The organism is Marinifilum sp., assembly GCF_965230805.1.
In the GTDB taxonomy this organism is placed as follows: Bacteria; Bacteroidota; Bacteroidia; order Bacteroidales; family Marinifilaceae; genus Marinifilum.
Map to the genome: position 1 here is coordinate 865,073 of NZ_OZ246019.1, position 57,671 is coordinate 922,743.

At 35.9% G+C, this 57,671-nt stretch carries 44 protein-coding genes (2 of these 44 running past the window's edge); 23 read left to right on the forward strand and 21 right to left on the reverse strand.

Annotation, left to right across the window (positions count from 1 at the left end; genetic code table 11):
- Positions 1–2,660: the 3' portion of an alpha-amylase family glycosyl hydrolase gene (locus ACO05S_RS03280; protein ID WP_421920120.1), read on the forward strand. Its footprint begins 394 nt before the window's first position; the window shows 2,660 of its 3,054 coding nt (coding positions 395–3,054); the start codon falls outside the window, past its left edge; it ends in the stop codon at positions 2,658–2,660.
- Positions 2,661–2,733: 73 nt separating this feature from the next.
- On the opposite strand, the gene ACO05S_RS03285 is transcribed toward ACO05S_RS03280, so the two are convergent.
- From ACO05S_RS03285 to ACO05S_RS03295, 3 genes are all read right to left on the reverse strand, one after another.
- Positions 2,734–4,212 carry a hypothetical protein gene (locus tag ACO05S_RS03285; protein WP_421920121.1) on the reverse strand — a complete coding sequence of 493 codons (1,479 nt, stop codon included), beginning with the start codon at positions 4,210–4,212 and terminating at the stop codon, positions 2,734–2,736.
- A gap of 167 nt (positions 4,213–4,379) precedes the next feature.
- Positions 4,380–4,619, reverse strand: a complete 240-nt coding sequence (locus tag ACO05S_RS03290) for an ATP-binding protein (RefSeq protein ID WP_421920122.1) — start codon at positions 4,617–4,619, stop codon at positions 4,380–4,382.
- A gap of 468 nt (positions 4,620–5,087) precedes the next feature.
- On the reverse strand, positions 5,088–8,525 hold the full coding sequence (locus ACO05S_RS03295) for a hypothetical protein (RefSeq protein WP_421920123.1): 3,438 nt from the start codon (positions 8,523–8,525) through the stop codon (positions 5,088–5,090).
- Positions 8,526–9,127: 602 nt separating this feature from the next.
- On the opposite strand from ACO05S_RS03295, the gene ACO05S_RS03300 reads away from it, so the two are divergent.
- The 3 genes from ACO05S_RS03300 (at position 9,128) to ACO05S_RS03310 (ending at position 13,743) form a co-directional block, all read left to right on the forward strand.
- Positions 9,128–9,964: a S1 RNA-binding domain-containing protein gene (locus tag ACO05S_RS03300; RefSeq protein WP_421920124.1), complete on the forward strand. Its 837-nt coding sequence runs from the start codon at positions 9,128–9,130 to the stop codon at positions 9,962–9,964.
- Positions 9,965–10,020: 56 nt separating this feature from the next.
- Positions 10,021–11,607: a dipeptidase gene (locus tag ACO05S_RS03305; RefSeq protein WP_421920125.1), complete on the forward strand. Its 1,587-nt coding sequence runs from the start codon at positions 10,021–10,023 to the stop codon at positions 11,605–11,607.
- A gap of 153 nt (positions 11,608–11,760) precedes the next feature.
- Positions 11,761–13,743: an ATP-binding protein gene (locus ACO05S_RS03310; RefSeq protein WP_421920126.1), complete on the forward strand. Its 1,983-nt coding sequence runs from the start codon at positions 11,761–11,763 to the stop codon at positions 13,741–13,743.
- A 16-nt stretch (positions 13,744–13,759) separates the two neighbouring features.
- Here the strand turns inward: ACO05S_RS03310 and ACO05S_RS03315 are convergent, their stop codons facing one another.
- Positions 13,760–15,397, reverse strand: a complete 1,638-nt coding sequence (locus tag ACO05S_RS03315; RefSeq protein ID WP_421920127.1) for an ABC-F family ATP-binding cassette domain-containing protein — start codon at positions 15,395–15,397, stop codon at positions 13,760–13,762.
- A gap of 325 nt (positions 15,398–15,722) precedes the next feature.
- Positions 15,723–15,923: a citrate/2-methylcitrate synthase gene (locus tag ACO05S_RS03320; RefSeq protein ID WP_421920128.1), complete on the reverse strand. Its 201-nt coding sequence runs from the start codon at positions 15,921–15,923 to the stop codon at positions 15,723–15,725.
- A gap of 267 nt (positions 15,924–16,190) precedes the next feature.
- Between ACO05S_RS03320 and ACO05S_RS03325 the strand changes: the two genes are divergently transcribed.
- Positions 16,191–16,550 (forward strand): DoxX family protein, encoded by a 360-nt coding sequence (locus tag ACO05S_RS03325; RefSeq protein ID WP_421920129.1) that lies wholly within the window; start codon positions 16,191–16,193, stop codon positions 16,548–16,550.
- Between the two features lie 174 nt (positions 16,551–16,724).
- On the opposite strand, the gene ACO05S_RS03330 is transcribed toward ACO05S_RS03325, so the two are convergent.
- A complete protein-coding gene (locus tag ACO05S_RS03330) occupies positions 16,725–17,594 on the reverse strand; it encodes a hypothetical protein (protein WP_421920130.1) in 870 nt (289 codons plus the stop codon).
- A 449-nt stretch (positions 17,595–18,043) separates the two neighbouring features.
- Complete coding sequence (locus ACO05S_RS03335) at positions 18,044–18,916, reverse strand: metallophosphoesterase (protein ID WP_421920131.1); 873 nt, start codon at positions 18,914–18,916, stop codon at positions 18,044–18,046.
- Positions 18,917–19,019: 103 nt separating this feature from the next.
- On the opposite strand from ACO05S_RS03335, the gene ACO05S_RS03340 reads away from it, so the two are divergent.
- The 4 genes from ACO05S_RS03340 (at position 19,020) to murB (ending at position 22,389) form a co-directional block, all read left to right on the forward strand.
- Complete coding sequence (locus ACO05S_RS03340; protein ID WP_421920132.1) at positions 19,020–19,361, forward strand: hypothetical protein; 342 nt, start codon at positions 19,020–19,022, stop codon at positions 19,359–19,361.
- A 269-nt stretch (positions 19,362–19,630) separates the two neighbouring features.
- A complete protein-coding gene (locus ACO05S_RS03345; RefSeq protein WP_421920133.1) occupies positions 19,631–20,179 on the forward strand; it encodes a hypothetical protein in 549 nt (182 codons plus the stop codon).
- 76 nt (positions 20,180–20,255) lie between these two features.
- Entirely contained in the window at positions 20,256–21,284 is a 1,029-nt protein-coding gene (locus ACO05S_RS03350; RefSeq protein WP_421920134.1) for a threonine aldolase family protein, read from the forward strand.
- 91 nt (positions 21,285–21,375) lie between these two features.
- Entirely contained in the window at positions 21,376–22,389 is a 1,014-nt protein-coding gene (gene murB, locus ACO05S_RS03355) for a UDP-N-acetylmuramate dehydrogenase (protein WP_421920135.1), read from the forward strand.
- Positions 22,390–22,502: 113 nt separating this feature from the next.
- On the opposite strand, the gene mltG is transcribed toward murB, so the two are convergent.
- Positions 22,503–23,576 carry an endolytic transglycosylase MltG gene (mltG, locus tag ACO05S_RS03360; protein WP_421920136.1) on the reverse strand — a complete coding sequence of 358 codons (1,074 nt, stop codon included), beginning with the start codon at positions 23,574–23,576 and terminating at the stop codon, positions 22,503–22,505.
- Positions 23,577–23,768: 192 nt separating this feature from the next.
- Between mltG and ACO05S_RS03365 the strand changes: the two genes are divergently transcribed.
- The 6 genes from ACO05S_RS03365 (at position 23,769) to ACO05S_RS03390 (ending at position 28,558) form a co-directional block, all read left to right on the forward strand.
- Positions 23,769–24,896 (forward strand): M14 family metallopeptidase, encoded by a 1,128-nt coding sequence (locus ACO05S_RS03365; protein ID WP_421920137.1) that lies wholly within the window; start codon positions 23,769–23,771, stop codon positions 24,894–24,896.
- A gap of 353 nt (positions 24,897–25,249) precedes the next feature.
- On the forward strand, positions 25,250–25,708 hold the full coding sequence (locus tag ACO05S_RS03370) for a hypothetical protein (RefSeq protein ID WP_421920138.1): 459 nt from the start codon (positions 25,250–25,252) through the stop codon (positions 25,706–25,708).
- Positions 25,709–25,734: 26 nt separating this feature from the next.
- Positions 25,735–26,145, forward strand: coding sequence for a hypothetical protein (locus tag ACO05S_RS03375; RefSeq protein ID WP_421920139.1), 411 nt, complete (start codon positions 25,735–25,737; stop codon positions 26,143–26,145).
- A 496-nt stretch (positions 26,146–26,641) separates the two neighbouring features.
- On the forward strand, positions 26,642–27,043 hold the full coding sequence (tnpA, locus tag ACO05S_RS03380; protein WP_421921272.1) for an IS200/IS605 family transposase: 402 nt from the start codon (positions 26,642–26,644) through the stop codon (positions 27,041–27,043).
- Between the two features lie 151 nt (positions 27,044–27,194).
- Positions 27,195–28,175 (forward strand): transglutaminase domain-containing protein, encoded by a 981-nt coding sequence (locus tag ACO05S_RS03385; RefSeq protein ID WP_421920140.1) that lies wholly within the window; start codon positions 27,195–27,197, stop codon positions 28,173–28,175.
- Positions 28,176–28,339: 164 nt separating this feature from the next.
- Entirely contained in the window at positions 28,340–28,558 is a 219-nt protein-coding gene (locus ACO05S_RS03390) for a hypothetical protein (RefSeq protein ID WP_421920141.1), read from the forward strand.
- A 510-nt stretch (positions 28,559–29,068) separates the two neighbouring features.
- Here ACO05S_RS03390 and ACO05S_RS03395 read toward each other — a convergent pair.
- Complete coding sequence (locus ACO05S_RS03395; RefSeq protein ID WP_421920142.1) at positions 29,069–30,115, reverse strand: nucleoid-associated protein; 1,047 nt, start codon at positions 30,113–30,115, stop codon at positions 29,069–29,071.
- Between the two features lie 110 nt (positions 30,116–30,225).
- Between ACO05S_RS03395 and ACO05S_RS03400 the strand changes: the two genes are divergently transcribed.
- Positions 30,226–30,912 (forward strand): prolyl oligopeptidase family serine peptidase, encoded by a 687-nt coding sequence (locus ACO05S_RS03400; RefSeq protein ID WP_421920143.1) that lies wholly within the window; start codon positions 30,226–30,228, stop codon positions 30,910–30,912.
- 226 nt (positions 30,913–31,138) lie between these two features.
- Here the strand turns inward: ACO05S_RS03400 and ACO05S_RS03405 are convergent, their stop codons facing one another.
- The 3 genes from ACO05S_RS03405 to ACO05S_RS03415 all read right to left on the reverse strand — a co-directional run bounded on the left by ACO05S_RS03405 (position 31,139) and on the right by ACO05S_RS03415 (position 35,096).
- Positions 31,139–32,668: a PepSY domain-containing protein gene (locus ACO05S_RS03405; RefSeq protein ID WP_421920144.1), complete on the reverse strand. Its 1,530-nt coding sequence runs from the start codon at positions 32,666–32,668 to the stop codon at positions 31,139–31,141.
- A gap of 181 nt (positions 32,669–32,849) precedes the next feature.
- Complete coding sequence (gene hcp / locus ACO05S_RS03410) at positions 32,850–34,496, reverse strand: hydroxylamine reductase (RefSeq protein WP_421920145.1); 1,647 nt, start codon at positions 34,494–34,496, stop codon at positions 32,850–32,852.
- Between the two features lie 237 nt (positions 34,497–34,733).
- Positions 34,734–35,096: a hypothetical protein gene (locus tag ACO05S_RS03415; protein WP_421920146.1), complete on the reverse strand. Its 363-nt coding sequence runs from the start codon at positions 35,094–35,096 to the stop codon at positions 34,734–34,736.
- A gap of 320 nt (positions 35,097–35,416) precedes the next feature.
- Here ACO05S_RS03415 and ACO05S_RS03420 point away from each other — a divergent pair, with 320 nt between their 5' ends.
- From ACO05S_RS03420 to uvrB, 3 genes are all read left to right on the forward strand, one after another.
- Positions 35,417–36,001 carry an HAD family hydrolase gene (locus tag ACO05S_RS03420; protein ID WP_421920147.1) on the forward strand — a complete coding sequence of 195 codons (585 nt, stop codon included), beginning with the start codon at positions 35,417–35,419 and terminating at the stop codon, positions 35,999–36,001.
- A gap of 16 nt (positions 36,002–36,017) precedes the next feature.
- Positions 36,018–37,028, forward strand: coding sequence for an endonuclease/exonuclease/phosphatase family protein (locus tag ACO05S_RS03425; RefSeq protein ID WP_421920148.1), 1,011 nt, complete (start codon positions 36,018–36,020; stop codon positions 37,026–37,028).
- A gap of 122 nt (positions 37,029–37,150) precedes the next feature.
- Positions 37,151–39,166, forward strand: a complete 2,016-nt coding sequence (uvrB, locus tag ACO05S_RS03430) for an excinuclease ABC subunit UvrB (protein WP_421920149.1) — start codon at positions 37,151–37,153, stop codon at positions 39,164–39,166.
- Between the two features lie 56 nt (positions 39,167–39,222).
- Here uvrB and ACO05S_RS03435 read toward each other — a convergent pair whose 3' ends face one another.
- Positions 39,223–40,083: a sigma-70 family RNA polymerase sigma factor gene (locus ACO05S_RS03435; RefSeq protein ID WP_054719691.1), complete on the reverse strand. Its 861-nt coding sequence runs from the start codon at positions 40,081–40,083 to the stop codon at positions 39,223–39,225.
- A 104-nt stretch (positions 40,084–40,187) separates the two neighbouring features.
- Positions 40,188–41,639, reverse strand: a complete 1,452-nt coding sequence (locus ACO05S_RS03440; protein WP_421920150.1) for a Do family serine endopeptidase — start codon at positions 41,637–41,639, stop codon at positions 40,188–40,190.
- Positions 41,640–41,910: 271 nt separating this feature from the next.
- Here ACO05S_RS03440 and dapF point away from each other — a divergent pair, with 271 nt between their 5' ends.
- Both dapF and ACO05S_RS03450 read left to right on the forward strand, forming a co-directional pair.
- A complete protein-coding gene (gene dapF / locus ACO05S_RS03445; protein WP_421920151.1) occupies positions 41,911–42,696 on the forward strand; it encodes a diaminopimelate epimerase in 786 nt (261 codons plus the stop codon).
- Between the two features lie 108 nt (positions 42,697–42,804).
- Positions 42,805–45,615 (forward strand): cache domain-containing protein, encoded by a 2,811-nt coding sequence (locus ACO05S_RS03450; RefSeq protein ID WP_421920152.1) that lies wholly within the window; start codon positions 42,805–42,807, stop codon positions 45,613–45,615.
- On the opposite strand, the gene ACO05S_RS03455 is transcribed toward ACO05S_RS03450, so the two are convergent.
- The 5 genes from ACO05S_RS03455 to ACO05S_RS03475 form a co-directional block, all read right to left on the reverse strand.
- Entirely contained in the window at positions 45,612–46,178 is a 567-nt protein-coding gene (locus tag ACO05S_RS03455; RefSeq protein WP_421920153.1) for a TIGR00730 family Rossman fold protein, read from the reverse strand. The genes ACO05S_RS03450 and ACO05S_RS03455 overlap by 4 nt on opposite strands.
- A gap of 448 nt (positions 46,179–46,626) precedes the next feature.
- The gene (gene gyrB, locus ACO05S_RS03460) at positions 46,627–48,588 is read right to left on the reverse strand and encodes a DNA topoisomerase (ATP-hydrolyzing) subunit B (protein WP_421920154.1); all 1,962 of its coding nucleotides are present in this window, start codon (positions 48,586–48,588) and stop codon (positions 46,627–46,629) included.
- Positions 48,589–48,947: 359 nt separating this feature from the next.
- Positions 48,948–49,448, reverse strand: a complete 501-nt coding sequence (locus tag ACO05S_RS03465; protein WP_421920155.1) for a hypothetical protein — start codon at positions 49,446–49,448, stop codon at positions 48,948–48,950.
- Positions 49,449–49,580: 132 nt separating this feature from the next.
- Positions 49,581–51,332, reverse strand: a complete 1,752-nt coding sequence (locus ACO05S_RS03470) for a hypothetical protein (protein WP_421920156.1) — start codon at positions 51,330–51,332, stop codon at positions 49,581–49,583.
- 19 nt (positions 51,333–51,351) lie between these two features.
- The gene (locus tag ACO05S_RS03475; RefSeq protein WP_421920157.1) at positions 51,352–54,537 is read right to left on the reverse strand and encodes a tetratricopeptide repeat protein; all 3,186 of its coding nucleotides are present in this window, start codon (positions 54,535–54,537) and stop codon (positions 51,352–51,354) included.
- Between the two features lie 419 nt (positions 54,538–54,956).
- On the opposite strand from ACO05S_RS03475, the gene ACO05S_RS03480 reads away from it, so the two are divergent.
- Together ACO05S_RS03480 and ACO05S_RS03485 are read left to right on the forward strand one after the other, a co-directional pair.
- Positions 54,957–55,682: a cell division ATP-binding protein FtsE gene (locus ACO05S_RS03480; RefSeq protein ID WP_421920158.1), complete on the forward strand. Its 726-nt coding sequence runs from the start codon at positions 54,957–54,959 to the stop codon at positions 55,680–55,682.
- Positions 55,683–55,687: 5 nt separating this feature from the next.
- Complete coding sequence (locus ACO05S_RS03485) at positions 55,688–56,368, forward strand: rhomboid family intramembrane serine protease (protein ID WP_421920159.1); 681 nt, start codon at positions 55,688–55,690, stop codon at positions 56,366–56,368.
- 393 nt (positions 56,369–56,761) lie between these two features.
- On the opposite strand, the gene ACO05S_RS03490 is transcribed toward ACO05S_RS03485, so the two are convergent.
- Both ACO05S_RS03490 and ACO05S_RS03495 read right to left on the reverse strand, forming a co-directional pair.
- Positions 56,762–57,568 (reverse strand): M48 family metallopeptidase, encoded by an 807-nt coding sequence (locus ACO05S_RS03490; protein ID WP_421920160.1) that lies wholly within the window; start codon positions 57,566–57,568, stop codon positions 56,762–56,764.
- A protein-coding gene (locus ACO05S_RS03495; protein WP_421920161.1) for a thioredoxin domain-containing protein crosses the window boundary here: on the reverse strand, positions 57,568–57,671 show its end. The gene runs 1,945 nt beyond the window's last position; 104 of the gene's 2,049 nt are visible here — the last part of the coding sequence; the start codon falls outside the window, past its right edge — the gene reads right to left on this strand; its stop codon occupies positions 57,568–57,570. Before ACO05S_RS03495 ends, ACO05S_RS03490 begins: the two co-directional genes overlap by 1 nt.

Below are 57,671 nucleotides of genomic sequence, written 5' to 3' on the forward strand. Positions count from 1 at the left end.
TTCTTGTAGATGTATACGAAGAAGGCTTAAATGTTACATTTTCGGCTCCTTCACACAATGCAATGATTGCAAAAGATGAGGCTCTTCAAGTTGAGATCAAATCCAATATCAGCGAAAGCCTAAGTTTATATCTTGATGATGTATTGGTTGAAGAAACAACAACAGAACAAGAAATTAATACTACCGTTGCAACTGATATTGCAGGAAATCATGAACTAATTGCAGTAGCAACAGCTGGTAGCGAAGAAGTTCGTGATACCATCCATTTTTACGTTCGCGAAGATGTTGTTTCTGAATCAATGCCTGCTGGAGTGATAGAGGGTATTAATTATATCGATGACAATACAGTAACACTGGTAATGTATGCTCCAGAAAAGGATTTTGCATATGTAATTGGTGATTTTACCAATTGGGAAATTACTAACGATTATCAGCTTAAAAAGGATGAGGATTATTATTGGATTACCATCGACAATCTTACTGCAGGACAAGAGTATGTTTTCCAGTATATTATCGACGGTGATGTAAGAGTAGCAGATCCTTACGCTGATAAAGTATTAGACCCTTGGAATGATCAATACATTTCGGATTCCACATATCCAAACTTAATCCCTTATCCAACAAATAAAACAACAGAAATTGCAAGTGTACTTCAGACCGGACAAACTGCCTTTAACTGGACCGATTCACAATTTACCATGCCTGCCAAAGAAGACCTAGTTATTTATGAATTGCACGTAAGAGATTTTGTTGCAACTGGCGAGATTAAAACTGTTACCGATACACTAGATTATTTGCAAAGTCTTGGAGTTAACGCAATAGAGCTAATGCCGTTTAACGAATTTGAAGGAAACGATTCGTGGGGTTACAATCCATCCTTCTATTTTGCACCTGATAAAGCATATGGTACAAAGGATGATTACAAAGCCTTTATTAACGAATGTCATAAAAGAGGAATTGCTGTATTTATGGATATGGTGTTAAACCATACCTACGGACAATCACCTTTTCTGCGTATGTATTTCGATAATAATCTTAATCAACCAAGCTCTGATAATCCTTGGTACAATCAGAAACACAATTTTGAAAACACTGATGCACATTGGGGCTACGATATAAATCACGAAAGTGAAACTACCCAAAAACTAGTAGACAGAATCAACACTTATTGGATGGAAGAATACCACATTGATGGTTTTCGTTTTGACTTTACAAAAGGGTTTTCAAATAAAACACATCCTAACAGTGGATCGGATGTTTGGGGAAACGATTACGATGCAGACCGTATCAGGCTACTGAAAAGAATGGCTGATGAAATATGGACTGTAAATGCCGAGGCTGTAGTAATATTTGAGCACTTATCAGACAATAAGGAAGAAACAGAACTTGCTAATTATGGTGTTCTGTTATGGGGTAATGCCAATCATGATTACAATGAAGCCACTATGGGATACGATTCTGATTTTAAATGGACGTCGTGGAAAGAAAGAGCTTGGAACGATCCTAATATTGTGAGTTATATGGAAAGTCACGACGAAGAACGACTAATGTATAAAAATCTCACTTATGGAAATTCTGCCGATAATTATGACCTTACAGAATTAAACACTGCATTGGCAAGAGTGGAAGCTGCTGCAGCCTTCTTCTTTACCATTCCCGGGCCTAAAATGATATGGCAATTTGGAGAATTGGGTTACGATGTTTCAATTGATGAGAATGGTAGAGTTGGTCGCAAACCAATTCGTTGGGAGTATTACGACAATACAAATAGAAAAAGATTATATGATGTATTCTCATCGCTTATCGATATCAAAAAAAACGAAGAAGCTTTTGAATCAACTGATTTTACACTAAATACCAACAGTGCTTTAAAGAGAATCGAAATTAACCATGAGGATATGGATGTTCGAGTAATTGGTAATTTTGATGTAATCAAAGGCGAAATCGATCCTAATTTTAGCCAGACTGGAAACTGGTACGATTTTTTTAGTGGACAGGAAATCAGCGTAAGCGATGTAAATGCAAAGATTGTATTAGAACCAGGTGAATACCATATTTACACTACAAAACAACTAACAACACCTGATATTGTCTCGGCTCCTTTCGCTTCTAATGTTGCGATTAGTGGAACATATAGAGAAGATGAAGTAGTAACAGCAAGTTACACTTATTCAGATGTCAACGATGATTTGGAAGGAACATCTGTTTATCAATGGTATAGAGCAGAAGATGCAAATGGCACAAACGAAGAAGCTATAGCTGGAGCTACTGACTTAACTTACACTTTGGCTAGAGCTGATAGAGCAAACTTTGTTCGCTTTTCGGTGACTCCAGTGGCACAAACTGGCGAACTGTTAACCGGCAATATCGTTTATAGCGCTTATAGTGATGAAATTGCCTACTCAACAGGAATAGATGATATATTGGCAAAAGAACTAAAACTGTATCCTAATCCGGTACGAGATATTCTTTACTTATCTAATATGAATAATGTGAGTAATATTCATATTTATACGATTCAAGGTAAGATTGTAAGAATCATAGCTACACCAGATTCATCGGAAGAAATCAACTTGAGTAATTTAGCAAGTGGTACTTATTTGATGGTATTTGAGATGACTGACAAATCGAAATTGACCAAAAAAATAATAAAGCAATAATTAAGTTTTCTTTATAGTTTATAGATCAGTAAAACTCCCGTAAACATTTCTCTATGCAAACGGGAGTTTTTTATTATTTAATTGTAAGCTCTAATCGATACCTTATTTCAGACTCATTAGGTTGCATGATTAGCTTATATTCTCCCGGAGTTAAGGGGTCATCAGGCATAGATACCTTAAATACAAAAGGAGATTCGGCATAGTTACCGATTTGTTCTCGAACCAATTGGTCTTCTGCATTTAATATTTTCAAGCTCAATTTGGTATTCACAAACTGTTTGAGATGGAATTGAACAAATACATTTTCAGATTCTGAATAGTAATATTCCTGATCGGCTCCCATGAATTCTTCTCTTTCCTGTTTATTATTTTCGTTTAAATCGATAAAGCCAGTGAAGAAGAAAAATCCTTCCTGCCCTTTTGTAAACTCAGGAGCCAAATTTTCTACATTCTCTGTTACATTCATTGGCATTTGTGGAACATCCAGACTTGTTTCGGCCACCTCTTCAGGTACAGGAATCTCTTCTTCCGCTTCCTCTGCCTCCGGTTTAATTGTTTCCTCTGCCTGTTCACTGGCAACCACATCATCCGTTTCCATAAGATTCGAAGTGGTATCTCCGATTTGTACCAACAAACGATATTGTTTTGGTGCTTTTACACCAAAAGAGGCGGTTATCATATATTCTCCTTCAGGAACGGTTTTAAGAACCCTTAAGAATTGATTTCCTATATTAATGGTATCTTCTTTCATGGTATAATGCTGCAAACTATCCATTGTAGCAATATTCATTGCCAGCATATCATAGGTAGAGTTCCATATCTGGTAAACAACCTGGTTGTCATTCATTGGAAGATTTAATCCCACCTCAAAATCCACTTTGCCAAGTTCAAACTGCCGCTCATCCAGACCAATTACCTCTGCACTATCCAACCTCATATCGCCATCCTCATCAATCCATTCTTTAAAAAGATGAAAACTTTCGGGCAGTAGTTTCTTCCTAATTTTAGCAAATGCATTTCCATTGGGTTCCTTAATCATGAAATTGATTTGATATGTTTTACCCGATTCGGCCGGATTAACAGTCATGATATATTCTCCAACCGGCAGAAAAGCATCAAAATTTGAATAAGTAAACAGAGGTTTTGTGGTATAATTTCTACGAACCGTTCGAATTAAGTTCCCACTGGTGTCCCAAATTCTAAGTTTTAGATTTGTACCTTCTTTTATAGAAGGATCATTTAAGGAGGCACTAATGGATTCTCCTTTGGCAAATGATTTTTTCCCAAGACCAAAAAACTCATTCTTTTCAACGATCTCATTTTCGTTTAAATCTACCCATTTGTTGTAGGCAAATAAACCAATGGGAATTCCATTTTTGTAAGTTTTTTCTTGTTCCTGTACCTCTACCTGATTGGCAGAATCAATTTTGTCGATTGCCAAAGAGTCTTTTATAATTTGTTCTTGTGCACTTGTAATTCCGGTTGTGCCAACCAATATGGCAAGTATCAAATAACACCTACCAATAATACTTTTTTTCGTCTTGTATATCATGGCATTTGGTTTAAAGCTGAAAAATATAAGAATTGCTGTCTATTTAAATACGTTTTAAATAGTGTAGATGTTTTATCCTTAAGCCCGTACTTTGACGAAAGAAGGCATAAAAATGGTTAAAAAAACTTAAAGAGTATTAAACGACCTTCGTTCTACCTAAACACCTCTTATACAAGATTTAGTAATTGGATGGTAACGGTAGTCCCCTTTCCTTCTTCCGATTCCAGTTTGATGTTTCCATTGTGCAAACGCATGATTTGACGAGCAATACTTAGTCCAATTCCTGAACCCTCCTCTTTTGTAGTAAAGAATGGCACAAAAACATTCTTCATATGCATGGCAGAGCTTCCACAACCATTATCTCTAATGCTTATTTCAAAACATCCTTCTTGATTTTTCTTACTCAAAGCTTTCTGCTTACAAGCAGCCGGTTCTGCCAAAGCCCGCAGAGTCACACCAATATAACGTGAGTTCGACGTAAAATTCTATCCCAAATATAACTTTCTGTGGATAGAATTTTAAGTCGAACTGACGTTATAATAAAGCACAAATAGATACTTTTGATTTAAAAATAGTATTACTCAAACTCAGTTTGTTACTACCACTTATTAAAGCTCTTACTGCAATAATTGAAAGTTCTTACTAGTACTTTTAAAAGTGGTTACCAGAACTTTATTAAGTTGTTACTAGAACTTTGCAAAGTGGTAGGTACTACTTTTAAATATTCCAGGTACTACTTTTAATTGTTGTAGTAAGAACTTGTTTAAATTGATACTACCAGTAATCCAAAACAGAATTTAAAGACAAATAAAAAGTGCCATTCCACAGGGAATAGCACTTTTAGCTTGCGTGTTAAAAATATAATAGAGAAAACTTTATACTAATTTTTTCTTTGGCTTTTGTGTTCTTAACATCTCTATGGTTTTCTTGTCAAGTTTAGATTCTTTCTCTCTGGGCTGAGTGATATCAGCTGTAGATTGAGAAGAATCGCCACCCATACTATACAAACCTTTTAATAACATTTCTTTTTTCTCCTCTTCAGGAATCGCATCGTAAGCTGCTTTTTTCTCATCGATGATACGTTGTTTTTCTGCTTCTTCTGCCTCTAGCTTGGCATTGTAAGCATCAGCCTTTCTGTTTTTTAAGAATGGACCTGCTACAGTTGGGAATAGTTCCAACAACAACATTTCTTTCTCGTTTTCGGCAAGCTTAACTCCTCCCAACTCGTGTAAAACCGGGTTATCGGGCGATTGATATTTGCTCACATCAAAATCGGTAGCTTCACGTTGTCCACAAATCTTCTGACGATACTCAGGATCTATTTCAATTGGCGTTTCACCATATTCCCCTTTTACAAGGTTAAAGAATTGATTGTTTACGTTTGTATATGGAGCTTTACCGCTATTTACATCCAGAACGTAGTTAACCGCCTGTACACCTACAATTTGCGACGATGGTGTTACCAATGGAGGACATCCGGCAGCTACACGAACCTCAGGTACTTTTTCCAATACCCTTGGCAGAAGATCTTCAAGCCCCAGGGCTTTTAGCTGTGCCAACATATTGGTATACATACCACCTGGTATCTCAGCTGCTTTTACCTCTTCATTGGGTGCAGGGAAATTAAAGAATTTCTCGATTGCATGACAAGTTGCCAACAATTCTTCTTCTTTATCGGCTTTAGCCAATTCTATTGCTTTATCGAATAGTGCATCAATCTCTTTTGGAAGATAATCAGCAGTGATATCAAACTCAATTGGGAACATTTTGTAGGAGTCGAACTCAGCAATACGCTCACGAATGCCTTTTAATTCTTTGTTGATGGCAACTACAGAATCAAGATTTACTCCTGTATCCAATCCTAATTTATCAGCAAAAATCTGAATAATTTCGAATGACGGAGCAGCAGGGCCTCCTGCAAAATTGAGCATACAAGTATCAACCACATCAACCCCATTCACAATAGCCATTACAACAGCACCTAAACCATAACCCGGAGTACAGTGGGTATGAAAATCAACCGGAAGGTTTATTTCTTCTTTCAAACGCTTCACGATTTTACCTGACAATGATGGCGGAATCAATCCTGCCATATCTTTAACGGTAATCATATCCGCTCCAAGCGATTCCATTTGTTTGGCCTTGTTTACAAAATAGTCAACATCAAATATCTTTTTAGGCAATTTCTTACCTGATAACAGTGCTTTCCATCTTTGCTTTTGGGTGAATTTAGGATCTACCGTATAACACACGGCACAGTCGGCAATACCGCCAGCCTCTTTCATATACTTAATGGTAGTTTCCATGTTCTTCACATCGTTTAAACAATCGAATATTCGCATGATTCCCAATCCTGATTTCACAGCATTTTTGTTAAAGCCTTCGATCACAGCTTCAGGATATGGTGAGTAACCAAACAGGTTTCTGCCACGCGATAATGCAGTAAGGTGCGAAACATCACCAATCACCTCTTTAATCGATTCCAAGCGATGCCAAGGATCCTCGTTCAAGTAGCGCATTACTGAATCAGGAATTGCACCACCCCAAACCTCAAGAGCATAGAAATTAGCATCTTTATATAATGGAAGTACTTTTTCGATTTCGTGCTGAGGCACACGAGTTGCAAACAGCGATTGCTGACCATCGCGCAAAGTTAAGTCGCGAATCTTAAGTTTGCCTGTCCTTTTAATTGCTGCTCTTTCTGCTGCTATTTTCTTACGATTTTCTTCTCTTTTAGCCTCAAACTCAGCCTTGCGTTTCCCTTCGAGATATCCTTTTGCCACCAATGGGAACAGTTCAAGTAACATGTACTCCTTATCGTTAACTGCCAATTTTACATTAGCGTATTGTGGTAAATTAGGATTTTCAGGTGCCTGATATTTACTTACATCGTAATCTTCTCTCTCGGCCTTGCCTGTAATTTTCTCACGAAATTCAGGAGCAATATCAATAGGAGTTGTTCCGTATTCGCCTTTTACCAAGCTAAAGAATTGGTTCGAAACATTTGTATAGAACGGACGACCCGAGTTTTCGTCGATAACACAGTTTACCGCCTGTACACCTACAATTTGAGAAGAAGGGGTTACCAATGGCGGACAACCAGCGTCCAAACGTACCACTGGTACTACTTCTAACACTCTCTCAAGCAGGGTTTCCAAACCTAAAGCTTTCAACTGGTTTAGCATGTTTGTGTACATACCACCGGGAATTTCGGCTTTCTTAACCATTTCGTTAGGAGCCGGGAAATTAAAATATTTTTCAATTGCATGACAAGCATCCAATAGCTCAGCCTCTTTATCAGCTTTAGCATATTCCAGAGCCTCATCAAATAATTTATCGATATCGGCAGGAAGCTTATCTTTTGTAATATCAAATTCTATTGGGAATTGCTTGTAGCTATCAACCTCGGCCAATGCATTTTTACGAATCTCTTTCAAGATTTTGTTGATTTCAACCACACTTTTCGCATCACCATCCAATTCAATGTCCATTTTCTGACAGAACAAATAGATCAATTCGTAAGCAGGAGCAGCCGAACCACCTGCAAAGTTCATGATATTTGTATCGATGATATCAACACCATTTACAATTGCAGCTAAAGCTGATGCCAATCCGTAACCTGGAGTAGAGTGCGAATGGAAATCAACAGGAATACTCAATTCTTCTTTAAAGCGACGAATAATCTCACCTGCACGAGAAGGTGAAGCCAAGCCGGCCATATCTTTCAAAGAAATCATATCTGCTCCAAGAGCTTCTAAGTTCTTTGCCATGTCAACAAAGTAATCGATATCAAAAATTTGATCCGGAAGGTTTTTAAGGGTTAACCTTTCCAAGTCTTCTTTTTTCTCAGGAAACTTTGAATCTACCGTATAACAAACAGCACAATCGGCCATACCACCAGCTTCTTTCACATACTTAATGGTAGACTTCATATTTTCGATATCATTTAAACAATCGAAAATACGCATAATGCCTAAACCCGACTTTACGGCTTGTGTATTAAAGTTTTTGATTACGGATTCCGGATAAGGACTGTATCCAAAAAGGTTACGTCCTCGAGATAAGGCAGTAAGTTTGGAAACATCACCAATTACCTCCTTAATAGACTCCAATCGGTACCATGGATCTTCATTTAAATAACGCATAACAGAATCTGGTACAGCACCACCCCAAACTTCCATTGCATAAAAGTTTGCTTTTTTATATAGGTGCAAAACTTTTTCTATCTCTGCCTGTGGCATTCTGGTAGCAAAAAGAGATTGCTGACCATCCCTCAACGTTAGATCTCTAACTAATAATTTCCTTTTTTTCATCCCTGACTTCTTAAATCTTTATAACAAATTTACTCGAGAGAGTTCCTTTTTATTTAATCCTCAAATCTAAGATTTGTTAATTGATGCATCAAAAATAAAAACAAATATTTAATGGAGAGATTTTTCGGTATTCCCTGCAATATGTTGTACAATATCATCTGTTTGGGATTGAATCACTCAATCTATTTATTGATTTTTTTCTTTAATAATATCGTCTAAAACTCGCAATCGATAACAAAAAGTACAATCTACTTATGTCATTTATAAAAAAGTGTAGCAAAAATGTACAACTTAACAAGTTCTGCAACACACCTCCATCAACTTAACCGACTACAACTACTGTTAATATAAATCCCAAGCAAATCAGCCATCAACCCAATGCAAATGCAAACAAAAACTGCTCTAAAACATAAATCAATTGGGTTTCTTGATACAAATCAGAAGTACATCCCATACCGGTAAATGATAACTTGTAACAATTCATTGGGTAGTTTCTCGTCACATTTTATCAGAAAAATTCGCAAAAGTTGCTTACTTTGGGCTGTTAATTTTATAAACTTTCGATTCTAAATATAGCTTAGAATCAATTAAAAATATGCCTTGTGAGTATTATTGGACAGTATGCCGAATTAAAAGTTGCCAAATTGGTTGACTTTGGAGTGTTTTTAGAAGGTGAAGATGAAGCTTTAATCTTGTTACCCAATCAATATGTTCCTCCAAAAACTCAAATTGATGACAAGATTAAAGTATTTATATACAGAGATTCGGAAGATCGGATTATTGCAACTACACTAAAGCCCAAAGCAACTGTTGGCGAATTTGCAGTTCTTAAGGTAAAATCGGTAACCAATGTTGGGGCTTTCTTAGATTGGGGACTTGCAAAGGATCTTTTGGTACCATTTAGCGAGCAAAGGGATAAAATGCAGGTAGATCTTTCGTACCTGGTTTATATTTATCTGGATAATGCTACCGGTAGAATTGTTGCAACAGCTAAAGTTGAAAGAATCCTTCGCGACAATGAAATATCATATCAAGAGGGTGATGAGGTGGAAATCTTAGTGGGAAAGAGAAGTGATCTGGGTTTCCAGGTTTTAATTAATGATGACGCCTTAGGTATGGTGTACAAAAATGAAATATTTGGCCATCTGAAAATTGGAGATAAAAGAAAGGCATACATTAAGAAAATTCGCCCTGATGGCAAGATTGATATAAGTCTTCAGCAGCAGGGTTACGCAAACGAAGTTCCAAAATCAGGCCAACAAATTCTAGACCTACTGAAAGAAGAGGAAGGCTTTCTTCCTTTAAATGATAAAAGTTCTCCGGAAGACATCTACTATTCTCTGAAAATGAGCAAGAAAAACTTTAAAAAAGCAATTGGCCTTTTATACAAGCAAAAACTAATCACAATTGAAGATACAGGAATTTACCTTGTTCAATAAACCATGTTCCGTAATACATTTTTACTAGATATATCTAACCTAAATAAATACCATAAATGAAAAGATTTATGAACTGCATGCTGGTAGGGCTCTCTATACTTATAGCAGGCAACATTTCAGCACAAGACAAATCAGATTGGAAAGCCGGCGTACCAGAAGGTTGCACAAGCATCACGCTTGGCAAGCAAGCAACTGTTGATGGATCGGTAATCACATCTCATACAGATGACAGCCACAGAACAAGAGCTTGGATGGATGTTACTCCTGCCCAAACTCATAAAAAAGGAAGCAAATTCGCTTTGTATGAACGGTCGGCATACGATAGTTTAGCAATGCCAACCTACCAGCACAAGAAAATTGGAGAGATTGATCAGGTTGATAAAACCTATCAGTTTTTAAATACTGCCTATCCTTGCATGAACGAAAAACAGTTGGCAATAGGAGAATCTACCTTTGGTGGTCGCAAAGAATTATTCTCAAAAAAGTGTTTAATCGATTGCCAGCGTTTGCAACAATTAATGCTGGAACGATGCAGCACAGCACGCGAAGCAATTCAACTGGCAGATGATTTGCTAATGAAATATGGCTGGAGAGATTATGGTGAATGCTTGACTATTGCAGACAAAAAAGAGGTGTGGCACTTCGAAGTTGTAGGACCTGGAGAAGGTAAAGTTGGTGCAGTTTGGGTGGCTCAACGTGTTCCTGATAATCACATCTCGGTAAATGCAAATGCCAGTACCATAAAAGAAATTGATCTAAAAGATTCTGATTACTTTATGGCTTCGAAAAACATCTACTCAGTTGCCAAAGAAAATGGATGGTGGAAAGAAGGAGAAGTTTTTAAATGGAATTATGCTTATGCTCCTAAAAGCAGGCTATCAATGGCTTCTCGCAGAAGAGAATGGAGAGTGCTTTCACTAGCTGCTCCTTCCTTACAATTAGATGCCAACGATAAAGACTATCCTTTCTCGGTTAAACCGGATGATAAAATCAGCATGGAAAAACTGGTGGAGATCTTTAAAGACTACTACGAAGGAACTCCATATAATTTTGTGAAGAACATCAAGCAAGCAGACAAAGATGGTAAGGAAGTTTTATCGCCATTTGCAAATCCTTTTATGCCTTATGATATGAACCGATTATTTAGAGTAAACGGTGGTTGGGGCGAGCTTGGCGAAAGAACCATTGCACGATGGTATACCATGTACGCAACCATTATTCAGTGTCGCGATTGGTTACCCGATGAAGTTGGAGGAATTGTTTGGTTGGCACAAGATAATGTTGCGACTTCAATATATATTCCTGTTTATGCCGGCACAAGCGATTTGGCGCAATCATATAAAGTAAAAGCTCGCAGAACGGGCTATACTCGTAAATCGGCTTGGTGGGCATTCAACCGACTTGGTACACTAACTGCACAACGTTGGGGTGATATGAGGCATGATGTTGATGCAGTATTTGTTCCATTACAAAAACAATATTTTGAAGAACAATCAATAATTGACGAGGAAGTTTTAAAACTAAATAAGAAAAAAAGAAGTGACTATCTTACACAAAGAAGTATTTTATTAGGCAAGGAAGTGGTCGAAAAAGCTTGGGAAATTGGCGATAGCCTATGGACCAAATACGATGAAAAGTTCTAAAGATCCATAACAAATTATACATTTCAAAAGTCTAGGCATATAAATGCTCAGATTTTTGTTGTTTTATTAATAATCATTTATTACTTTTAATTAACAATCTGATTTTATAAATGTTTAATCTTACCCCCATACAATCATTAAACTTTAGCCAAGTTGAACAAAAACACAAAATACATCATCACCCCTAAAGATATTATCAAAAGGTTTTTTGTTGCACTAAGCATGATCATCGTAATATTTACGGCATCGTTCTGGTTGCTGTACAGTCAGCAAATTGAAACTGCTAACAAGGATCATTTGGAGCAATTAAGAATGCAGATTATAAAATCAAAAAAGGACTATCTTAAAACTGCTATTAATCGTACCATTCAGGAAATTGAACTGATTGAAGAATACTACTCCAATATCCATAATAATGATACAATAGATATAGAGCACAAGGTAAAAAAACACATTAAAAATCATATTAAAAAAACTATATTAATTGATTCGGGATACATATGGATTAACAAAATACTAAACTATGATGGTGGCGATAATTATGCTCTTAGAGTCGTTCATCCTAATTTACCGGAAAAAGAAGGGCATTTACTTTCTACCCATACTTCTGATATTAAAGGCAACAAACCATATTTATGGGAATTAGAAGGCATCAAACAAAAAGGTGATCTATTCTCCACCTATTGGTTTAAAGAGTCTAAAACCAATCATATCTCACAAAAACTTACCTATGCAAAACTTTATAAAAAGTATGATTGGGTAATCGCAACAGGAATAAATTTGAATGATATTGATCTACTTATTGAAGCCGAGTTAAAACACAACAAAATTCTTAAAACAAGACGAAACAACATTACCCTTTTAATAGTTGGCATTGCCCTAATCTTTACTTTTCTGATTGCCATTCTGCATAACAAACGACTAATCAGATTATTTAATTTTTATACCAAAGAAGTTGAAAGCAGAGAAAAATCACTCCAGGAAATAAACGATTCACTCGAACAAATCATTCAAAAAAGAACCTCTGAATTGAATGAAAGCAGGAATAGATACCGAGCAATTTTCAGAAACAATCAATCAATAATGCTTCTTATTGATCCGAATGACGGACAAATAATTGATGCCAATAATGCAGCTGTTCGATTCTATGGCTACGACTATAAAAGCTTAACATCTTTGCCAATAAGCAAGATAAATATGCTACCCAAAGATCGATTATTAAAAGTCTTAAAATCCACTGCTAAAACCAGTTCAATACACATATTCCAACATAAACTTTCCAATGGAGATGTAAAAGATGTGGAAGTTTACTCCGAAGCAATGCTGATTAATGGGAAGAAACTTCTTTTTTCAATTGTTCACGACATATCGGAACTCAGAAAAACCAAACAAGAACTATTAATTGCCAAAAAGAAGGCTGAAGAAAGCGATGCATTAAAAACAGCTTTCTTAGCAAATATGAGTCATGAAATTCGCACACCTTTAAACTCTATTTTAGGCTTTACTGATTTAATATCTAACCCCAACAATTCTGAGGATCAAATCACTCTCTTTACAAAAATTATAAATAGATCCGGCGAACAGCTTATGCGTATAATTGATGATATTATTGACATCTCTCACATAGAATCAAATCAATTAAGCTTATCAATGGAAGAGGTAAATGTTAATGAATTAATCATTGAGATTGCCAATATATTTAAAAACACATTAACATGTAAAAAAGATAAGGCTGTTGAACTCCGTATAAATATCCCAAACAAATTCAAAAACTATAAAATAAATACGGATATCGTTCGCTTCACACAAATTTGTAATAATCTACTGGGAAATGCTTTAAAATTTACCAATAAAGGATATATCGAGATTGGTTACTCTTGTAAACATGATTCTTTAGAATTTTACGTAAAAGATACTGGCTGTGGAATTCCTCAAAACCAGCTTGACCTGATATTTGAAAGGTTTACCCAGGTAATTCATAATGAATATAAGGAAGGCAATGGCCTTGGATTAAGTATCACTAAGGGATTGGTAAATTTGTTAGGAGGTAAAATGAACCTCATTTCAGAAGTAAATGTAGGTTCAACATTCTTTTTCACCATTCCGTTTACAGCGATTATTCAGGTAGAAGATTAAACAAGCCTTGGCTAAACTAATTTTTCCGCTCCAGTTCCTTTAAATTCTCCATCTTTTTTGTGGTAAGATAAGAATTGATATCACCAAGATGTTCTTTTACTCGCTTGTTGCCAAACTCATATACCTTATCAACCAAACCATCCAAAAAATCTCTATCATGAGAAACAACAATCAAAGTACCATCAAAATCCTTTAATGCAGACTTAAGAATATCTTTGGTCTTCATATCCAAGTGATTCGTTGGCTCATCCAGAATTAAGAGATTTACAGGTTCGAGCAACAGTTTAATCATTGCCAAACGTGTTTTCTCACCGCCCGACAGCACTTTCACCTTTTTAGTAGAATTATCACCCCCAAACATGAAAGCACCTAAAATATCTTTGATTTTAGTTCTGATATCTCCTTTGGCTACATGATCGATGGTTTGAAAAACAGTTAATTCCTCATCCATAAGCGATGCCTGATTTTGCGCAAAATAGCCTATCATTGTATTGTGACCCAAACTTAGGCTTCCGCCATGCTTAATCTCCTGCATAATTGCTTTTACCAAGGTAGATTTCCCTTCACCATTTCTACCCACAAAGGATACTTTTTCTCCTCTTTCCAATGTCAGATTTACATTCTCGAACACCAAATGATCATCGTACGATTTACTTACTTCCTCCATGATAACAGGATAATTTCCTGATCGAGGCGAAGGTGGAAATTTTAATCGCAAAGCAGATGTATCTTCCTCGTCAATCTCCACAATTTGGAGCTTTTCTAGCATTTTAACACGAGATTGCACTTGCAGAGTCTTAGAATAAGTTCCCTTAAATCGCTCGATAAAAGCCTTATTCTCGGCTATCATTTTTTGCTGCTCATCGTAAGCCTTTTGCTGATGAGCTCTTCTCTCCTTTCTCAATTCCAAATACTCCGAATAAGTTGCCTTGTAATCGTAAATACGCCCCATGGTAATTTCGATGGTTCTGGATGTAATTCGGTCTACAAATGCGCGGTCGTGAGAGATAAGCATTACTGCCTTCCCCGAGTTAATCAGAAAATCTTCCAACCATTGAATCGATTCGATATCCAGGTGGTTGGTAGGCTCATCCAAAAGAATCAAATCAGGCTTTTGCAAAAGAATCTTTGCCAGTTCAATTCTCATTCTCCATCCACCACTAAACTCACTGGTTGGGCGAGTAAAATCATCTCTCTCAAAACCTAGTCCGATTAGTGTTTTTTCTACCTCTGAATCGTAATTGGTTTCTTCAATAGAGTAAAACTTTTCACTTAAAGTAGATACATCTTCAATCAGCTTGTAATAGCTCTCCGATTCGAAATCAGTTCTTGAAGCCAACTCAGCATTCATCTCTTCAATCTGCTTCTCCATTTCGAAAATGTGAGCAAAAGCCTGAGCAGTTTCCTCAAAAACAGTTCTGGTATTCGAAGTCATTAAATGCTGAGGAAGGTAAGCTATTGTTTTATCTTTTGGTGTTGAAACACGACCTCGGGTTGGTGTATCAACTCCTGCAATAATTTTTAGAAGTGTTGATTTTCCTGCTCCATTTTTTCCCATAAGAGCAATCCTATCCTTCTCATTAATCACAAAAGAAATATCCTTAAACAAGCTTGTTCCACCAAACTCAACAGCTAATGAATCTACAGTAATCATCTTTACAGTTTTATTGAGCCGCAAAGATAATTATACCATTTACATATCAAAACATCTTTAATTTGAGCATACCCTTGCTCTCGGTAGTAGCACACCCTTGCTCTCGATAGAAGCACACCCCTGCTCTCGATAGGAGCATACCCTTGCTCTCGATAGAAGCATACCCATGCTCTCGGCGGTAGCATGCCCCTGATCAAATCGATAAACGGAAATCAACTCAAGAATTCACCTTATTTTGCATTAGTTTTTCTACCACCCATTTGTTGGTAACACTTTTGGGACGAATGATGGGTTGCCCCATGCCCTGAGCCAGAACATTCTGTGCTCAAAAGCCCAAAACTCTTGAAACTCCGAATAAAACCGTGTAATAATCAAACTGATTCAATCCATACTTATACAGTAAGGATCCTGTGGCTGCATCTACATTTGGCCAAGGATTAGCTACCTTTCCTCCTGCAAAATTCTGATCCATTTCACCCTTTAATTGAGTGAGGCTATTCTTAATTTCATTTCTTAAAATGGACATATCCAACAACTTTAAACCGTAACGAAACCAAAACAGAATTATGCATTACTGCATTTTTAATAGACAAAGGGAGTCTCTTTAGTTTACGAAAAATCAGACAGATTAGCTATTAAATAGCTTATTTGCTAATCATGAAACCGAACGCATTAACCATATTTATTTGTCGGCAAGATTACATTTACCCAGGTTTAGCAACTCCTTAACACTTTATCCAGTGCAATAATTCTATCTTAGGGTAATAGTAAAATCATTTTAAATAATAGTACAATGGAAAAAAGAAATAAAATTATTTACTGGGTTGCAACCGGATTACTTACTGCCTTAATGTTAATGTCAGCAAGTATGTATTTTATGAATTACGAAATGGTAAGCGCTACATTTAATAATTTAGGATTCCCAAAATTTGTAATTTATCCTTTGGCAATTGCCAAGCTTTTGGGTTTGCTTGCCATACTATCAAATAAATCGAAACTGTTAAAGGAATGGGCTTACGCCGGATTTTTCTTCGATTTTATATTGGCCTTTTTTGCACATATCATTGCTCAGGATGGAGAGTTCGCTCTGGCACTCGTTGCAATCATATTATTGGTAGTATCGAGAATATACGATGGAAAAGTTTACAAATAAAGATAAAGCTCTCGTGATAAATTTCAGAATCACCCAAAGAAACAGAACTTTTAATAATATTTTGATTTAATGGTTTTTCTGAATACAAATATAAATAAAAAGCATCCCAAAATCGGGATGCTTTCATAATACAGGCTCTGTTTGTATTTATTATTATTTTACGTCGAACTCACGTTATTTAACTGCAACAACTAAATATTTTGAAGCTTTCCAGAATTCTTCAGGGTTTAAGATTGTAATTGCTTCAATCTCTTTCTCATTTCCTTCAATTTTATATGAATTGCTTGGGTGAGAAGTTACCAGGCTAACTTTTTTACCAGATACCGGAATACTTGTAGTCTGAGTAATGTCAATCTCGTTAAAGTTTTCGGGATTAATTCTTTGATTCAATTTATTGGTTGCGCCAATTCCTAACAATCCTCCTTCGCTGGTAACCACTTGTTTCATTTTTAATTCCTTGATATCACCAATCACATAATGAGCAGTGTGCAAGTCAGAGGTTTGATCTTCAATAATCTTGGTTTTACTCTCATTCTCAGTATTTAAAGCTACAACTGTACCATTCAATTCCGTTACTTGTCCGTTTAAGTTTTCAACTTCAACGTTTAACTGAGCAATCTGATCGGACAATGCTGAAATAGAAGCATCCTTCTCTTCAATTTGTGTTTTTAAACCCGCAACCAACTTCTTTAGTTTTGAGTTTTGATACCAGCTATTCTTCAATTTCTTGTCAAGACTCTCGATCTTGGCTCTGTTTTCTTCCAACAACTCACGAACAAGGTTCAAATCATTTACCATCTGCTCTTTCTGTCCTACTGAAGGATTTTCGTCGGCATTCACAGAAATGATATGCTCTTTTTCTTTAATGATATTCAAATTCGCAGCGATAACATCAAACGATTCTACAAACTCGTCGATAGTAGAATCTTTATCCTGAGCCATTTGTGTCAACTGTTGATTTTGTTGACGAAGTTGTTTTAATTCTTTTTGGTTACAAGCTGTAAAAAATGGTAACACTAATAATGCAAATACTAACTTTCTCATAATTCTTAATTTTTAAACAGGTTTACATCAATTCAAATTCACAAATACCATATGAGAATACTGTGCCGTATTGTTTTTACCATCTCACAAGAATACATCTATAATAAGATTAACAACTGATAATGTGTACACTTAGGAGTTTTTATTATTTGGCACAACAGTTAAATGAAATATTAAAAAACATTAAACTTGTAGTAAAGTTTCCACACTTTGTAGAAATCCGTTCTACAATAAAACTTTACCAGGACAGGCTGGAGGGATACCCCTTCGAAAAACATTCAAAGGCAATCGATTTTAATTTCATTTTTTTGTGAGCTGAGACAACCAAGCTCCTCACAAATGTGCATTTAATAGTCTATTCTATTTCAATGGGAATTTAAGGAGAAAACTGGCTTTTCTCTGTTGCAGGTGAGCAAGAAATACAAGTACATGAAATCATAAAGCTGGTATTAATACAAATCCCGGCAGTACTCTATCAACTCATTTGCATCCTTATATTTTTTTGCTGCATCAATTAGCAAGAATTTCTTTTCTAAATCGCCCAATGCACCCGCACTTGTACAAACTCGCAAGTGTTTTTCACCAACTACGTCTGCCCCATATTCAGCAGCAATATGCCCGCAAACCAAACTTTTTAAAGGCTGATCCTTACGATCCGAACTTGCCAACTCTAACAGCTCATCAACATACTTGTGGTATTGATCTCCGAACTGTTTTTCATTGCCATTCATTAAAATATCCCACAAATAATCTCCCTTTTTAGTGTTCATAAAATCTGAACCAATTTGAGGATCATATTTTTTAATGTTTTCAATATGCTTCCTAAACTCATCTTGATGATTGAAATTCTTCAAGTAATCCAAATTGAACTTCTCTTCTGCACCATAGCGATTGGAAGCCCCTGTATGGTTGATTAAAACTCCTCCCTGTGTTCGCAACATCAATGGCATATTCATGAAGAACTCAATTACTTCTATCCTACATTTAGCAATTCGGTATTCGAACCAGGTAGTAAACTCCAAATGCCCTTTAGCCAAAGGGATATGATAGATATGTACGAACTCATGATTTCCTAACAAACAAATCACATCACTTTCGGGCTGATTCGCTTTTAAACCCATCAGCTCCTCTATTATTTCAAGCGATTCATCCTTTTGTTTTCCCGGATAGGCATGTACCAAATCCCCTAGAAAAACCAGATAATCTGCCTTCCCTTTCTTTTTTAACTGTTTGTAGGTCTTTTGTATTTGTCTGAAGTCGTATCCATTGCCATGCAAATCAGATACAATCATTAGCTTTCCACCTGAAATATCTCGAATCATTCAAAGAAAATTATATAATAAATCCACTGCAAAAGTTCAATAAATTTTATAAATTAAAAAATGTGAACAAATGTAATGTTGAACCTTCTAAATCTAATTCCATATGCTTGAGAAATTACTTAAAAATACCAAAGATTATTTCTGGAGACTAAACCACGACGGAGATGTTATTTTGGGTAGTTCTGATATTGAACCAAAGGCCAAAATAACTTTTACCATCACTAAAAAGTGGGCAAATATTGCTCCCATAGTTGAAGACAGCCCAGGCAATTACATTGGCAAATCGGAGAACTTTATGAAAAAAAGTAATGAATATGAACTGATCACAGATCTTGTAAAAGAGGTAAAAATCTATCTTAAAGATGATCCTAAAATAGATCATGAAAAATGCCTTAAAAACACCATGAAACTATTACAAGATTATTATAACATGAGTTCAACGTAAAATTCTATCCACAGAAAGTTATATTTGCGATAGATTTGCATTAAAAATTTGGAAAGAATAGCGGGCTATTTTGAGGAATTTTTAATGTGAAGATGTCGTAAAGAGAACTTTCCATTATGTGTTTGCATGCTTTCGGCATAAACCTCCTCAAATCTTCTTGAAATATCCCGATATTCCTTCGAAAATTTGATAAAATTTCTACTCAAAATCAGATCAAACTGTGAACGAATTTTACGTCGAACTCACGTTATTATAACTAAATCTTCTTTATGCCTAAATCAGTTTTAATATCAGTACTCATTTTAATGGTATTCATCAATAAGCTAAGTGCACAAACCACAAAGAAACTCGATGTGGGTGACCACTTTCCTACAATTGAGGGAGAACTTCTTTCTTCAAAAAAAATTAGTTTGCCCGAACATTGTAAAGGAAAAATCTCTTTACTAATTGTAGCATTTAAACGTGGAACCCAAGCTCAAATTGATACCTGGACAAAAGCCATATTGCAAGAGTTTGGCATGCAGGAAGAGTTCCGTTTTATCGAAATACCAATGATTAGTAATTTCTATTCCTGGATATCGAACTATATCGATAATGGAATGAGGAAAGGCATTGTGCAATCTATGCACCAGAATGTGATGACATATTATGGTCCGCTAGATGATTATTACAAATATTTTGGTGTGGATGACAAAAAGCAATGTTATGTCTTTCTTCTAGACCGCAAAGGTAAAATTCGGTTTATTGATAAAGGAGAAGCCGAATCGCACAAATTAGTATTGCTAATCAATGAAGTAAAAAAACTCCTTCAACAATAAATTTCCTTTTGCTTTTTGCTCTGATGTTTTGATGAGAAAACTTACTTTTACGTTTTCAATCAAAAATCGAACAAGGATGAACAAAAGAGGTTTCGCAAGCGATAATTTTTCTGGCGTTTTACCGGAAGTTTTAGAAGCAATTCACAAAGCCAACGAAGGTCACGTAATGGCCTACGGTGGAGACCCCTATACTACTTCGGCAATAAATCAATTCAAACAATTATTTGGTGATCAAATTGATGTTTATTTTGCCTTTAATGGCACAGGAGCCAACGTAATTGCCTTGTCAACATTAACACAATCCTATCATTCTATTCTTTGTCCTGCAAGTGCGCACATTCAGGTTGATGAATGCGGTGCTCCCGATAAATTTACTGGTTGCAAGGTGATTCCTATTGATACACCAAACGGAAAGCTAAGTCCGGAATTAATCAAACCTCAACTGCATGGATTCGGTTTTGAACACCATTCGCAACCCAAAGTAATTTCAATTACTCAATGTACCGAGTTGGGAACGGTTTACACCCCTGAAGAAATTAAGGCGATTTGTGATTTGGCTCACGAACACGACATGTATGTTCACATGGATGGAGCCCGCTTGGCAAATGCTGTTGTTAGCTTGGATGTTGATGTAAAAGAAATCACCACCCATGCAGGAATTGATGTATTAAGCTTTGGCGGAACCAAAAACGGAATGATGTTGGGTGAAGCGGTGATCTTCTTTAATCCTGAATTATCGAAAACTACCAAGTACATTCGCAAGCAGAGTATGCAGCTTTGCTCAAAAATGAGATATATCGGAGCTCAGTTCCATGCCATGCTTACCAATGATCTGTGGTTAAAAACTGCTCGTCATGCCAACGAAATGGCAAAATTACTAAAGGAGGAAGTGGAAAAGATCCCACAGGTAACAATCACACAGGAAGTAAAAACCAATGGCATTTGGGCATTGGTTCCTAAAGATAAAATTGAGAAACTACAAGAAGAATACTTCTTCTGGATTTGGGATGAGCATGCAGGTGAGGTTCGTTGGCTATGTTCTTTCGATACCACCAAAAAAGACATTCTTGGCTTTGCAGATCTATTGAAAAAAGAATTGGTATAAACCATTCATAATCAAAAAACATCAAGCCTTACTATAATTAACCATACTGCACATTGTTAATTATTAATTACTAATTATTAATTGCTTACAAATGGCTCAACTGATAGAAAATTACTCCCTTAAAAAACACAATACTTTTGGCATTGAGGCTAAAGCCAGATATTTCTTTGAGTTCGAAACCGAAGAAGAGATAAAGGATTTCCTGAAGAAGAATAATATCATTGATACACAATACATCATTTTGGGAGGTGGTAGCAACCTTTTGTTTACCGAAGACTTCGATGGCTTGGTACTTCATCCTAACATTACAGGCATTGAGCTTCTTGATGAAGATGAAGACTCCGTTTTGCTGCGGGTAGGTTGCAACGAAGACTGGGATGAGTTTGTTGAATGGGCAGTTGAGAACAATCTTTATGGCATCGAAAACCTATCCTTAATTCCAGGAACCATTGGAGCATCTCCAGTTCAGAACATCGGGGCTTATGGTGTTGAGGTAAGAGAAGTAATCGAGAATGTAGAAGCCATATCAATAGAAAGCAAAGATACCGTGATTTTTAGTAATGCAAACTGCGAGTTCGATTACCGTAATTCAGTATTCAAGAACGAATACAAGAACCTTTTCATCATTACTCATGTACAGTTTCGATTGAAAAAGGAAGCTGAACTCAAACTTAAATACGGTGCTATCAAAAAAGAGATGGAAGCATATGATGAAATCAACCTGAAGAACATTCGCAAGGCAATCATTAAAATCCGTGAAAGCAAATTGCCCGATCCCGAGGAGTTGGGAAATGCTGGTAGTTTCTTTAAAAACCCTATTGTTGACAAAGAAAAAGCCGACAAGCTAAAATCACAATACGAAAACCTACCTACCTACAAAGTAAATGATGTGCAGACCAAACTGGCTGCCGGTTGGTTAATTGAACAATGCGATTGGAAAGGCAAACGCTTTGGCGATGCAGGAGTTCACAAAGATCAGGCATTGGTATTGGTAAACTATGGCAATGCCAAAGGCAAGGACATCTTAAAATTAGCCAATGACATTCGTAAGTCGGTACTATTTAAATTTGGCGTAAAGTTGGAAATGGAGGTTAATGCAATTTAAGGGGTTCACGCAAGTAGCAATAAGGTATTTATAAGAAAGAACGCAAAGGACTAATGATATCGTACTTTGCGTTCTTTTTTATTTAATCTTTCTCTGCGAACTTTGCGTTAATCTTATCTTCTCTTAATTCCTCTTCTTTTTAACTCTTTATGGTATCTGCTGGCATTACGATTGTGTTCGCGCAAAGTGCGTGCAAAAACATGATAGCCTGAAAAATCAGGATTCGCACAGAAGTACAGATATCGATGCTTTTCGTAGTTCAGTACTGCTTTCAGTCCCGAAATAGAAGCCTGACGAATTGGCCCTGGAGGCAAACCTCGATACTTGTAGGTGTTGTAAGGGGAATCTATTCTTTTATCTTTATTCAATACTCTTGTGATGCTAAAATCGCCCAAAGCAAATTTCAAAGTCGGATCTGCATCCAGCTTCATTTTCCTTTTCAATCGGTTCATATAAACTCCCGCAACACGCGCCTTTTCATCTTTATTAATGGTTTCTTCGTCAACAATGGAAGCCAAAGTACTGACCTCAACAGGAGATAATCCAATCTTTTTTGCCTTCTTTAATCGATCGGCATTCCAAAATCTTAAATACTCTTTATACATCCTGTCCATAAAAGCACGACTATTGGTATTCCAATACAACTGATAAGTATTGGGAATAAACATGCCAATTATGCTTTCTGGCTTAAAACCATATTTTGCAATTAGCTTCTTATCGCGTAAAGCAGTTAACAAACTAATGGAATCCGCCTCAATTTGCCTGGCAATTTTACCTGCAAAATCCTCAAGGGTTCTGGTGTTGTTAAAAGTCAATTGAATTGGAACCTGCACTCCTGATCTAAGCAAATTTACCAAGTCGTTATTGTTCATTTTATCCTTAATTAAATAACGACCGCCATGAATGTGATGAGCAAAGTTCTTCTTGTTCATTACCCATTCCAAAGAGTTTATATTTTTCAACCACTCCCGCTCTTCCAATAAAGCAATTACCTGTTCTTGGTTTGCCGAACTTGGAATATACAAATATGCCGTAGCCTCTCCCTTTAAATCAATATTTGAAGAAAAAATTCTGCTGTACAGCTTAAAAAGAATTGCTCCTGCCACAATCAGTATCAACATTACAGAAATCAGGAATATTCTTAGTTTTTTAGAACGAATGTTATTTAATCGCAAAAGGTTTATCATCGTCTATTATTGAATATAAATGCTAAGTTCACAAAAATAAAAGAAAAATAAGTACCTAGAATATTTAAATCACTTAAAATGCCTAAAGTGGATATGCATTTGCAGACATATAAGTTTAAGTACTTGCAACTTTAAGTACTCTAAGTACCACCAAAATGTTATATTTGAATCACAAATTATAAACATACACACATGAACATTTCAGCTAATTTCGATAGTGGAAAAATAGAAGTGATTGAGGCTCTTGATCCACAAAACATTCAATTGAGAATTCCAAACGATACCAACTCGGAACATTTTCAGTGGTTCTATTTCCGTTTATCGGGAATGCAGGAGCAAGCTGTTAAAATGACGATTCAAAATGCAAACGAAGCATCATATCCCGAAGGATACCAGGAATACTATGCCCTTGCATCATACGATCGCGAGCACTGGTTTAGAGTTCCCACTTTTTACGATGGCAAGCATTTAAGCATCGAGCATACACCGGAATTCAACTCGGTTTACTATGCCTACTTCGCTCCTTATACTTATGAGCAGCATTTAGATTTGGTTCACAATGCGCAAATGTCGCAGGAGTGTGAATTGGTGTCGATTGGTAAAACTGTTGAAGGCAAAGACATCGACATGCTAATTGTTGGTGAGCCTGATGACAACAAAAAGAAGATCTGGGTAATTGCTCGTCAGCATCCGGGCGAAAGTATGGCAGAATGGTTCATACAAGGATTATTAGGCAAACTGTTGGATGAAGATGATCCGGTTGCAAGAACTTTGCTTAACAAAGCTGTCTTTTACATTGTTCCCAACATGAATATCGACGGAAGTATTGCAGGTAACCTGCGTGTAAACACCAAAGGATTTAACTACAACCGCGAATGGGCCGAGCCTAGCGAAGAAAACAGTCCCGAAGTATTCCATGTTCGCAACTTGATGGATGAGTATGGTTGCGATTTGAATTTAGATATCCATGGCGATGAAGCATTGCCTTACAACTTTATTTCAGGCATAGAAGGAATTCCTTCGTTCGATGAAAGATTAAAAAATTTAACAGAAAAATTCATTGACACATGGATGGCTACATGCCCTGATTTTCAAGACACTCACGGTTATCCTAAAAACGAACCTGGCAAAGGTAATCTCGCAATCTGTTCAAAACACATTGGGGAACGATTTAAATGCTTATCTTTGACCATCGAAATGCCATTCAAGGACAATAATGATTTACCCGAACCTGAATGTGGTTGGTCAGCAGACCGAAGTATTTTACTTGGAGAATCGGTTCTTCAGCCAATTATGAAGGTAGTAGATCAATTAAGATAAGATATTAAAGACTATACTTCTAAGTATATTACTCGAAAGGCCCATACTCAAGCTTCCGTGAGCGTGGGCTTTTTTTATTATCCAATAACAGCATTACCACGAAATCAATCCTATTCTTTTCTCCTTTTGAGTTTATTCTTTCGTAAAATCATTGCGATAGCTAAGCTATACCTCCATTTTTTGCCTTTACAAAACACAAAGTTCTCAATACAACTTAAAATTCATACCATAAAAAAAAAGGCATAACCAGCAACAGCAACAGAACTTTTTTTGATAAACATTCTTATATTTAGTATTTGTTGAATATATTTATTATATATTTGTTAATTTTCTTTACAAATACTTGTTATCATATGGAATATTTATCACATCAAGAAGAAATAACCGATATATTCAACAATATCAGATCCTTTTCTTATGAAGAAAAGCATAACTTATTAGATACAGTAAAGTTTAACAGACTGACGAGAAAAAAGGGTTACGTACTTCTTGACGAAAGAATAGAGCTGAAAGGAACAATAGTCAACAAGAACAATAAAATAAGGGCTATTAACGAAAAATTGGAAAAATTAAGCTGGCTTAATCACCTCAATGAGGAATGCCTTATGCTGTTAAATGATATAATTGCATTGGCCAGAGATTTAAGAAACATTCTAATTAAACAGTTTGTCACTTTAAATCCAGCAATTAAAAAAGGGATTCTAAAAAACGAAATTAAAGATTTTATCTACTCTATAGATGAGTTAAAAGAAACTTATGAAGACTTAGAATCTGTATTTTTCTTTTTACCAAAAATGCAGGAATTCAAATAAAACACTAACAGATTATCATTAATAAGATGAAAATATATTGCCTAATAGATTTTAAGATTGAATTTGATAAATTAAAATCAATATTATCATACCATACATTAGAAAAAGATATCATTAAGCACTTTTTCGATAAATCTTATTCAGATTTATACTCAGGAATGCGATTAAACAACAGCTGCACAACTCCATACATCAAGAAAAGAATCAGAAGTATTGGTGGATTTCCATTTTACTTCCTATATATCATCAAGGATGAGAAATTATATCTGTTGTACGTTCACCCAAGAACAGGTACATTAATCCCGGATACTAAATCGGATGAGGCTAAAGCACACTTATACAAACGTGCAATTGATGCCATTGAAAACAATAAGTTTTTCGAATTAAAATTAAATGATGAGAAAAATCATATTTCATTTAACTTGAACTTCTTCTAAAATCCCGCCTCAGAAAGTCTTCTTCCTAGCTTTACTTTAAATAAATCAGACTTTTTGAGGAGGATATTTTTATTCGAACTTGGCTTAATAAGTATAGTATGCAGTATTAGATTATCAAAATTTTATCCCCGCCTTTCGGACTCGATTCTTGTTATCTTTTTTCATATTTTTAAACAGAAACAAGGTTTATATGAGATTTTACCCATACAATGATATTGTCTGTTCATCTGTTGATTTGTTTTGGGCTAACAAGCTTTGGTATATTTCGGTGCGCTGCACCTAATTTCTTATAAAGATTTTTTCTCTATAAATATTACGCAACTCTGTTGCTTGATATACATGGTTGTATGAATATGGTACGGAGTACCTGAATATCTATAGAATGATATTGTTTGTTCCTCCTAAGGTGCAGCGCACCGTTATATAGTTTTGTCTCTTATTATTGTGATTTTAAATCAATGATCAATAATTTCAATACAATCAATATTAATTCATTATAGGAAATACATACTCACAATCTTATTTCCATTTGATTTTTGCTGTTCAAAATAGAATGGCACTCATACAAAAAGATTGGAAGCAAGAACTTGAGAAATATATTACAGGAATCATTCAAAATCATGCTCACAAACTTATTGCCATTGGATCAATGCCAGATCACATTCATATTTTTATAGGATACAATCTTAATCGGAAAATTCCGGATTTGGTGGAAATCGCAAAGACATCAAGCAATGCTTGGATTAAAGAAAAAAGATTTACCCCATTTAAATATAATTGGCAAAAAGGATATGGTGCATTCTCTTATGCACATTCTCAAATTGATTCGGTTGCCAAATATGTGTTAAATCAAAAAGAACATCATATGAAAAAGTCCTTTAAGGAGGAGTATTTGTAGATATTGAGGAAGTATAATGTCCCATTTTAAGAAGAATATCTGTTTGATTTCATTTGAGATTTAGAATATATATCGTCCTGAAATAAAAAATTAACACCTTCATGTCTTCGGGCCCGATTCTTGTAAACTTTATTCATATTTTTAAACAGAAATGAGATTTTACCAATACATATCAGGCCTAATTCTATTCTTTTCAATTGCTTCGGCAAATGCGCAAGACTTAATCAAAGTGGATCAGATTGTTGGAGGATATCCTGCCAGCTTTTCTTCTACCGAAGACCTTGCACTTAAAATAACGCGCGATTTTTCAACCGATTTAGAGAAAGTAAGAGCTGCATATACTTGGATTGCTTTGCAGGTTGACTACGATATAAAAGCTCTGAGCAAGCCACAAAGAGTTCGCTTCTCGTATCGATCACAGGCCGAACTGGAAGCCAAAAAAAAGCAGTTCCGAGAAGAACTGGCTTTGTATACTTTACTAAAACGCAAAGCTTTGTGCGAGGGCTACTCCACCCTTTTTCAGAACTTGTGCCAAAAAATGAATATCGAATGTGAAATTGTTTCGGGTACGGCTCGTAGATTGATTTCTGAAATAGGCAAAGCAAACTTGCCATCGAATCATGCATGGAATGCTGTTAATATTAATGGCACATGGCAATTGATAGATGTAACCTGGGCAGCAGGATGGGTTGATTATTCGAAAATGAAGTTTAACAAAGAATTTTCATCTGCTTACTTTGCTTCCCATCCCGATGAATTTGCCATGAAACATTTGCCCGATGATAGCAAGTGGTTGCTTTCGCAAAAAATAAGGAGCAAAGAAGGATTTGCAGCTCAGCCAATACCTTATAAATCATATCTTGGTAAAAATATTAAGCTTATTGCTCCACAAAACGGAACTTTAAATATTGCAAGATCTTCGGGTGTTCAATTTACACTTCAAAACCTTCCTCCCAATACCGATGTAGCGTATCATTTTAAAAAAGAGAAGTATGGACAAAAAGTAAAATCCTATTCCAAAGCTGATACATTAACATTTACTATTTATCCAAACACAAAAGGACGAGACGAATTGGTCATCTATTTTAATGGCAAGCCTGCACTTGGATACAAGGTGAATGTAAAGCACTAATCTTTAAAACCTGAGACACTACCACAAAATTTGAGGCAGTATCGGAGTTTGTCGATAACACAAAATTATATGCGGATCTCCTGTCGGCACTTCCCAATGGCTTATCGTAACTTCCCTATAGCTTGTCGCCTCTTCCCTATAGCTTGTTGTCGCTTCTCTGTAACATGTCGCTAATTCTATATGATTTGTCGCCACTTGTTTATAGTTTGTCGCCCCTTTTCTATAAGTTGTCGTTGCTTCCCTATGGCTTGTCGCCACTTCTCGATAGTTTGTCGCCACTTCCCTATAGCTTGTCGTCGCTTCCCTATGGCTTGTCGTCACTTCCCCAAGAACCTGCGTCGCCTAAAAATCAGCCACTTACCCCTAAAAACCTTAGAATTTAATTAACAATACCCAAAGGAGTACTTGCAAATTGTAAACAAACTACAACAAACAACAAAGGTTTAAAGCGAACCTGCAAAGCACCATCGCATCACAACAAACTTAGGATAAGGGCATTAAAAAAGCCTTCTCTTAACAAGAAAGCTTCGATTTGTTATTTCAACTTACAAACTATTATAACGTGAGTTCGACGTAAAATTCGTTCACAGTTTGATCTGATTTTGAGTAGAAATTTTCTCAAATTTTCGAAGGAATAACGGGATATTTCAAGAAGATTTGAGGAAATTTATGCCGAAAGCAGGCAAACACATAATGGAAAGTTCTCTTTACGACATCTTCACATTAAAAATTCCTCAAAATAGCACGCTATTCTTTCCAAATTTTTAATGCAAATCTATCCCAAATATAACTTTCTGTGGATAGAATTTTACGTCGAACTCACGTTATTATAATAGAAGCATTACTAATGCTTTATAGATTTGAGGATTTGTAGAATGAAATTGGAAATTTCTTTAATTCTCATCACGGAAGAACAGCTTATAGTAACTCAAATCACGAGCCGCATCGTAACCTTTTTCAATAAACTTACGCTGACCATGAATGTAAACATGAAAGTTCTTGTCTAGTTTTAGCACATGTTTAAAGTAACGCTGCTCACCTTTAACGGCATCGTTACTAATATCAAATTCAGGTTCAATCGAGGTACCTCTTTCATTCTGATAATATTCTTTGTATTCATCAAAAGCAGAAGCAACCTCGGGCTGTTCAATTACTTCCTGTTTAAACAGATCTTCGTTGAACTCTTTTTTATCTTTAAAGAAATTGATCGATTTGTTCATCATATCAATCTGGTCGGCCTTGGCAACTTCGTTTTCATCGTTATACACATCACCAATAAAGCCTTTACACATGTCCAAATAATTCTGAGTATGGTAGAAATTGTCTTCACGAAGTTTCAAATCCAAAAAGTCTTCTTTCCAGTACAATGCATCTTTGTTTGGATTGGTTTTATCTACAATACAAACCTTAAAGCCTTTCTCCTTTTCGGTATTAAAAATCAAGCAACCTTTATCCAATTTCTTGATATTAATGCCATCTTCGCAACCCAATTCGAAGTTCTCTTGTCGCTGATAAACTTTTAAGAAGGTGTCTTTATTTTCAGATTTAAATATCCCTAAAGCATTGCAAACCTCACCATCAACCACGCAACCAGAGAAGGCTACAAGATAAAACTCACCTCCCTTAATATTTGGGTGATTCGATTTCTCGTACAAATGAACCGCAATGTTTGTAGATTGATCGTAGAAGCTCTCGTTGTTCTCAAAAAATTCTGAAGCATAGCAATATACTTCGTTCATGTTAATACCAGCCTCATTTTGAAAATGGTAAAACTCCTCCTTATTAAAGGCAGTAAGAAAATATTTTAGTAAAACATCCCTTACATCCTCATCATCAATTTGGATTTCTGATTTAGAAAGTTTTAGATCCTCTTCAAGGTGTTTGTTTCCAACATTGTGTACTACAATGCGATCCAGATTTATCTCTTCAAAATTAAACATATGGTACTATTTTATGAATCTGACAAAGATACGCACTTTCGTTAAATATTGAATTTGTTTTTTTTCATATCAGATTCTTTCATAGATTTATTAGAACAAAATCAATCGATATGAATAAATCCTTTATTTTAAGCATTGCATTACTTTTCTTATTTATGGGTAGCCTAAAAGCTCAACAAACAGAAAAAACTTCCAGTTCCGGATTAAAATACCTGGAATACATTCCACAAGTTGATACAGGAAGCGAAGGTTTTCCCTTACTCATTTTCCTTCATGGAATGGGCGAAAGAGGAGATAATCTGGATAAATTGAAGGTACATGGACCACCATCTTTTCTTGATGAAAAAACAGACTTCCCATTTATTACCATATCACCACAGTGTCCTGATAAAAGTTATTGGAGTGAAGATATTCTGCTGCCTTTTTTTGATGAAATCATAGATAAATATCCTGTTGATAAGAAACGAATTTACCTAAGCGGATTAAGCATGGGTGGCTTTGGAACCTGGGGATGCATAGTAGCTAAACCTGATTTGTTTGCAGCAGCTGTGCCTATTTGTGGTGGTGGAAATCCAAAAAAGCTCGAGGCTGTAAAAGACATGCCAATTTGGGTGTTCCATGGTGCAAAAGATAAAGTTGTACCCCTCATCCGATCGGAAGAAATGGTAAATAAACTGAAAGCTTTAGGCAGCCAGGTAAAATTTACCGTTTACCCTAAAGCCGGTCATGATTCGTGGACCGAAACCTATGCCAATCCTAAATTGTACGAATGGCTTTTGTCGCATCATAAAAATTAGACAGAAGTACATTATTACTGATACCCTTATAAGGGGTATTATTCTTTATACAAATATTTTAGATTGTTAAAAGAAAAACGATTACACTAAAAAGATTAGAAAATTGTACAATCGAGGAATTCTCGCATTTTAAGGGAAAAACTCTTCTCGAAAACGAGGAGATATTTGTACAGAGGGGAACCAAAAAGTAAGAGCATCAGATGTACCACTTTCTACTTCCTACTTCCTACTTGATACTTCTTACTTTACCTTTCCTCTGTTTCCTATACAGCAGATATCCCACGATGAGAACCCATAGAATAGTAATTCCAGCTATTGGTATAAACAGAATATACAACTTCCCAAAAATGTATTGGTATATGCGTCCTGTATGAACCTCAAGACAAAGATTCCATAAAGACATTGGGCTCTCTTGAATATTTGTTGGCATCCTAACAAAACCAGAATCATCACTTAAATTTCCTGCTCCCAGATTGTAATCGAAGATGATCTCACGTCCTTCCTTATCCTTTAAATATCCGGCTATGGGATGAGCCGCTATTGGAGGTCCCATTCTGCGAACAGGAACATGAGGTCGCTTGCTAATGTAATCGAATATCAGATTTCGTTCTGGCATCCAATAAAAAATACCGCTAAACGAACCAACTAAGTATTGACCTTCTCCAAGCTTTTCAAATACATTTACTCCCATAACCGAAATAGGAGGCTGATTTTGATATCTTTCAGGTGCAGTTGCGAACAAATCGTCACTATAGTAAATGCCTTCATTGGTTGCCAACATGATTCGATCAAGCTCATCATCATATAGAACTCTTCTCAATTGATCGTACAAAGGATTCGGATTGTCAAGATGTGTAAAAGGAATTTTATCTACCCGACTGTGGGCAATGGGAATTAACAATGGAGGACGTAAAAACATTCCTGTAATTGTGGTTAATATCAGAAATACAATTAACCAGTTTCCAAAATGATTGTGCCATTTCAAGTTAAATTTTAAGAATGAGATTTTTCTTTTTGCAGCTCCTCCTCTTTTCTTTATTCTTTTAATCCAATCGGGAAATAGGAAATAAACTATTCCACTAAAACACAGAAATAGAAAAACCAATCCTATAAAATCTACAAACAGCTTTCCAAACAGTCCGAATGCTTCGCCACTGTGAATTTCCCATAGGGTTTTGAATAAGCTTGTTTTACCATCGTAATTTGCACTGGCAGGAATGTTTACAATTTCGAAAGTATTAGCAGTTTTCTTCAATAAATTGCTTCGGGTAAGAATGTAAAGATCCTTGCCGACTTCCATAAAATCAACAACTCTCTCCTCTTTTATAGGAAGATCAATCTTACTCCATTCACTATTTTTGTGCTGATAAAGTCCAAACAAAGTTCCTGCAAACAATTCTCCTTTCTGGATTTCGATTATTTTTTCAAGCTTTCGGTTATCGATACCTTCTGGCAAACCAGCATTAAAATCAGTAAAACTATTAAGGCTATCGGCACTTTTCCAAACACCAATATTCCCATAGATTAGCGAAGAGCCATCGGAAAGGTGTATTGCTGATTTTACAGCTGCCTTGTTCCAGTTTTTATACTGATATTCCGATCCAAGATATTTACGATTTACTTCGCAGGAAGAAAACAGAGCTCGATGGTTCATTATTATCCCGGAAATGGAAAATAAAATGATCAAAATTGTGAGCACTAATGATGGCCACTTGTGGTATTTTTTCAAAAACTGAATTGTTTTGCTCTTTGCCATACGATAAAGATAATATCAAAAAAAATGTCTGAAAGAACAGCAAATTGCTTCGATCAGACATTTTTTTACTTTAACCTAAAACCTACGAATCTTTTACAGATTGTAAAAAAATACGCCCCGCTCAAACTCCCTCTCATCAAAACTATCTTGGGGCGTATTTTATATTAATTCAAACTATCTTTTAGTTCAAAAACATTTTCATGTCCTCATCTACAGTACCAATTCCACCAATTCCGAAAGTATCAATCAATACTTTTGCTACGTTTGGCGATAGGAATGCTGGCAATGTAGGTCCTAAGTGGATGTTCTTAACACCTAGGTGAAGAAGCGCTAGCAATACAATAACAGCTTTCTGCTCGTACCATGCAATGTTGTATGCAATTGGAAGATCGTTGATATCGTTCAACTCAAATACTTCTTTCAATTTTAAAGCGATAACTGCCAATGAGTATGAGTCGTTACACTGACCAGCATCCAATACACGTGGAATACCTCCGATATCACCTAGCTCTAACTTGTTGTAACGATACTTAGCACAACCTGCAGTTAAAATAACAGTATCTTGTGGTAATTTTGCAGCAAATTCAGTATAGTAATCACGACCTTTCATTCTACCGTCGCAACCAGCCATCACAAAGAACTTACGAATAGCACCTGATTTTACAGCATCAACAACTTTATCTGCAACCTGCATTACCTGGTTGTGTGCGAATCCACCAACGATTTTACCTTTTTCAATTTCGGTTGGAGCAGCACAAGTCTTCGCTAACTCAATAATTTCTGAGAAGTCTTTCTTTCCGTTTTCATCAGCAACAATATGCTTAAATCCCGGGAAACCTGATGAACCGGTAGTAAATACTTTATCCTGGTAAGTTGAGTTCGCTTTTGGAGGAACAATACAGTTGGTAGTGAACAAGATTGGTCCGTTGAATGTTTCGAACTCTTCGTTTTGCTTCCACCAAGCATTACCATAGTTACCTACAAAGTGCTCATATTTTTTGAATCCTGGATAGTAGTTAGCAGGCAACATTTCTGAGTGTGTGTATACATCAACACCAGTTCCTTCAGTTTGCTTCAACAAGTCTTCCATGTCTTTCAAATCGTGACCTGAAATTAAGATACCCGGCTTGTTGCTAACACCAATATTTACTTCTGTTACTTCAGGATTTCCGTAAGCAGATGTATTTGCTTCATCCAAAGTAGCCATTGCAGTTACACCATTAGCACCACACTTCATTACTAAACCTACTAAATCGTCAGCAGAAAGAGTATCATCGGTAGTTGCTACTAAAGCTTCTTGCATGAAAGCGTATAACTCATCTTTTTCGAAACCCAAATTGTAAGCGTGCTCAGTATAAGCTGCTAAACCTTTAACACCATAAATCAAAAGCTCACGCAATGAACGAACATCTTCGTTTTCAGTTGCCAAAATACCAACAACACGAGCTTTTGCATCAAAATCATTTTCAGAATCGGCAAACCAAGTTGCAGAATGATGAAGATCACCGAAAGAAACACCAGCTTCTTCAGCTTGTTTTTTAATTTCTTCTCTTAATTTTAATCCTTCGCGAATCGCTTCAACGAATTTTACTTTATCGAAGTTTGCATTTGTAATAGTCATAAACAAACCGTTCATAACGAAGTTGTTCACTTTCTCATTCTCAACACCAGCTTCGCGAGCTTTAACACTGTACACTGAAATTCCTTTCATCACGTACATTAAAAGATCCTGAATGTTTGCAACCTCATCGGTTTTTCCACAAACACCTTTAATTGTACAACCAGTTCCCTTGGCTGCTTCCTGACATTGATAACAAAACATGCTCATAATAGTATTTCTTAGTGTTATTTATTTAGTTTATTTAGTCTTCAATTCATGTCACAATTGGAATTATTTCCTTTTGACATTACAAATATCCGACATCGTCAACCTAAAAAGTGTAACGGATGTTACAAACACTAAATTATTTCAGATTTTTTTATCTTTTTTTCTTTTACAAAAGTTTAGAGATAAAAAAACCCAACCGAAATTCGATTGGGACTTAAATATTGTATGGTATCAAAGCTAAAGTCTTTTAAACATTCGCTTTAGTTTCTCTTTTAACTCACACTTGCGTTTCTTATAGCTTGCCAACTGTGTTGCTGTTAAAACATCACTAAAATCATTTTCCTTTTGTAGTAAACTGTCACGAACTGCTTGCATACATGGAAAACCTGCTTTTTCGGTAGTTAATCGATCTATCTCTTTTTCGCATTCGAGATTTAGTTCCTTCACCTTAGATATTTGCTCATCGCTTAAATCTAATTTTTCGGTCATCCATTGGGTAATTACATCTGCCCTTTTCTCAGCTTCTGTATTCTTTTTAGCACTAACTGTAGCACTTACAAAAACAAATAATAGAATCAAATTTACTTTTACAAACTTCATAAACCTCATTTTTTGTTCTAAAATGTACACACAACTTCAAACGTTTGTTTTTAAAGAATGTTATACAAATCGACAGAAAAATATAAAAAATTAGAGAATTCAACAAACAGATTCTCAACATTCTGAGATAACAAATTAAGTGCCAAATGTATTAACAAAACACATATAAAGAATAAAGTTAAGTGTGCTATTTATTAAGAAATAATTAATAATTTGCGCTTTCTTTTATATCGGATCTGTGCTAATATTGGTATTTAATTAATACAGATGATATAACACATCGAATTAATTGTGAAGTTGAACTTATTATCCAAATGAATATGAAATCGATAAATATCTATACCGATACAAAAGCCTTAATTTTTGATTTAGATGGAACACTGGCCGACACAATGCCATTGCATTATGAAGCCTGGAAAAAAGCTGCAGAACTTATGAATGTTGAATATTCATTCGAGTTTTTATCAGCCTGTGCAGGAATGCCATCTTCTAAAATTATCGAAAAACTAAACAAAGAACACAACCGTTCTATTGATCCGCAGGAATTCTCAGATTGTAAAGAAGAATTTTTTGCTAAGGAAATGCATAAGATAACTGAAATTAAACCAGTAACTGATTTGGTATATAAATTCCATAAGCAGCTTCCAATGGCAGTTGGTACAGGGGGTAAAAGGAATATCGCACAAGAAACTTTGGAAATTCTTGGTTTGGATAAATACATTCCGATATTGGTGAGTGCCGACGATGTGAGCAAGCACAAACCCGAACCTGAAACATTCTTAAAATGTGCCGATTTAATGGGAATTGATCCTAAAAACTGCCAGGTTTTTGAAGATGGACTGTTGGGTATTCAAGCAGCCGAAAAAGCAGGGATGATGGTTACCGATGTAACTCCATTTTATTAAATCAATAACACTCATCATGTATAGAAAAATCCTCCTACTGATTTCTGTTGCATTTATTCTTTTCTCATGCTCCGAACAAAAAAGGGAGTATACATTAGCTTTTTACAATGTCGAAAATTTATTTGACACAATTAATGATCCTATTAAATGGGATGATGATTTCACGCCCGAAGGTAGGCTAAGGTTTACCTCTAATCGATACGAAGATAAGCTTGATAAACTATCGAAAGTATTAGCATCTATCGATACTTTAAGTTTACCTTCAATTATCGGTCTTTGCGAAATTGAAAACCGTTTGGTTATTGAAGATTTGCGTAATGAAGATGATTTAATTCACGGAAACTATAAAATTGCACACATCGAAAGTCCGGATAAAAGAGGGATTGATTGTGCTCTGCTCTATAAAAGTGAGGACTTTAAATACATCAAACACGAAGCAATTGGAATACAGTTTCCATGGGAACCAGAATATAAAACAAGAGATATCCTTCATGTGGAAGGTATTCTTGGAAAAGATACGGTTCACATTTTTGTAAACCACTGGCCCTCGAGAATAGGAGGACAGGAAAAATCGGAGAAAAACAGAGTTTTTGTAGCAGAACAATTAAGAAAATCCGTGAATCAAATTCAAGACAAAAACCCATTGGCCAAAATCATTATCATGGGCGATTTTAATGACGAGCCAAACAACATTTCGGTTACCAATACATTAAAAGCAAATAATAATACATTGAATAAGCCTGAAGAATTACACAATCTGATGTATGATTTGTTTGAATCAGGACAAGGAACATACAATTACAGAGGTGATTGGAACATGCTGGATCATTTGATTGTTTCCAAATCGCTGATCAATTCGGAACAAGGGCTTAGCACATCTTTTGGTGCAGGAAAAATCTTTAAAGAAGATTGGATCTGCTATAAGAATAAGGATGGTATTTTAATCCCAAGCAGAACTTATGGAGGGCCAAATTATTATGGGGGATACAGCGATCATTTCCCTGTTTACTTTAAATTAAGGAATTAAGTATCATCTCTATAAAATAGCAATGCCGACCCTACAATGAGTCGGCATTTTTGTTGAAAAAACATTTTTAGGTTCACATTGTTTCTCTATTTTAGCATTGCTTTATAGGAAAGAAAGAGGGAATGGATTTTAAAATTGTATCGAAATTTAAGCCAACTGGCGATCAACCGGAAGCCATAGAAGAATTGAGTAATGGATTGAATGATGGTTCACCATTTCAAACTCTTCTAGGGGTTACTGGTTCTGGTAAAACTTTTACCGTTGCCAATGTTATTCAGGAAGTTCAAAGACCAACTTTGGTTCTGAGTCACAACAAAACTTTGGCTGCTCAATTGTATGGTGAGTTCAAAAATTTCTTTCCTAACAATGCTGTTGAGTACTTTGTCTCCTATTACGATTACTATCAACCAGAAGCTTACCTGCCTGTAACCGACACATACATTGAAAAGGATCTTTCGATTAACGATGAAATTGAGAAATTAAGGCTTAGTGCTACTTCTGCTCTTCTATCAGGAAGAAAAGACGTAATTGTTGTTTCTTCAGTTTCTTGTTTATATGGTATTGGTAATCCAGATGATTTCCACAACAATGTTACTGTTTTGGAAAAAGGTCAAATTATTTCACGCAACAAACTTCTTTTCGCATTTGTTGATGCACTATATTCGAGAAACGAAGTAGAATTTGAACGTGGACACTTTAGAGTAAAAGGTGATACTATTGATATTTATCCCGCTTACGCTGATTTTGCTTACAGAATTATTTTTTGGGATGATGAGATTGACGAAATCTATTCTTTTGATCCGATTAATGGGCTAAAAATAGAAGATTATGACAGGGTGACTATTTACCCAGCCAATATATTTGTGACAAGTAAAGATCGTGTTCAATCGGCCCTACATCAAATTCAGGATGATATGCTTGCACACGTAGCTTTCTTAAAAGAAATCGGAAAACATTTGGAAGCGAAAAGGTTAGAAGAAAAAGTAAGCTTCGATTTGGAAATGATTCGAGAACTTGGTCATTGCTCAGGCATAGAGAACTATTCACGGTATTTCGATGGCAGACCGGCAGGAACGCGCCCTTTCTGCCTGATCGATTATTTCCCTGATGATTTCCTCATGGTAATCGACGAAAGTCATGTTACCATTCCACAAATTCGCGCCATGTATGGTGGCGATCATTCTCGAAAAATCAACCTGGTAGAGTATGGATTTCGATTACCAGCTGCCCTTGATAACAGGCCGTTAAAATTTGAAGAATTTGAGGAGGTAACCAATCAAACCATATATGTGAGTGCAACTCCTGCCGATTATGAATTGGAAAAGTGTGAAGGAGTAGTAGTTGAACAAGTAATTCGTCCAACAGGCTTGCTTGATCCACAAATCGATGTACGCCCAAGTTTAAATCAAATTGATGATTTGATAGCAGAGATTAATAAGCGAACAGAAAAAGATGAACGCACCTTGGTAACAACCCTTACCAAGCGTATGGCAGAAGAACTATCGGAATACTTTGCCAATTTAAGCATTCGCTGTCGCTATATACATTCTGATGTTGATACTTTGGATCGTGTTAAAATAATGGAAGACTTACGAAACGGCGAATTCGATGTTTTAATTGGTGTCAACCTGTTACGTGAAGGTCTGGATTTACCAGAAGTGTCATTGGTTGCAATTCTTGATGCAGATAAGGAAGGATTTCTTCGCTCTACCAGATCACTAATTCAGACTTCAGGTAGAGCTGCACGTAATGTGAATGGCAAAGTGATCATGTATGCAGATAAAATCACAAAATCGATGAAAGAGACAATTGATTCTACCAATCATCGCCGTGAGAAACAGTTAGCCTACAATGAAAAGCATGGAATTACTCCGCAACAAATTGTCAAATCAAAGAAGAGCATTATAGAACATTCTCAAAAAGCAGAGAAAAATGTTTATGGTGGTCCTGAAACAGTAGAGATTGCTGCCGATCCGGTTGTTCAATACATGAGTAAGGAAAGCTTGGAGAAGAGCATTGAGAAGACAAAGAAATTAATGCAAAAAGCTGCAAAAGACATGGATTTCCTTCAGGCTGCTCAATACAGGGATGAAATGTATAAAATGCAGGAGCAATTGAAAGAGAAAAATTCAAAATAAGGAAAAATAAAAAAGCAGTTTCTTTCGAAACTGCTTTAGTTATCTCGCGGGAACTTTTATCCCAAATATGATTTCAATAATTTACTTCGTGAAGTATGACGCAAACGACGAATCGCTTTTTCTTTAATCTGACGAACACGCTCACGTGTCAATCCAAATTTTTCGCCAATTTCTTCCAAGGTCATTTCTTGAATTCCAATACCAAAGAATAATTTAATAATGTCGCTTTCTCTCTCGGTAAGAGTAGCTAAAGCTCTATCAATTTCCCTGGTTAAAGATTCATTCAGGAGACTTCTGTCTGCGATTGGAGAATCATCATTCACCAATACATCCAACAAACTGTTATCCTCTCCGTCAACAAACGGAGCATCAACAGAAATGTGACGACCTGAAACACGAAGGGTATCTGCAACTTTATCCGCAGGTAACTCCAAGGACTCTGCTAATTCTTCAGGAGATGGCTTTCTTTCATGTTCTTGCTCGAATTTCGAAAATGCTTTGTTGATCTTGTTCAACGAACCAACCTGGTTCAATGGTAATCGAACGATTCGAGACTGCTCTGCCAAGGCCTGAAGGATAGACTGACGAATCCACCATACAGCGTAAGAAATAAACTTAAATCCACGAGTTTCATCAAATTTTTCTGCTGCTTTAATCAATCCCAAATTCCCCTCGTTGATCAAGTCAGGTAGACTCAATCCTTGATTTTGGTACTGTTTTGCCACAGATACAACGAAACGCAAATTCGCTCTGGTCAACTTTTCCAAAGCTCTTTGGTCACCTTTTTTGATTCGCTGCGCCAATTCAACCTCTTCTTCAACTGTAATAAGATCTTCTTTACCAATCTCTTGTAAGTACTTGTCCAAAGAAGCACTCTCACGATTGGTAATTGATTTAGTTATCTTTAATTGTCTCATAGTCCCTTTTCATCCAAAATATTTCGCAAAATTAAACTTTTTAATAAAAAAAGTCAAAATAAATTGTCATTTTATTCGAATATTTATATTTTTCTCGTTTGATTTTATTCATCCTTCCTAAGAGAAAAGGCATAGTATTTCACGCTGCCATTAGGATAGATACCAGAAATAAACACTCCTCCATCCTTAACGTTCTGCAACGCCTCTTCGATATCATTAATCTTATAAATTGGTGTGTTGTTAATTTTGTAAATAATAAACCCTTCTTTAATGTTCTCCTCCTTCAACTTCCCACTACGCAAATTCTTTACTTTAACTCCCCTGTTGATTTGAAGTCGATATTTTTCTTTTGAGGTAATAGGTTCAAAATCTGCTCCAAGGAAAGACAAATTTGTTGATTTTATGACGTTGGTGTTTCCTAACCTGTTACGCAGAACAACATCAAATTGTTTCTTTTTACCATCTCTTTTTATTAAAACTCCAATTTCATCTCCAGGGCGATACTTACTGACTTGTTCCTGAAGTTCAGATCCGGAGTTTACCTCTTTATTATTAATCTTTAGTATAACATCTCCCTCTTCAATTCCTACTTCACCTGCGGCTCCATCTTGTGTAATACCCGCAACATACACTCCTTCGATTTTATCAATTCCTTTCTCTTCTGCTAAATTTGCATCAACTGTCCTGATAGAAACACCTATCATGGCACGCTGCACTTTTCCAAACTCTTTCAAATCAGCTATTACTTTCTTAACAATTGTAACAGGAATTGCAAATGAATATCCCGAATAAGATCCGGTTCTTGATTCAATTGCCGTATTAATTCCAACCAAGCTTCCTTTAGTATCAACCAATGCCCCTCCACTGTTTCCTGGGTTTACCGCAGCATCGGTTTGCAAAAACGACTCAATACTTAAGCTTCGATCACGCATAATACCCAAATTTCTAGCCTTAGCACTAATAATTCCAGCTGTTACCGTCGATTTTAAGTTAAAAGGATTACCAACAGCCAACACCCATTCCCCAAGTCTTAAGTCATCCGAATTACCGAAAGCCATAGCAGGCAGATTTTCTTCTTCTATTTTAATCAAAGCCAAGTCTGTGTATGGATCTTGCCCAATTAATTTTGCTTCGTAAGATCTTTTATCATGGAGTACTACGTTAATAACATTTGACCCTTTCACCACATGATTGTTGGTTACGATATAACCATCATCAGAAATAATGACTCCTGATCCCGAACCCAGGCTTGGTTGAGGCTGATAGCCTCTACTGCTATTTCCAAAAAGAAAATCATAAAAAGGATTGGATTGATATTCCTCATTTGTATACAGTGTTTTTACGTGTACTACTGATTTTACAGATGATTCGGCAGCTATAGTTAAATCTACCTGACCAGTAACATTTTGAGGAAGATTTGTTAATTGAATCGCATTGGGTTCCTTAACCGTGATGATTTTATCCTCTCTATCAACAAATAAAACAAATAAAAGAATGGCTATTCCACCGCCAACAACTGCAGTTAAAAGTCTTCCAAAAAACAATTTAGCTTTCATGATGCATTAAAAAATTTTAAGAATGAAACTTAGATTAACCTTATTTAAGAATTCCAAAATCTATTCCAAACATAAAAAGTTACAAAATCAGATTCACATAGTCAATAGCTATTTTCTGAAATCATTTCATCAAAATCTGAGACTTTTCACTTTTAGAAACAGAGGGAATCCCAATAAGATTCTTACTTTTATCCTACAATTGTAACAATATAAATTCAGAAGTGTTTCACATTTTATAGTATTTAACACTTATTAACAGGATTACACAGCAATGCAAATTGAATTTTATAAATATCAAGGAACTGGAAACGATTTCGTTCTGATTGATAACCGCACTAACATTATATCCGCAAATAATTCGAAAATCATTAAACATTTATGTCATAGGAAATTTGGCATAGGCTCGGATGGTTTAATGCTATTAGAAAACGCTGAAGGGTATGATTTTAGAATGCGATATTTTAATTCTGACGGTGGGGAGGCAAGCATGTGCGGTAATGGCGGCAGATGCATTGTTGCCTTTGCTTATCATTTAGGAATTATCAATAAAAAAGCTCGATTTATTGCTGTTGATGGTGAGCATGAAGCCTTGGTTAAAGATGAAGGCCACTTTGTTCAGGTTAGTCTAAAAATGATAGATGTTTCAGGCATCGAAAAGGAAGATCATCATTATTACATGAATACTGGCTCGCCGCATTTTATAGAGTTTATTGAATCTCACGAAAATTTTGACACATTTTCGAGAGGAAAAGCAATACGCTATAATGATCGCTTTGCCAAAGAGGGCACAAATGTGAATTTCGTTTCGTTTAACAATGATGGCATTCAAGTTAGCACATATGAGCGTGGTGTTGAAAACGAAACTTATTCGTGCGGGACTGGAGTAGTTGCATCCGCAATTAGCTCTGGTTTAAAAAAAAGCAAAAATTACTTTAAAATATTAACCAAAGGAGGATGTTTGGAAGTTAAATTCGAAATAATTAACTCACAAAACATTACGAACATTTGGCTTATTGGACCTGCTACAAGAGTTTTTTCGGGTGTTACCAGTATTTAATATTGCTATTAGAAACGAGCATGATTAAAGTAATTATTATAAATACATGGTAATGATTATTTTGATCTTGCGGCGCAGCTCTGGCAATTGAAGGGAAATTATAAACAGATGAAATTTATTCTCACAAATCTTTTTAGCAACAAAAGCATATCGAAAGTATTCCTACTTTCTTTACTATCCATCGCAATTGGATTAATTCTAACTTTTGGATTATTTGCTATACAGCAAGAAAAACAAAAGTTTAAACGCGAGTCTATTCTAATTCAAGAAGATTTTTTAAAAAACCAAAAAAAAACATTACAGCAAGAAACCCAAACCCTTATAAATTACATCGAAAATGAAAGATTACAAACCAGAAATCTTTTAAAGCAAGATATTAGTAGCAGGGTTTACGAAGCGCATAGCATTGCCACCAACCTATATAAAAGTTATAAAAACAAACTCTCGAATAAAGAATTACAGCAATTAATTATTAATGCTTTAAAATCGGTTCGCTTTAATAACGGTGATGGCTTTTTCTTTATTAATAGGCTTAATGGAACCGTGGTTATGGATCCGGAAAATCCTAAATGGGTTGGAAAAAACAAACTACAAGTAAAAGATGTATATGGTGTTCCCATTATTCAACATGAAATTGAAACTGCAAAGTCTTTGGGAGAGGGCTATACGAATTATTCTTGGCAAGAAGAAAATAGCCAAAGAATCCACCCAAAGATTTCTTTTGTTAAATTATTCAAGGAATTTGATTGGTATATTGGTTGTACTCAGCATGTAAACAATTACAAATCTGATGTGCAGAAAAAAATTCTTAATAAGATTATAGACTTAAGATTTGATGAAAGCATTTCCATTGCCGTAATTGGTTTTGATGGAACTTGCCTTGCACATACCAATAAAGAGTTAATTGGCAATAACTTATGGAATAGAACCGACAAAGACGGCAATAAAATTGTTCAAGAATTTATATCGAGAGGAACAGATTCGAAGGGAGGATTTGTTGAGTATGTAGATCCTTTTACAAACTCGTCTAAGTCACCTCTGCCTAAACTAATTTTTGCAAAAGCATGCAAAGACTGGCAATGGGTTGTTGGATCGGGAGTCAATTTAGAAGAATTAAATCAAGCCATTGCAAAAAGAAATGATGAACTACAAGCCAATGTAAATCGTTATATATTTAATGGTGTTATTCTTGTAATGCTCATTGTAATTTGTATCATCATTTTCTCCAGATATGTGGTACGAGTTTCTCAAAATGGCTTAAATATCTTTACCAAATTTTTTGAAAAAGCCGCTTCTGAATCATTAAAAATAAACACTGACTCATTACATTTTAAGGAGTTCAAAGAATTGGGTCGACTGGCAAACGAAATGATTTCGAATCGTGAACAAATTGAGCAACAATTAAATATTGAGACTGCATATTTTGAGCAATTATTTGAAAATTCGCCGGAAGCAATTGCAATCACCGATAATGAAAGTAAAGCAATTAAAATCAATACAAAATTTACAGAACTCTTTGGTTATACTTCTCAAGATGTAAAAGGTGTTGTAATTGATCATTTGCTTGCAGATGAATCCATACAAGAAGAAGCGAATAAGTTAAATAAATTAACAGCAGACGGTCAGCTTGTGGAAATCGAAACCAAAAGAAAATGTAAAACTGGCGAAATGATTGATGTCTCAATTGTGGGAAATCCTATTGTTGTTGGCAATGAGACAATTGCCATATTTGGAATTTATCGAGACATCACTCAACGAAAACTTTATGAACATCACCTAACCGAAGCCAAAAATAAAGCCGTAGAATCTGATCTCCTTAAATCTGCTTTTCTTGCTAATATGTCACATGAAATTAGAACACCAATGAACCACATTATTGGTTTTACTGATATTATGACCTCACAATATACTGATGAAAACGAAAGACGTGAATATGGAGAATTAATAAAACAAAGTAGTAACAAATTGTTGCAACTCATTAATGACATTATAGATTTATCTAAAATTGAATCAAGACAAATTAAATTAGATTGGGGCAATTCAAATCTTAATGGAATTATGGAGTGTTTGTTTAATAAGTACTATGCAAGGAAAAATATTGGCAATAAATCTCACATCTCATTAAAGTTACACAAGGCTCTTAATGATAAAGATTCAATAATTTATACCGATGCTAAAAGACTGGAACAATTATTATCCAATTTAATTGAGAATGCAATAAAATTTACAAATGAAGGATCTGTAGAATTTGGATATCAATTAATTGAAGATAAATCACTAATTGAATTGTTCGTAAAAGATACAGGCATTGGAATACCTAAAGAGGCTCAAAAAGACATATTCAAATCGTTTACACAAATAGATGGATCGGATACCAGACAACATGGTGGAACAGGTTTAGGACTTACCATTACACATAGGTTAATAGAAGTATTAGGTGGTAAAATCAGAATTGAATCGAAAGAAAATGAAGGAACCTGCATCTACATTCAATTTCCTTATAAGCTCGAAAAAGACGAAGAATTAAGCAATCAGGCTAAGCCTTACAATTGGAAAGGTAAAAAGATTTTGATTGTTGATGATCAGAGAAACAACTTTGCATACTTTAAAACGTCATTGGAACATACTTACGCAGAAATTTATTGGGCCAAAAATGGTGCAGAGGCTATCTCTTTATGCGAATCAATTACTATTGATATTGTTCTTATGGATATTCAAATGCCTGTAATGAATGGGTATGAAGCAACTAAGAGGATAAAGCTTCAGAATGCGGCTATTCCAATAATAGGACAGACCGCCTTTGTTGAAAAAGAAAATAAAAACAAAGCCATTGCTGCCGGCTGTGATGATTATCTTGTAAAGCCAGTTAAAACTAAAACATTGCTAGACTTAATCAGCAAACAACTTTCTATCAATTAGTCCCACTTTGTGCCTCTGCTCTCATGTTTATAGTTTTCGATATACTCTATTGCGTCCTTAGCATCATTCGAAAAGTGGAACAGGTTAGCATATTCAGCTTTGGTAAATTTTTCCTGATATGACTGCTCAAACTGAGCTTTTAGATTCTGATAAAACCCATTTGTATTAATGAACACGATTGGTTTATTGTGATATCCCAACTGCTTTAATGTAACTACCTCCAGTATTTCCTCCAAGGTTCCAAATCCACCAGGCAAAGCTATAAATGCATCAGATTTATCCCGCAATATTTTCTTTCTCTCGGACATATCAGGGGTAATCAGTAACTCATCCAGATTATCAGCCGAAATTCCATAATCATGAATTAACTTTGGTATTACTCCAATCACTTTTCCTCCTGATGTTTTTACTGATTGAGCGACTTCATTCATTAAGCCAACATTGGTTCCTCCATAAACCAATCCTAATCCGCTGGCTCCAATTAAATTTCCAAGCTCTCTGGCTTCCTGAAAGTAAACTTTATCAACCGAATTACTAGAAGAACAAAATACACAGATATTCATTTTCACTATCGATTTTAGCGTAAACTGAAAGATTAAAATCAATCAAAATATTTTCAAGATCGTTCCTGTTTTATTAAATAACGTGAATTCGACGTAAAATTCTCTCACAGTTTGATCTGATTTTGAGTAGAAATTTTCTCAAATTTTCGTAGAAATATCGGGATATTTCAAGAAGATTTGAGGAAATTTATGCCGAAAGCAGGCAAACACATAATGGAAAGTTCTCTTTACGACATCTTCACATTAAAAATTCCTCAAAATAGCACGCTATTCTTTCCAAATTTTTAATGCAAATCTATCCCAAATATAACTTTCTGTGGATAGAATTTTACGTCGAACTCACGTTAAATAACAACATTTTAATAAAACTCGGATGGTTATCCCTTCAAATCAAAAGGTTAGATAAAAAGCCCCTGAGAAATTCTCAAGGGCTTTTAATATCTAAAACTTAGGCATCAATATTTGCATAAGTTGCATTTTTCTCGATAAATTCTCTACGTGGTGGAACCTCATCGCCCATTAACATTGAGAATACATGATCAGCTTCAGCGGCATTTTCGATGGTTACCTGACGTAAAGTTCGATACTCCGGATTCATTGTTGTTTCCCACAATTGTTCTGCACTCATCTCACCAAGACCTTTGTAGCGTTGGATATGCATCGAACTTTCTTTACCACCGCCCCACTCTTCAATCAAGCGAAGTCTTTGATCTTCGTTCCAGCAATATTCTGAATTCTTTCCTTTTTTCACCAAATACAATGGTGGAGTTGCAATGTACAAGTATCCATTTTCGATAAGCGGTTTCATGTATCGGAAGAAGAATGTCATAATCAGGGTTGCAATGTGACTACCATCCACGTCGGCGTCACACATGATTACTATCTTGTGATAACGCAACTTTTCCATATTTACAGCCTTACTATCTTCTGCGGTTCCAAAAGTAATCCCTAAAGCAGTAAATATGTTTTTGATCTCATCGCTCTCGAAAACCTTGTGCTGCATCGCTTTTTCCACATTCAAGATCTTACCTTTCAATGGAAGAATTGCCTGGAATTTACGATCACGACCTTGCTTGGCAGTACCACCTGCCGAATCTCCCTCGACAAGGAAAATCTCACAATTTGCAGGATCCTTATCAGAACAGTCTGACAATTTGCCTGGAAGTCCCGAACCACCCAATACAGTTTTTCTTTGCACTAACTCTCTTGCTTTACGAGCAGCATGACGGGCAGTAGCCGCCATAATCACTTTCTGAACAATGGTTTTAGCATCTTTAGGATGTTCTTCCAAATAGTTAGAAAGAGAAGCACTTACAGCCTGATCAACAGCCGACGAAACCTCCGAGTTACCCAACTTTGTTTTGGTCTGCCCTTCGAACTGAGGTTCAGCAACCTTTACAGACACTACTGCAGTTAAACCTTCGCGAAAATCATCACCACTAATATCAAATTTTAATTTAGCAAGCATGCCCGACTTCTCAGCGAAATTCTTTAATGTACGAGTTAAACCTCTGCGGAATCCCGTAAGGTGAGTACCCCCTTCAATGGTGTTAATGTTATTTACGTAGGAGTGAATATTTTCGGAAAACGAAGTATTGTATTGAAGAGCAATTTCTACAGGAACATCGTTCTTCTCTGTAGACACATGAATAGTCTCTTCAATCAATCTTTCACGAGTGTTATCCAAATACTCAACAAACTCTTTCAAACCTTCTTCTGAGTAGAAAGAATCATGACGATACTCGCCAGCCTCATTTTTCTCGCGCTTGTCAGTAATATTCAAACGAATGTTTTTATTCAAGAAAGCCAACTCTCTCATTCTAGCTGCAAGAATATCATATCTGTATTCCGTTGTCAAGAAAATGGATTCATCGGGTTTAAATGAAATAATGGTTCCGGTAACATCGGTCTCACCCAATACTTTAATCTCACCCTTAGGCTTACCTTGGCTATATTCCTGCAGGTATACTTTTCCGTCGCGATGCACCTCTGCTCTTAATAAAGTAGACAGAGCATTCACACAAGAAACCCCAACACCATGCAAACCACCAGATACTTTATAAGAATCTTTGTTGAATTTCCCGCCGGCATGTAACACTGTCATAACCACTTCGAGAGCTGATTTATTCTCTTTTTGGTGCAATTCAGTAGGAATACCACGACCATTATCTTTTACAGTGATTGAATTATCTTCGTTAATAAAAACTTCAATATCATTACAATACCCTGCTAAAGCTTCATCAATGGAGTTATCAACCACCTCGTACACCAAATGGTGTAAACCTTTCACATTTACATCTCCAATGTACATGGAAGGGCGTTTACGAACCGCTTCCAAACCTTCTAACACCTGAATACTATCCGCAGAATATTCAGCATTCCCATTTGGTTTATTTTCTAAATCACTCATCTAACAGATCTTTAGTTTTCGTAAAAGAACTTCACCGACAATCAAAAAAATCATTTGATTATCTAATTGAAACTCTCATTTTTTTGTGCATATTTTTGAATGCTTTTTGGCTTATCATTCAATAATAAAAAGTTGGCAAAACCACAATACTTATAGAAGCTTAAAACCTTTAAATATCAATAAATTACCAACCCTAAAAAGCAAAAAAGCAAAAGTTAAACAAAGATAATAAAAATGATGAATCTACAGGTAGGAAAATGATGAAAAATAAACCATTTTAGGAGTTTTTGACAAAGCAAATTTATTGCAAGAAAATTATAATATCAAATCATTGTTTATGTTTATTTCAGCAATAAAGCTTAGAGCGAAATTGATTGTCCACTTCTGGGGCGTTTCATTTTAAATTTAATGATGAAGTTATCTACTTTGTTACCTTCATCGGTAACACCATATTCACGAAGTTCAAAAATTGTTCTTACAGTTTTAAAACCCTTGGGCATAGCTTTCCACATTCTATAAAACACTACTTGCACATTCTCCAAATCGGCATCATCGAGTTTTAATTTTAAAACTTCTTTTCCTTTTGGCATCACAAATACACCTACCCCATGTTTTTTCCAAGTAAGGGCTTCTTCAGCTACAAAAGCCATATTTAGTGTATCCCTTGTAATATCAAACAGGTAGGTAATTTCTTTGTCATTAGATTCAAGATCCATTAAAATTTCTAATGGTTTTTTATCGTTATTAACTGATAATTTCCATCTTTCGGTTTTCTGTGCACTAGCTAAACCTGAAAACAACAACAGTAAAAATAAGATGCTTAAAATTCGAATATATGTTGAGATTGTAATAAAATTCATGCATTTACGTGTAATTATACCAATTAAAAATAAAGCTAATAAAAACTATTCAATCTACAATATATTATAATCAACTACAACTATAAAGGGATGCCAGTTACGACATCCCTTTACAGTTATTGCTGCTTTTTATTACAAGTTTATTTTCACTCCCAATAAGAAGTTAAGTCCCTGAGAAGGATATCCATCCCATTGGTAATATTTATCGGCAAGCAAGTTATTTACTTGTCCAAAAGCTGAGAAATTCTCATTTATTTGATAGTTTGCCCCGACATTTAGGTCGTAAACGGCATCATGACTTTTACTAGTATCGTAGATCGAGGATGGCAATTCACCAATATTTACATAACGCAAATATATATAAGGACGCTCTCCAATAACATTCACTCCTGCATTCAATTTAATATCATTTGTAAGTTGATACATTGCATTGGCCTCCAGTTCAAATTCCGGCATGTGCCAAGCTTCTGCTTGCCGATCCAATGAATAATGATTGTACCTAACAGATGAATTTATTTCTAATTTATCAGACCAAGCAATAGTAACTTCAGCCCCTAATCGAAGAAGATTAATGTCATCGTAATCCACGCCCAATTTATTCGAATTTGCAGATGCAATGACATGTGATCCTATAACTTCTCTGAGGTAAACATTATTGTAGAAATACTGATTATCAACCTCACTGTATTCCGCATACAGTTTAAAAGATGAGTTCGAAGACCAACTTCCACGTATGCCACCAAATAATCTATATTTAAGATTGCTTGGCGCAACATTCAATCCTGAAAAAATAAACCTGTTTTCTTCTACGATGTGTTTGTAACGATTCATCTTTAAATCACCATTAACACCAACAAACAAGCTCATGATTCCATCAATTGCTTCAAAATCCATTTTTACATCAGGGTATAGTTTTGTTTCAGAATCATCTCCCATGGCAAAAACAGCATTTACACCCAACTGAAGGTTTAATTTTCCTGTTTGCAATAAATATTTAGGTTGCAAGCTCCACTTTAAAGATTTCCTATCATTTATAACTTCCTCTCCATTAGAGTACAGCAAACCATCTATTGCAAAATAGTCAAATTCAGAATTAAGACTCCAGAAAGCATCTCCTCTTCTTATTTTGGCATTTCCTGAAACCAAAATATCATTCTCTTTTGCATCTATATCATCAGAAAAATGTTCATACTCCAGACCCAGGCCAAAATTTAACTTTTCTTCATCTTTAAAAGTTGACTGGTATTTAGCCTTTAAACCAAAATTATTAAGTTTCTGTTCTTTATAGGGGAATAAATCCGGAATATTAGTGTCAACATCATTAGGCTGAGGAAATCCATAATAATTGTATGCTTTGTGCTTGTAGAACAATTGTCCTGATACCTTCCCTTCATTCAGGTGCGCAGTTCCATATACTTCCGCCAACTGATCGGTATAATCCGGCTTCACTTTGTCACCATCCTCTAATTCCAGCTTTCCATTGGTTGAATAATGTCTCACATGAATACCTATATCAGCAGTTTTTGATCGTTGATTATTAAATCTATAATCACCAAATAAAGTGGAATAATTTCCTCCTGCTAAAGTCAAATCATGCGAATGTAAGTTCTTTAATGGCTCACCCACCATTCTGGCAGCAGGAATTTCAGCAGGAGAAAACCCAACGCTTAAAGGCTTGGCCTGGATAAAATAGTTGAAGCTTGGTACAAACTTAGCCGTATCCTGAATAACAGGCAATTTTCCCAAACGCAACGCCTTATTAATTTTTGGCTGGTAAGTGGTTCTTACCTTTACTTCTTTGTCTAGCTCTCTTTGTTCTTGAGCTTGGGCAATTGAGTAGGAAAATCCGAAAACTACAATTGCTAATAATATCTTTTTCAACATTGTTTCTCTAATTATCATGCTACTCAATTTCTTTTTCATCGTCTAACATTTCCTGCAAGATCAATCGTTCCTCATCCAATCCTAAAGAATCGCTTTTTGCAGCTTTTCCATCGAATAGTTTTTTATTCTGAAGGCTATCCGTTCCTTCGAACTGAAGCTCTATGGCTTGATTTGCAGTTTCCCTATCCTTTTGTTTCTGGGTTTCCAGTAAAACATTTAGTTTTTGCTGAGCTCGCACCATTATTCCATCATCTTTCGCTCCATAATTGTCCACAATACTTTGCAGGGTATATTTGGCCTGGAATTCGTCATTTTTCTTCAAGAAAACATCCGAAAGCAAAAGAAAGCTCTCGGCCAACCAGTAATGGTGAGGAGAATTCATCTCAATAAACTGGTTGATTTCTTTCTCTGCTTTACTGAATTTGCTTTGCGAGTAATACACTTCGGCAATTCTGAATTTTGCCTCTGCCCCTTCAGCAGTCTGAACTTCATTAGATAATGTCTGGAAGTCTTTTAAAGCTTCCGTTTTCCTTTCCAGATTCAAGTATGATTTTGCTCTTTTATAGGTAGCTTCTCGAATCATTTCTTCCTGAACCTTTGACATTTTTAACACCTCTGTTGCTGCCGGAATCGCATTGCTATATTCATTCAAGCCATACACGCAACGCATATAACCAACTTTAGCAACATTGATGTTTTCAGAAATTTCTGCCATTTGAGCCAATCGTTGGTACTGCTCTTTGGCTCTTTCAAAACTTTTATTTCTGAAATTCAGCTGAGAAGCAGCCAGCAGTGCTCTCTCTGTAAACAGATTATCTGCCTGATCAATCACCTCTTCGAATCCCTTTAGTGCTTTGTCGAAATCTTGCTGGTTCAAAGCGGCATCGGCCTTATAATATTGAGCATTCAATCTGAACATTCCATATGGATAGTTTGAAAGATAGGTTTCAAATGCCTTCATCCCTTTTTCTGTTTCTCCGGACATGTACAATCTCTCAGCAGAAATATAAGTCAGCGAATCTTTCTCCGATCTTCTTAGTACAGCTCCATTCCCGGCAGATTCGGCAAAAGCAAAATATTCATTCACCCTGTTCAAATCGACATACACATTTTTTAGTCCGATAAATGCACTCTGTCTTTCCTGACTGCGCGGATAATCGGTAATTACCGCTTTGTAATTAATAATGGCCTTTTCGTATTCTTTTAGGTTATAATTCATAAGTCCCAGTTGCACCAACGCTTTTGCAGCAAAACTGCTTTTGGGATGATTCTTTACCAATTCCTGATACAAACGGGCTGCCTCACGCGTTTGATCCATTTTTACTTTAGCCTGTGCCAACTCAAACAGTGCATCGTCCGAATAATCAGATTTTGGATATTTCGATTTCACTTGCTCAAGCAATCTTGCTTTTGCATTTGGCTGATTTAATAATCCCATGCAAAAAGCCTGCTGGTACAATGCATAATCAACATCCCAACCGCTTGTACTTGCCGCTTTAGAATAAAATTCTGCTGCTTTGTTGTATTCTCTATCCAAAAAGAAACAGTCACCAATGCGGTTATAGGCATCCGAAACAAATTCATCTTTTTCATTTGCCTGATTTACATACTTTCTAAACCAGTCTGAGGCTTCGTTGTACTTATCCTGATCAAAATTGGCATAAGCAATATTGTAGTAGGCTTGACCGAAATACGGAGAAGATCCCGAACCAGGTGACACCAAAAAAGTTTTAAACTGACTAATCGCTTCATTCAGATTTCCCAAACGGTAATTTGCTTCGGCTTTCCAATACAAACGCTCTGCTGAAATATTTGGATTGTACATTCTGTATCTGTACGATAAATCAAATGCCTGAATCGCTTCCTCGTATTTCAATTGTTTCATTAACTCCAAACCACGCATATAAGTAACACGTTGATAAGCTCTCTCAATTTCCGGTGTTTTATTATTGATTTTATCCATCGAGGCCAATGCATCCGAATAATTTTTGGTGGTCATATATACCTTCACCAAATAATCGTAAGCCTCATCATTTCGATCCGAATCAGGATACTTTTGCAAGTATTCATCAAATGCTTTAATGGTTTCGTTAAAGGGAGAGTAAGACAATTCGTAAGTCAGTTTGGCATAGTTGAACAGAGCATCCTGCTGCATATTTTTATCAAAATCCATTCTTGCTGCATTTGCAAAAGCCACTTTAGCACCGTTTTTATTCCCTGATTTTAAATAGCAATCTGCCAGGCAGAAAGTGGCTACTTGAAGCATTTCATCATCTTCACCCCCAACTTTTTCGAACTGAAGAATGGCATTCTCATAGTTTTTTTCTTTGTACAAGCAATATCCGTAAGCAAATCGATCTTCTCGAACCAAAGTTTTCTTCCCTTTTTCAAGATATGGTATGGCCTTCGCATACTCCTTAACCTGGTAATGTGCCAAACCAATCATTTTTGCAATTTCAGCTTGTCTTTTTACACTGGCATCATCTAAGTACTTTGGAGCATAATCAAGCAGTTTCTGATACTGTTCCTGCAAAAAATAAATCTGACAGATATAATATGGTACAATTGGAGCAAAAGTTTTATTGGATTCTAATTTTTCAAATCCACTTAATGCTGTCTGATAGTTCTTATTTAAGTAAGCTATATGAGAATAATAGTAGTTTGCTGGTGCATTGTAATCTCCTGAAACCTCAATAATCTCATAAAAATTCTTTCGGGCATTCTCATAATCCTTCTTTCTGAAGTAGGAATAAGCCAGCTTGAATCTATACTCGCTTAAATCGTCATGATGCAGCAAGAAGGGGTCAACCTGTTTGAGCCAGACCAATGCCGATTTGTATTTTTTATTGCGATACTGCTGACGTCCGAGTTGGAAATAAGCAGATTGAATTTTATTGCTTTCAGGATAATTGCGAATAAAAGCCTTCATCTCATCTTCTGCTCCCGGACGAAACAGCTCAATGGAACAAAGAGCCATAAAGAACTCGGCCTGCGATCTTTTGTCAGAAAACTCTATGCTGCCTCTATTGATAAATTCTTGAAACTCTCGACGTGCAGCTCCAAAATTCTTGTTCCTGAATTTTTCATTGGCCGATTGCCATATCTGAGAATCGGAATAATGATTTAAAGAATTTTGAGCCTGCGTTGGATTGCCAGCAATCAAAAATACTGACAGGAATATCCACAATAAATATCTGCTTCTCATGCTTTTGCGTGTAGGTATAAATAAGTGAATTAATGATTCTGAAAAGCACAAATCATAGCAATTCAGAATTTTTAAAACCAGCCTTAAAGGTAAAAATAATATGCATCTTTATTACCTGCGTTCTATTAAAAATATGCTTACCGTTCGAATTGATTTTGGTAGAAATCTCATCCAATCTTTGCCTTATTTTTTTTTAACATCCCGATGTTCTTTTGATATTTTTAACGCAAATCTTGAACAAATATGACTTTCGGCTGCTGTATTTTTAATAGAAATCAGATTTAAATCTCAAACGAAGCTTATTCACAAAAATTGCCTAAGCTGTTGGGAATTATTAGCAAGTAAAAAAGCATTGCGAGAAATAATTTTTTAGATTTGTAAATCGACACATTTGTTTGTACCAAGAAAAAAGAACTTACATGTCAGAATCTGCAATCATTGAACTAAAGAATGCTACAATCCGTCAAGCGGATAACATTATACTTACCGATGTAAATCTAAAAATCGACAAAAGCGAATTTGTATATCTAATTGGTAAAGTGGGAAGTGGTAAATCAAGTCTGCTTAAAACTTTATATGCTGATTTACCACTAAACGATGGCGATGGTTCTGTTGCAGGTTTCTATTTACCCATTATCAAGCGCAAGCAGATCCCTTTTCTGAGAAGAAAAATTGGAATTGTATTTCAAGATTTTCAGCTGCTTACCGATAGAAGTGTGAAAGATAATCTTGTGTTTGTGCTAAAAGCAACAGGTTGGAAAAACAAGCAAGAAATTGAAAACCGCATTGTAGAAGTTCTCGAAAAAGTTCACATGGGCAACAAAGGCTATAAAATGCCACATGAGCTTTCTGGCGGAGAACAGCAACGCGTGGTAATTGCACGTGCACTTCTTAATTCTCCTGATATTATTTTGGCCGATGAGCCAACAGGAAATTTAGATCCTGAAACCTCCGATGAATTGGCAGAATTGCTAATGGATATCAGTAAAAATGGACGAACTGTGGTAATGGCTACTCATCAACATGATTTGCTTAAAAAGTTCCCGGCCAGAACAGTTGAGTGTATCAATGGCAAGTTGGTTGACAAATCAATGTCGGAATCCGAGTCTTCAACTTCCGAAGAAAAAAATGAAACCAATCAGTAAGTTATTTGAAAGCAAACCAGCCATACAACAAAAAATTTGAGCAATTAAAACTAAAGCACAGTTTAATTTTTCCGATTGCTTTTTTGATTTTGATATGGTTGATTAAAATCTTTGAATGGGGCTTAGCTTTAGACTTTACCCAATTGGGAATCTTCCCTCTTCACACAAAAGGATTGCCAGGAATTGTAACAAGCCCTTTGATTCATAGCGATTTTAAACATTTAATGGCCAATTCGGTACCTTTTCTTGTGCTGAGTTGGGGCATTTTTTATTTTTACCGACCACTTTCTTACCGGATTTTCATTCTGTGTTACCTAAGTACCAATATCCTGGTATGGATTGGAGCCAGAGAAGCCTATCATATTGGAGCAAGTGGCTTGGTTTATTCCTTTGCTTCTTTCCTTTTTTTTAGTGGAATTTTTCGCAACTACTATCGACTAATTGCCATATCATTTGTGGTTGTTTTTCTCTATGGAGGAATGTTTTGGGGAATTTTTCCCATCTTAAAAGACGTTTCCTGGGAAGGGCATTTATTTGGAGCAATATCTGGTTTAACCTATGCTTTGGCATACAGGAATAAAGGCCCTCAAAAACCTCAGCCCATTATTCCTGATGATGACGAGAGCATTCCTGAGGAAATCTGGAATTCGGAAGCTCTTGAAAACAAAGAAGAATTGCGCAAATAAGTATAAAGTGATAAAACAAACAGGATTAACAGAGAAATCACTTCATTAGCTTGGTAAAAAAAGCCTCCAGTTGGCGAGTTTGATCTTCCAGTTGGAAAACAAATCAACAATTGTAGGCTTTCAACCGTTTTCACACGCCTGTAGCCAAAATACATCGCCTGTAGCCAATTTATGTATTCCTGTAGCGATATTTGATACGCCTGTAGCCAAAATGAGGCGTCTGTAGCCAGATTTCCCCCTCCTGTAGCAAAAATGAGACGCCTGTAGTCAAAAACACCCTCCTGTAGCGAAACGAACTAACAGATATAGGCTTTTCAGAAGGCTTGTGTTAAAATTGAAGATGCCATTAGAAATGGTATTCTACCAGTATTACCATTGCAAAACACAAAAATATTATCTCTTTTTATAATATTTCATCGCCTCGGGAAGAAATTCCTGCATGTTTTTCACACGAGTCGCATCAGACGGATGAGTAGATAAATACTCAGGTGGTTTTTGTCCGCCAATCTCACTCATTCTTTTCCAGAATTCTACAGCTTCGGATGGATTATATCCTGCCATAGCCATAAAGATTAGCCCCAATTTATCGGCTTCATTTTCGTGAGCTCGTGAAAATGGTAAAATCACACCAACATTTGATCCAACTCCAAAAGCAGTCATCCATATTTGCTGTGTTTGCGCAGGTTTTTCGCTTAATGCAATTGCCAGACCTTGTCCTAAAGCTTGCATTCCCATTTGCTGACTCATTCTCTCATTTCCATGACGAGCAACGGCGTGAGCAATCTCATGTCCCATAACCACTGCCAGGCCATCCTCAGTTTTCGTGTAAGGTAAAATTCCGGTGTAAAAAACAACTTTTCCGCCGGGCATACACCAAGCATTAGGGGTATCGTCATCTATCAAATTAAATTCCCATTTAAAATTGGCTACCCTATCCCCCATGCCATTGGCATTCATAAATTCCTCTACCGCTTTGGCAATGCGATGTCCACAAGATTTTACCATCGCTGTCTTCGCCTTATCTGCAGACAGTTTATTTTCACTCAAAAAAGTATCATACTGAGTAAGGCTTGTGGCTATCATTTCACTTTCGGGAAAAAGATTCATTTGCTTGCGTCCTGTAATTGGCACTGTAGCACATGCTGCCATAAACAATACAAAGCCTGTTAATGCTATGTTACGGATTTTTTTATTTGCCATTATTTTTGATTTTTAGTTTGTTCTGATAGTTCTGCTTGAAATTGTTTCAGTAATTCCTCTGCACTAGTAAGGGGAATTTTACATGTTCTATTTTTACAAAGAT

Excerpts from the sequence above, each read along its gene's own strand:
- ACO05S_RS03285 (WP_421920121.1), bottom strand. The coding sequence starts at position 4,212 with ATGATATACAAGACGAAAAAAAGTATTATTGGTAGGTGTTATTTGATA.
- ACO05S_RS03295 (WP_421920123.1), bottom strand. The coding sequence starts at position 8,525 with ATGAAAAAAAGGAAATTATTAGTTAGAGATCTAACGTTGAGGGATGGT.
- ACO05S_RS03305 (WP_421920125.1), top strand. The coding sequence starts at position 10,021 with ATGAAAAGATTTATGAACTGCATGCTGGTAGGGCTCTCTATACTTATA.
- ACO05S_RS03315 (WP_421920127.1), bottom strand. The coding sequence starts at position 15,397 with ATGATTACTGTAGATTCATTAGCTGTTGAGTTTGGTGGAACAAGCTTG.
- ACO05S_RS03320 (WP_421920128.1), bottom strand. The coding sequence starts at position 15,923 with ATGTCCATTTTAAGAAATGAAATTAAGAATAGCCTCACTCAATTAAAG.
- ACO05S_RS03325 (WP_421920129.1), top strand. The coding sequence starts at position 16,191 with ATGGAAAAAAGAAATAAAATTATTTACTGGGTTGCAACCGGATTACTT.
- ACO05S_RS03330 (WP_421920130.1), bottom strand. The coding sequence starts at position 17,594 with ATGAGAAAGTTAGTATTTGCATTATTAGTGTTACCATTTTTTACAGCT.
- ACO05S_RS03335 (WP_421920131.1), bottom strand. The coding sequence starts at position 18,916 with ATGATTCGAGATATTTCAGGTGGAAAGCTAATGATTGTATCTGATTTG.
- ACO05S_RS03340 (WP_421920132.1), top strand. The coding sequence starts at position 19,020 with ATGCTTGAGAAATTACTTAAAAATACCAAAGATTATTTCTGGAGACTA.
- ACO05S_RS03345 (WP_421920133.1), top strand. The coding sequence starts at position 19,631 with ATGCCTAAATCAGTTTTAATATCAGTACTCATTTTAATGGTATTCATC.
- ACO05S_RS03350 (WP_421920134.1), top strand. The coding sequence starts at position 20,256 with ATGAACAAAAGAGGTTTCGCAAGCGATAATTTTTCTGGCGTTTTACCG.
- murB (WP_421920135.1), top strand. The coding sequence starts at position 21,376 with ATGGCTCAACTGATAGAAAATTACTCCCTTAAAAAACACAATACTTTT.
- mltG (WP_421920136.1), bottom strand. The coding sequence starts at position 23,576 with ATGATAAACCTTTTGCGATTAAATAACATTCGTTCTAAAAAACTAAGA.
- ACO05S_RS03365 (WP_421920137.1), top strand. The coding sequence starts at position 23,769 with ATGAACATTTCAGCTAATTTCGATAGTGGAAAAATAGAAGTGATTGAG.
- ACO05S_RS03370 (WP_421920138.1), top strand. The coding sequence starts at position 25,250 with ATGGAATATTTATCACATCAAGAAGAAATAACCGATATATTCAACAAT.
- ACO05S_RS03375 (WP_421920139.1), top strand. The coding sequence starts at position 25,735 with ATGAAAATATATTGCCTAATAGATTTTAAGATTGAATTTGATAAATTA.
- ACO05S_RS03385 (WP_421920140.1), top strand. The coding sequence starts at position 27,195 with ATGAGATTTTACCAATACATATCAGGCCTAATTCTATTCTTTTCAATT.
- ACO05S_RS03390 (WP_421920141.1), top strand. The coding sequence starts at position 28,340 with ATGTCGCTAATTCTATATGATTTGTCGCCACTTGTTTATAGTTTGTCG.
- ACO05S_RS03395 (WP_421920142.1), bottom strand. The coding sequence starts at position 30,115 with ATGTTTAATTTTGAAGAGATAAATCTGGATCGCATTGTAGTACACAAT.
- ACO05S_RS03400 (WP_421920143.1), top strand. The coding sequence starts at position 30,226 with ATGAATAAATCCTTTATTTTAAGCATTGCATTACTTTTCTTATTTATG.
- ACO05S_RS03405 (WP_421920144.1), bottom strand. The coding sequence starts at position 32,668 with ATGGCAAAGAGCAAAACAATTCAGTTTTTGAAAAAATACCACAAGTGG.
- hcp (WP_421920145.1), bottom strand. The coding sequence starts at position 34,496 with ATGAGCATGTTTTGTTATCAATGTCAGGAAGCAGCCAAGGGAACTGGT.
- ACO05S_RS03415 (WP_421920146.1), bottom strand. The coding sequence starts at position 35,096 with ATGAAGTTTGTAAAAGTAAATTTGATTCTATTATTTGTTTTTGTAAGT.
- ACO05S_RS03420 (WP_421920147.1), top strand. The coding sequence starts at position 35,417 with ATGAAATCGATAAATATCTATACCGATACAAAAGCCTTAATTTTTGAT.
- ACO05S_RS03425 (WP_421920148.1), top strand. The coding sequence starts at position 36,018 with ATGTATAGAAAAATCCTCCTACTGATTTCTGTTGCATTTATTCTTTTC.
- uvrB (WP_421920149.1), top strand. The coding sequence starts at position 37,151 with ATGGATTTTAAAATTGTATCGAAATTTAAGCCAACTGGCGATCAACCG.
- ACO05S_RS03435 (WP_054719691.1), bottom strand. The coding sequence starts at position 40,083 with ATGAGACAATTAAAGATAACTAAATCAATTACCAATCGTGAGAGTGCT.
- ACO05S_RS03440 (WP_421920150.1), bottom strand. The coding sequence starts at position 41,639 with ATGAAAGCTAAATTGTTTTTTGGAAGACTTTTAACTGCAGTTGTTGGC.
- dapF (WP_421920151.1), top strand. The coding sequence starts at position 41,911 with ATGCAAATTGAATTTTATAAATATCAAGGAACTGGAAACGATTTCGTT.
- ACO05S_RS03450 (WP_421920152.1), top strand. The coding sequence starts at position 42,805 with ATGAAATTTATTCTCACAAATCTTTTTAGCAACAAAAGCATATCGAAA.
- ACO05S_RS03455 (WP_421920153.1), bottom strand. The coding sequence starts at position 46,178 with ATGAATATCTGTGTATTTTGTTCTTCTAGTAATTCGGTTGATAAAGTT.
- gyrB (WP_421920154.1), bottom strand. The coding sequence starts at position 48,588 with ATGAGTGATTTAGAAAATAAACCAAATGGGAATGCTGAATATTCTGCG.
- ACO05S_RS03465 (WP_421920155.1), bottom strand. The coding sequence starts at position 49,448 with ATGAATTTTATTACAATCTCAACATATATTCGAATTTTAAGCATCTTA.
- ACO05S_RS03470 (WP_421920156.1), bottom strand. The coding sequence starts at position 51,332 with ATGTTGAAAAAGATATTATTAGCAATTGTAGTTTTCGGATTTTCCTAC.
- ACO05S_RS03475 (WP_421920157.1), bottom strand. The coding sequence starts at position 54,537 with ATGAGAAGCAGATATTTATTGTGGATATTCCTGTCAGTATTTTTGATT.
- ACO05S_RS03480 (WP_421920158.1), top strand. The coding sequence starts at position 54,957 with ATGTCAGAATCTGCAATCATTGAACTAAAGAATGCTACAATCCGTCAA.
- ACO05S_RS03490 (WP_421920160.1), bottom strand. The coding sequence starts at position 57,568 with ATGGCAAATAAAAAAATCCGTAACATAGCATTAACAGGCTTTGTATTG.